The organism is Fictibacillus solisalsi (assembly GCF_900103485.1).
Taxonomy (GTDB): domain Bacteria; phylum Bacillota; class Bacilli; order Bacillales; family Fictibacillaceae; genus Fictibacillus_C; species Fictibacillus_C solisalsi.
On record NZ_FNHW01000001.1, the window covers coordinates 3,105,145 to 3,162,815 of the forward strand.

Here is a 57,671-nt window from a genome sequence, read left to right on the forward strand (position 1 = left end):
CAATCGATTCGAGATAGGCCTCTGGTGTATGGCTGCTGCATTTTTCATGATAGCCCGGCATTCTTCCCCCGCCAATCAGCCGCTCAAGCCCGTGATGAACCACAATCTCGTACATGGAGTTCATCAGGCATTTGCCGATTCCAAGCTTTCTGTAGGAAGGCCGTACACAAATATCAACCACATACAGTGAGTTGCCGTCTGGCTGGTGATTCCGGATATACCCTCCGTCTGTCACCTCTTCCCAGGTATGGTCAGGATCATCCGGTTGAAAATGAATCAGGTGAGCGGTCATGGAACCTGCCATTCTACCGTTGATTTCTGCACAAAGCGCTCCCTCGGGGAATAATTCCACATGATTCTTCAATTGCTCTTTTTTCCACCAAAGATCAGGAGAAAAAGGAGGCGGAAAGCTTTCCCGCTGAACCGCAATCAAATCATCGAAATCTTCTGTCTTGTAGTTTCGGATGACAGCAGAAACGGGCATTTTACGGTCTAACACATAGAATTCTTTCCGGTACATGAGTGCCTCCTTTTTATGTTTTTACTACTTTTGATCAAAATCAGTAGCTCCTCCCCATTATGGGTTCTCTCGTTTGACCATGGTCCTGGCTCTTATTCCAGGAATGATAAACCATCACCTCTCTAGAATGCTTAGAAAGCTTTTCCTTTGCTGCCGCCATTTTTTGATGAAATTGATCGTCGCTATTTGATAACAGGATGCCTATACATGTGCCGCTATGCGCAATAGCTATGCCCAGACCTTTTACTTCTTCACATATCGCTACGACTTGATTTAACGTCCTTTTAGGTCGGATCCGTTGATGCATCAAAGCGCTGGTAGTCGAAACTTTTCCAATCGCTCCTTCATCTCCATTCTCGATTGCCTTTGTTAAATCCTTTAACAGTTCTTCATAATAAGCCTTGTCCATGGATGAGAAGTTTTTTGGTACTTTATTAAACTCGACGGTATCAACGATTCCTCCTTCGTCGATTCCTACAATACTTAGCGGAGGCAATTGTCCAATAAACTTACATAACTCTACTTCTCTATGATAAAAAGAGACGACACCATCATACATAACACCATCTGTCGGTTCGATTTCTGCCAGAAAGTTTTGAGCCTCTTCCAAAGGGATATGAATTTGGAAACAATCAGAGATGGCCCTAATCACCGCGACAAGATCAGCAGAAGAGCTGGCGAATCCTTTTCCAATTGGTAAATTAGACTGTATATATAAATGCCCGCCAGCAGGCAGGCCATAATGCCTTAAAATGTTGTTTGCTAAATTAAGGGATTTCAATTTATTAGAGGGATATATAGTCAGGGAGTTAACGGTTGGAATACACGTAAAAGCAGCACGGGAAAAATTGGCGATTGGCAGTGTCACAAGAAAGTCTTTATCGTTTTCATTCCGGATCCCCTGCAAAAGCTCTCCAAACGTCCCAAAAGCAGCCCCCTGGCCATATTTGTGCCCTTTAACTAGCTTTTTTTGACCTGCTTGTACAATCAAATTTTGCACTTCCTCTCCCTCGATAAAAGCAATTTACATTGTTAGGATGATGAATCATTTATAAGGATTGCTGCTTGCTCAGGAAATGATGATGTGGGAGCGCATCCCCCGCATTCATATCCATTTTCAATAGTGTGGCATCAAAAGTGCCATGGCCCTGTCATCGTTTTCGATTATAACAGGGCAGCCAGTGAAGTCGGTGCTTCCTCCCAACAGTTTACGGCATCTGCGGAACAATCCTCAACAATTGCGGAACAAGTCACCATTTCCATTCAAGATATTGCTGTCGGAGCAGAAACCTCCTCTCTAAATGTGTCAGTTCCCTGCAGACATTGCTCAAACCTCCGCTGAGCAGCAAAAGGAATAGGATCTGTTCAAGTTTTAGTAACTAAAAAAACTTCTGCATCGTTTTCCTCGCAGAAGTTTTTTCTTTACTTAACTATCTTCTGCTCCCGCTAGCAGGAGCAGATTCCCCCTTTTTCATAAATCGATTATACGAACTGGAGAAGTATATATGTTAAAATATGTTAGGTTATCTGACAGCGTTTTTAATCTCTTATGAAAGAGTGAATGAATTGAAACGAGCCATCTATCTTTTGTTCATTGTAATCACGATTATAGTCGGTCTTGCCTCAAGAGCATATGGCTCCTCCCTTCCAGATTTCTTGGCTGAGAATATCGGTGATGCTCTTTGGGCTGCCATGGTGTACTTTGGGTTTCGTTTTCTCTTGATACGAAAAAATCTGCGAACAGCCATGGCGCTTAGTTTTCTGTTCAGCTTTGGAATTGAATTCTCACAGCTCTATCAGGCGGACTGGATCAATCAGGTCCGGGATACTTTACCTGGAGCATTGATTCTTGGAAAAGGATTTCTTGCTGCGGATCTGGTGAGGTATGCAGCAGGGATCATTTTGGCTATGCTCCTGGACCGGTGTATACTTACCCGTTTTGGGCCTAAGAGGGTTCAATAACTTATTACTATTAAAATGGGCAGAGTGATAGTTTAGAAGCACAGCTTCCCAACTACCACTCAAGGAGTAATCACTTTCCTCGGTGCCCCTTTACGATTGTGGGTGTAATAAACAGCGGTTTCTGGCTCACACTGTGCGGGTTTCTCTCTACGCCATAATCCCCATATCCTTCTCCAGCACCTCGCACTTGAGCGGTTCGTTCCTCAAATATCGCTGAAATTCATCCAGCATGCTTTGTCCCATACGGGCACACTCCGGGCCTTTGCTGCCAGCAATATGCGGAGTCAGCACCACATTTGGAAGGGTAAATAGAGGTGATCCTGAAAGAGGCGGCTCAGGATGCGTCACATCCAAGACCGCAGTGATATCGCCGCGATTCATTAGCACTTCAATCATTTCATCCTCTCGTACGATCGCCCCGCGGGCTGTGTTTATAAAACTGGCGTTTGGTTTTAACAGGGAGAAATGCTGTCCCGTAATCATTCCGCGGGTTTCCTCCAATAACGGCGTATGAAGGGAAACGACGTCCGCCCGCTGAAATACCTCTTTCAGTGTACACAACTCCACACCCAGACTTCCGGCAGCCTCTTCGTTTACATATGGATCATAGGCAATGACCTTCACATCAAAAGGCTCAAGCAACTCACAAACCCGGCGGCCGATTTTACTCAGTGAGATGATTCCTACTGTGCTTCCAAACGCTCCTGCTCCGGCAGATGTTGATTTTCCGGGATAAGCCCGATCCCGCTGGATATTTCGGACATAGCTCCAGCCGTTTTTTAAGGAAAACAGAATTTGGGACAGTGCAAATTCCGTTACCGGGATGGCATTCGCTTCAGCCGCATTGAAAATTCGGATGTTTCTTTTCCACGACGCCTGAGTGGCAATGTTTTTTACTGTTCCTGCCGCATAAAAAACAGCTTTCAGACGCGGTGCTGCCGCCAAAAACGCTTCGTCGAGCGCAGGCCCTCCCCATCCCGAAAAAACAACCTCAACATCCGTTAGAATGGATTTATTTTCCTTGACCTGGTCCTTAGTCAAAAAAGGAATATCCATACCAACCAGATCTTCAATTTGCTGCCGGATCGTTGACGGGTACACCCACTCAAAAGGCGCCTCATCCATAATAAATAATCCTTTCATACTGTCAGCTCTCCTTTCCCATTAACTTTTCAATGCATGATCAATAGGAAAATCCAATCCGGACCATGCCTTTTTTGACGTCCAGCTTTCATCCTCATCACGCCAGAAGGAATTTGATTCCGGCAAGCCCAATGGCAAAAATATTAATGAGCAAAGATAGCCAGAGCCATTCGTAATGTAACCTTCACCAATTCCCGGCTGACGGCCGCAAAATCCGACCGTTATCCAACCGTCATCTGTATACGTCCCGGGTGCATGCAGGCACTTTTCCAAAACGGCAGTCAATCCGCAGCGCACCTGGGCGGGCGTTACACTCTCCGGCAAATCCCCTCGCCATGCGTGCTGAGCCAGCGTATGAAAAACACCGCAACGGTAGGCAAGCGACCGGCCAACGGGTGGAAAGGTTCCTTCCGGCGAGATCAATCGTTCAAGGATTTCTGCATAGCGCCGCGACCTATCTTTAACTGTCTCTGCCCGTTCGTGCCAGTCATCATAATGAGAGCCAACCGCCTCCAAAACATCGAGCAGCATCGGCTGAATAACAAAGCTGTTATAATAATCAAAGCGAAAATGGGGACCGTCACTGTAGACGCCATCCCCCGCATACCATTGCTCCATCTGCTTGATGGCATAGTCAATCCGCATGGGATCCCAATCACTTTCACCCATCCGGTGCAAAGCCGCTTCAATCATCGCAGAAAACAGCAGCCAGTTGGAGAACACGGGTTTTCTTGAACGGGTCGCTTGTAAGGCAATGACAACGTTCCTTTTCGCTCGGCCATCCAGCTTCTCCCACAACTCGGTTGGTGCACGAACAATGGCCTGGGCCAAAAATGCAGTGTCCACAATCGGCTGAAAACCATGGGAAAAATTCATATAGTCAGGGGATGCCGGGTCCGTTCCAGCGTCAATCGCCTCACGGGCCAGCTCGCAATAACGCTTTCGAAGATGTTCTTCCCTGCCCTCTGATTTTCCTTCAAGCCACGGCGCCATGCCGACAAGCAGCCGGGCCAGTGTTTCCAGATGAACATACGAATCTCTGTCTGCACCTTCTTTCATTTCCACCTGCATTTTTTCTTTGAGCTCTCTTTTAGCCAGCGCCTCAAGCGGAAGTCCAGCCAAAGTGAGCATGGTGTTGAGCCATAAGAGCCGCGTTGGATTATCCATTCAGCCCACCCGCCTTTGCTTTCCCTTCGAGCCTGAGAAACGCACAATGGGAGAACCACATGGAAAGAAAGCCTGCACCACTCAGATAAAAAAAGACAGAAAGCCCCGGAATGACATAGCAAATATATGTTACCACCAGGATACTCAGGCCGCTCAGCACGGTCATCAACGGTGAAGACAATCCGACAAACAAGGCATTCTTCACACAATCCATAAGTCCGCCTTTAAAATGGGCCAGCACCGGAAAGAGATAAAGCATGACGATGACATATAAAAAGAACAAACCAAGAAGCAAAACTTTCAGCCCACCAACCAAAAAATAATCAACCGGAAACACCAGTTTTACATTTACCCACAGAAGCAGCCCGAACAGCACCATGAAATACCCCAGCAGGTTTGCTTTTACAAATTGAGTCCGATACTCTCTCCAAAACTGCCGGATAAGCGAAGGGCTTTCTTCCTTCCTGATCCAGGAACGCTCAACCGCAAAAAGCGCTGCGGTTGCCGGGAAAACACCGCCGATTATCAGTCCTGCCAGGCTGAAAAGGAGCCACAGAACACTTGAGAACGCGAACCGTGCAAACCACACACAGGCCATGTAAAAACCCCCAAAGGCCGTGCCATCCATCCAACATCCCTCCTATGCAAAGAAAGGAGGATTTCTCCTCCTCCTTCGGCTTACTTTCTATTTTTCACCCAGGCGGTGCTCTCTCTTTGCGCTTTTTCCAGCGCCTGTTCCGCAGTACGCTTGCCGGTCAAGGCAGCTTCCACCTCTGACGTCAAGGTAAAGCGCGGCTGTGAGGAGCCCCAAGGATAGCGTGGTGTCCATGGGCTGCTCATCGCTTCAAACACCGGCTGCATGAGCGGCATTTTTTTTGTACTCTTCCAGGTTTTTGCGGCTTTAATGGCCGGAATGGCACCAACTTCTTCAAAGACGTACTTTTGCGCAAATTCATCGGTCGCAAATTTAATCCATTCCCAGGCCAGGTCTTTATTTTTGCTGCTCTTGGCAATCGCAAGCGGACTTCCTGCAAACAACCCGCCTTTTCCATCCTTGTTCTTGAATTCCTGCGCGATTCCAATCCGGTCTTCTAACCCTTGTGCATAGGTCGGTTTGATGGTATCGCCAGGTCCCTGGTTCATCATGATGGCAACGTTGTTATCCTTGGTCAACCACTTTTCCTGGCCCTGGTTGCTGACAAGGCCTTTTGGCGCGTAATTCTTCATGTCGAGCAGCCAGTCCAGCCCTTTTTTCATCTCCGGAGAGTTAAAATTGAACTTCACGTCTTTCCAGGCGAATCCTTCTCCCCATTTACCGTTTTGACCTTCAGCCAGATCGATCAGGGTGAAGGCGGAGGACCAGTCACCGCGGAACCAGATACCATAATTCTGCTTTCCGGTTTTCGGGTTTTTCCCAGTCATTTGTTTCGCTTTTTCCGCAACCTCCTTCATGGTCGGGTGGTCGGAAAGGTATTCAACACCCCAGTCGTCAAACAGCTTTTTGTCATACGCGATAAAACGTGCGTCTCCCAAAAACGGAAGACCGTAGATTTGCAGTTTGTCGTCATCCTTGCCAAGCACCTTCCAGCCATCCACTTGACTGTCGATAAACTTGTCCAGATCCATTTCTTTGTCTTTATCGATGTACGGCTGAAGAGGTTCAAGCACACCCTGTGGCGCGAAATCGGCAAGTCCGGGCATCTGATACACATCGGCTTCATTGGAGGTGATCATCGCCTGTGTTTTTTCCGTGTATCCTTCCCAGGGCATCAGAATGAAATCCACGGTTGCACCGGGATGCTGCTTTTCAAATTCCTCTTTTAATACGTCAATCCCTTTCACTTTCTTTCCCGTGATCGGATCAGTTGCCGTTTTATCCTTGAAATCCCCGATCATCTGCACCTTGATCTTTTTCCCTGCCCACTTTCCATCCGCTTTTCCTGAAGTATCCGAGGTTGAACAGCCAGCCAGCATGGCCACCACAGCCAGAATTAAAATGAGCGATAACGAAATCCCTTTCCGAACATGTTTCATTTCTTCGCCTCCTTTAAAATGGTCCTACTCTCCTTTTACACCGCTAAGCGCAATGCTCTGAATGATGTACTTTTGCAAAAACAGATATAAAATGACGATCGGCAGAACACTCATGGTTGCCAGTGCCATCGTTAATCCGCCAAGGCTTGTCCCGTTTTCAAGCGAGAAGCTGGCGAGGTAAAGAGGAACCGTCTGAAGCTCTTTGTCGTTCAGCACAACGAGCGGCCACATGAAGTCGTTCCAGCTCCAGATAAAGGCCAAAATGATCATCGTTGCCACAATCGGTCCGGCAAGAGGAAGATAAATGCGGAAAAAGGTTGTAAATTCCCCTGCGCCGTCAATTTGCGAGGCCTCCCTGAGCGTGTCGGGAAGCTGGTCAAAGAACTGCTTGCAAAGAAAGATCAGCATGCCGCTGATCAGTGACGGCAGAACGAGCGGCCAAAACGTATTAAGCAGATGGACTGAATTAAACAGCTTATACAACGGAATCAGGCGCGGCTCCATCGGGATCATGAGCGTGCAAAGGACGACCACAAACAAAACCTTTTTTCCTTTGAACCGGCCTTTGGAAAATGCGTATCCTGCCAAAAGTGATGCCGATACACCGATAAAGACAGAACTGACGGTAACGATCGCAGAGTTGAGGTAAGCCTTGATCAGGCTTCCGTTTTCAAACACGATGCCGAAGTTAAACGATGATAGGTGCTTTGGTATTAGTTTGGGCGGAAAGGGCATCGTGACATTGGCGGTGCGGTCAAATCCCACGCTCACCATCCAGACAAAGGGCGTAATGAGCAGCAGACCAAACAGCAGCAAAATAACGAAGTTGAAGCCTCCTGCAATCTGTTCTCTCTTTTTATAAGAAAGTCCAGCTTTCATGAAACACATCCCCCTTTCGCTTAAATTTTCATTTTGGAAACTTTCAGGTTAATAAATGTGAAGACCAGTATCAGAATAAACATAATATACGTCGCGGCCGAAGCGATTCCAAACTCAAACCCTGTAAAGCCCCGTTCGTAAATAAACGCTCCCATCGTTTGAATCGACCGTGCCGGACTTCCGTTTGGTCCCCCAAGCACATAGACTTCGTTAAATCGCTGCAGCGCTCCAATCCATCCGGTAATCAGCAAAAAGGCAAAGGTTCCTGCCATATTGGGAATGGTGATAAAAAACCATTGCTGAAGTCCGCTTGCTCCGTCGATTTTTGCGGCTTCGTACATTTCGCTCGGAATCGCCTGGAGATTGGCAAGACAGATGATAATGACAAAACCAATCCAGTGCCAGACGGCAAGAATAATGACCGCCCACTTTGAGGTGGAAGGATCAGATAGCCAGCCTGGTGCCGGCAGCCCGATGGCATGAAGAACATAGTTGACGATCCCCATTTCCGGATGAAGCACGAAAGCAAAAATCATGGCAGCGGCAACGATAGACGTAACATTAGGCAGGAAATAGAGCACTTTGAAAAAATTCTGGCCCCGTTTGGTAGAGTTAATAATCGATGCAAAGATAAAACCAAGCGGAATGGTAATAATGATTTGAAAGATGCCGATAAAAAAGGTATTCCATACGGCGTTCCAGAACGAGTTCGAGGATAAAACAGACTTAAAGTTTGCGAGTCCGATAAAATGCTCGACTGTTCCGTTGGATTGATAGAAACTGAGGCGCAGGGATTCAAAGATGGGGTAGACCATGAACAGCAGGATCCCTAAGAAACTCGGAATCAGGAAAACATACCATTTCAGCCCCCAGTCCTTCCGTTTGTTGCGCACCTTTTCCACTTCCATTTGGACGTTCAGCTCAATGCTGTTGTTAGCCATGACAGCCTCCTTTCAATTGGCGGGACAATCAAATGGTTTTGTCTGGATAATAAAACGCTTTCATTTATCTGGTTTAATTTTACTAATTTTCGGATAATTTAAAGGTTACAGGATGGTCTTTTTTCTTGAAAAATTTGTCTGATCTTGCTCTATTTTTGTTCTAATAGTTTCCAATCTGGTCTAACGTTTCACTTATGGTACGCTCGTTGCGGTAGGCAGTCGGTGTAATCTTGACTTGTTTGCGGAAAAAGCGGCTAAAATGCGAGGAATTTTCAAATCCGGATTCCAATGCCACCTCCAGGATCGACATTTCAGGATGCATTTCGAGCAAATACTTGGCCCGTTTGATGCGGCAGCTCATCAGATATTCCATGATGGTAAAGCCGGTTACGCATTTAAAGATTCTGGACATATAATATTTGCTGATATTCAGGCTCTTGGCAATATCGTCCAGTTTGATGTTCTTTTCGCGGTTGTCTTCCACCCATCGGATGATGCGGTCGACGTGCATGCTTTTTTCCGACTTGACGGAGGGAATTTTGACGATCCTCAACTTGCTTAATTCATAGATTTTAAACAGCAGCTGCACGAGAAGGGTGGTTACCTCACCTTCCTTCAGCCGGTTTTCAAACTTGTCCTCCTGCTTGTATCCTTTTGAAAAACCGACCTGTGCTATTTTCTTGATCAGCTCTTCAATTTCAAGCAGCATATCCTGGTCCACCCCTCGGAACAAGCAATTGTTCAGCATATAAAAAGGGTTTAACAGCTCGGGTACCTTTAAATTGGCAAGCACAGGCTTCAGCCACTCTCCGGAAAACTGGATCACACTCCGGATATAAGGCTGATCTTCTTCAGGATAAGGCCGGTGCAGTGTCAAACCATCCATAATGATAATGTCGTTTTCCTGCAGGTGATGGATTTCATCGCCGATCAAGTACTTGCATCTTCCGCTGTGAAAGAAATACACTTCGTACGTATCATGGGAATGAAAATCATAGTCCTCTTTCTTGATCTCTTTGGACATCCGGTATTCAGAAACAAAGAATTCTTCCTCCAATTTTTTCTCCCCCTTCACGAATTAAACGAACGGCCTGACTGACTATACTTTCCGGGAGTAAAGAACCGATGATAAAAATTGCCTTGCTGCACCTGCTTCTGCTTCAAAGTCCTGCCACTGGCATTCGATGGAGACCCGCCCGTTGTACCCCGCCTCGCCCAGGCAGGAAACAAACCTTTCGTAAGGATAGGTCCCCGTACCCGGTGCCCGCCTTCCGCTATCAGCCACATGAATATGGCGGATATAGTCTTTTTCGGAAACAAGGTGCTGGAGCGGTTCATTTTCTTCATCCATATGATAAAAATCGGCCAGCACCTGGATTGATGGACGATTTACCTTCTTGGCGATGGCTACAGCTTCGGGGACCGAGTTAATGATATTGCTTTCCTTTCGATTCAGCGGCTCGATGACAATCGTCAGGCCAAGAGGATCACTGTAATTTGCCACAAGATCAAGGAACCGAACAACCTGCTCCTCTCCCTTTTCCCTGGAAAATCCCTCCGGCAATGACCTTGCGCCTCCACTTCCAAACACGACTGTATCGGCTCCGATTTGTTTCACGCGAAGAAGGGCTTTTTCAACATAGCGTTCAACCGATGAGATGTTCACGTGTTCACCGGTGATTTTAAGTGATCCCGGCAAAAAGATATTGCATGCCTCTACCGGAAGTTCGCTTTCCTGGTAGCTTTCAAGGATCGCGGGAAAATCATCATCATGTTCCGGGACGAGGGATACCACCGTACATTCGAGAAAATCAAAACCGGCTTTTTTTACAATGACGGAGTTATCGATGGTCGTACAGCAGCCAAGCTTCATTCCCTTCTCCTCCTTATACAGCCAGTGTTTCATTCAACAGTTTTTTCAGCGACTGAACATGATGCTTCAGGGATTCCTTCGTCGACAGCGCCTGGCTGAAGTCCTCGATGCCAATATACCCGTCATAGCCAACCGCTTTTAAGTCCCCGATCACCTGCTTCCAGTCCACAATTCCCTTTTCCAGCAAAGCCCATTGGGCTTTCCACTGTACACTCCCGTCCTCTGCCTGTTCGCTTTGTTTCCAGATGGCATTTTTCGCATGAACGTGAGCGAGGTAAGGTCCGAGAAGCTCCATTCCCATCCGGCAGTTTTCAAATCCCTCATGCACCATGTTGCCCGGATCGTATAGTACACCGATATGGTCGGGGTTAAAGGAAGAAACCAAACGATGGGCCAGGCCGGCGCTAGGAGCAATTGTCTGGTGATGTGTCTCCACCAGTCCCTTAACGCCGTATTGCCTGCACATTTCCTCAGCTTCCTTTAAATAGGCTACCGCTTCCTTATATAAATCATTGTAGTTTCGGCTTCGGTCATACCTGGGAACACCAAGGCGTACCTTTGAGGCACCTAGTGATTGGGCCACCCGCAGCACATTTTCCGTTGCCGCCAAATCCCCACATGAAAGGTAAGGCGTCACACTCGTCACTTCAATACCGTTTTCTTCCGTTACAGCCGACAAATGCCTAATCTCTTCATCGGTGATATCTGGTGTGATGGTGCACAGGTTATTGCCCCAAAAGCTCGGCTCTTCCTTTTTCAGTTCCTGAGGCGTTTCTTTAAACCGCCATTCCACTCCTTCGTATCCATACTCCTTCAGATAGCCTAGTAACTGCTCAGGTGTTGCGTCCGGTGCCATTACAGTAAACACAGAAAACTTCATGTTTTCAGCCCGCCCATCTTTGAATTTTTTCTATTCCACTCTGATTGCGTTCTCCTGGGCAATCAGGCACAATTCCGCAGCTTTAAAGGCATGTTCCTGGGTCATCGCTTTTTCCGTGCGGTTCAAGCAGTCCAGGATCAGCTGGCCAAAAAATGGAAAGCCGACTTTGCCTGTGAGATGAAAGTGCTGTTCGCCTTCACCATTTACCAAATACAGGTGATCCCCGCTGTCTTCACTCGCCACATTGATATATTTGCGGATTTCAATATAGCCTTCCGTTCCAAGGATAAACGTTCTGCCGTCTCCCCATGTGCGGAGTCCGTCCGGCGTCAGCCAGTCGACCCGAAAGTATTGGGTTGCCCCGTTATCGCTGACAAGCGTGGCGTCACCGTAGTCCTCGAGCTCAGGGTAATCCTTGCTGCTGTAGTTCGCAACCTTGCTTGAGAGAACCTTGGCATCCTTTGACCTTGTATAAAAAAGAAACTGCTCGATCTGATGGCTGCCGATATCACAAAGAATCCCGCCATACGTTTCCTTTTTAAAAAACCAGTCCGGTCTGGAGGACGCTGACAATCGGTGGGGGCCAAATCCTGTCACTTGGATCACCCTCCCGATCGCGCCCTCATCGATGAGCTGCCCGGCAAACACTGCCGATTCCACATGCAGCCTCTCGCTGTAATACACCATGTACTTTTGTCCGGTTTCTGCAGCCTTTTGCCTCGCCTGCTCCAGCTGTTCCAGCGTGGTAAAGGGGGTTTTGTCTGTAAAATAGTCCTTTTGGCGGTCCATCACCCGCAAGCCCAGTTCACAACGCTTGGAGGGGATTGCCGCACCGGCCACAAGTTTTACGTCCGGATCATTCAGCACTTCTTCCTCGGAGGAAGCAACCCGGACCTCAGGAAAAGCATTCTTGAACTGATCGGTTTTTGCCGGATCGGGATCATACACCCATTTAAGGGTGGCGCCGGCTTCGATCAACCCATTGCACATGCCGTAAATATGGCCATGATCCAGAGCGACCGCTGCGATGACAAAGTCACCCTCTGCCACCACCCGGTTTGGTTTTCCTTTTGGGGCATAGTTCATACCGTCTTGTTTGCTCATGTGTCCGCTCCTTTATCAGTACGTGCCGCCAACATCCAGCACAACGCTGTTTTTATCTTTTTTCACGTTGGATTGTGCCGCTTTTTCCTCCAAGTGTTTCAGATAGAGATCCTCATTTACCGGGAACTCCACCCAGTCATCCAGCCATGTGGAAAGATGCATGGCATTGGACAGCTCAAGCCCCTTGATTCCTTCGACCCCCGGTGCAATAAGCGGAGTTCCCTTCAGGATGGCGTCCACAAAGTTCTGGGTGATGCCGCGGTGTGCTGTTTCCTTGCCTTCAATCGGCACCTGGACCTTCCAGCATTCCGGAGCTCCGAAGCCGCCTTTGTATTCACGGTTAAACTCCGGCTCGGAAACACGCAGCCTCCAGAAATCAAGCTTTCCATTCTCAACGACCACCTTCCCCCGGCTCCCGGCAATCTCCAGCCGGTTCGTTCCCGGGGCTTCTCCTGTCGTCGTAACAAAGACAGCGGTCGCACCATTGTCATACTCGGCAAAGGCGGTGACATCGTCCTCCACTTCGATCTCCCTGTGTTTGCCAAAATAACAAAACGCACGCATGCGCCTGGGCATCATTCCGGTCATCCATTGCCACAGATCGAGCTGGTGCGGACACTGATTGATCAGCACACCACCGCCTTCTCCCTCCCATGTGGCTCTCCAGCCGCCTGAATCGTAATAGCTTTGCGACCGGTACCAGTTGGTGATCAGCCAGTTCACGCGGCGGATTTCTCCAAGTTCTCCCGTTTGGATGAGGTTCCGGAGCTTCTGGTACAGCGGATTGGTTCGCTGGTTGTACATCATGGAAAACACTTTTCCGCTTCGTTCAGCGGCTTCGTTCATTTCACGGACCTGTTTGGTGTACACGCCTGCCGGCTTTTCACAGAGCACATGCAGCCCATGGTCAAATGCTTTGATGGCGAGTGGGGAGTGAAAGTAGTGGGGCGTTGCGATCAGCACCGCATCGACCAGACCGGACTCGAAGAATGAATCCTCGCCGGTGAATATCTGTACGTTGCTTCCCAGTTCTTTTCTTAGTGCCTCAGCCCGTTCTTCGTTCGAATCGAGGACGGCGGTAAGAATGGCTCCGTTGATTTCTCCGTTTAGAAGATAGCGCGCGTGCGCTCCCCCCATGTTTCCCGCGCCAATGATTCCAAGCCTTACGTTTTCCATTTGTCGCAGCCTCCTTGTGGTCTTTATGTTATGGCTATCGTTGTTCTTGTAAGTGTTGATTTCCGTTCCAGGCCGCTTCCTTTTACCGGCGTAAACGCCTACTTTCGGAGGGCGGGCGCAAGCGCCTTCTGGGTCTTACTGTCCTGCTTGCTACAAGCAAGTATCCTCAGCCGGACAAGAGTGTGTTTTTCTTAGTCTCTTGCAGGTCAACCGCTTTTCCTGTTTTGGAAGATTCGTAGATTGCCAGAATGACTTGGATAGCAGCGCGGCCGGCTTCGAGTGAGACATAGGGTGCAGAGTCCGTTTCAATGGCCTGGATGAAGTCGGTGACGATGGTCTTGTGGCCTTCGCCGTAAACCGAGTCCGGAAGGTTGCTTTGATCGGAAACGATCTTGGCTTCCTCCTCGTGAAAAGAGGTGGAGAAACGCCACTTTTCAATCTGGTTGGCCGCGTTACCACCAATGCAGACGGTACCGCTTTCTCCGAACAGATTCAGACTCGCTCCGAGATCGGCGGGATAAATGGCGCCTGTTCCTTCTACCACGCCGATGGATCCATTCTGGAATTCAAGAATAGCAGCACCAACATCTTCCATTTCAATATCCACGGTGCGTGTTGCCGTTTTTCCCATTACGCTTTTTACAGGTCCCATCAGCCAAATCAGCAGGTCAATGGTATGGATGCACTGGTTCATCAAAACGCCGTCCTTCATAGCGGCCGTTCCACGCCAGGGATCCTGATTGTAATATTCCTGGCCCCGACGCCAGCGGATATTTGCCGTACCATAGGCCATTTTTCCGAACTTGCCTTGCTCCAGAGCCTTTCTTGTCGTTTGTACCGCTTCATTAAACCGGTTTTGGTGAACAACGGTCGCTTTGACATGGTGTCTTTTAGCCGTCTCGATGATCCGGTCCGCATCACTAACCGATAATGCCATCGGTTTTTCGATCATGACATGCTTGCCCTTTTCCATCGCTTTGATGGCCATTTCCGCGTGGAGGGCGTTTGGTGTGCAAATATTGACCACATCGAGATCGGGATCATTGATTATTGCTGTGAAGTCAGTAAAGGCGGACTCCGCTCCATATTTTTGTGCAAAAGGATAAAGACGTTCCTCGCTGGTATCACAAACGGCAAGAAGCTTAGCTCCTTGCGCTTTTTGAATCGCTTCCGCATGAACGGCCGCTACCCTTCCGCATCCTGCAATCGCAAAATTGACCATAGCTTCCTCCCGATGTCAGAATTTCATGGTTGGACCAGAGGAGACCTGCTGTTCCAACTGCTTCATAAAATGGGCATATTGCTTAAACGCGATTTCTGGCTCTTCAATTTCAGGGCACCAGACCTTCTCCCATTCCAGCGTAAAGTACCCCACGTAGCCTTGATCCTTCAGCAAACGATACATCCGGTAAAGCGGGATATCTCCCTCACCAAGCAGACAAAGCTGGTACCCTCTCTTGTGCTCTTTTTTATTATAGGAATCCTTCCAATGGGTGTACCTGATCCGGTTCCCGAGTACATTCCAGGTTTGCTCGGGTTCCTCCCCAATCGTCCGGTACGGATGGTGGACATCCCATAGAACCTCCAGCTGAGGAGAATTCACCCGGCTGAGCAGCTCCCAAACCGCCCGGCAACTCGTCCAGTCATCGTGTGTTTCGAGCAGCAGAGTGACGGGCCGACCTTCGATGACCTTCAAATACTCTGCCGTATTCCGAGTGGCAATGGCTGCCGCTTCCTCTCTATCACGTTCCCCAATCGAGCCTCCGAACACTCGGATAAAAGGAGTTTGAAAGTACTCACAGAGATCGGCATACTGTTCCAACTCTGCAAGGTACTCCCCACGTTGCTCCGTTGATTCGGTAAATAAACGAACCGAACTGGAAAAGCAGGGAATCTCAAGTGTTGCTTCCCTGAACCTGCCCCTTGTTTCTTCCAGCTTTGTCGAAAACTCAGGCAAACGGTAGATTTCCATTTGCCCCAGATACCCGCGAAAGTCGATTCCCTTATAACCGTACTTAACGGCACGGGAAATCATCGTCTCCAGGCTCCAGTCCGGGCATCCAAGCGTGGTAAACGCCAATTTCATGAAATCACTCCCTGTATCGATTCTCCTTCCTCTTATGATAAAAGGCCGGGAATCAGTATGCTTTGTTCATGTTGCTTCATTTACCGGGATTGATGACAGATGTTGCTATAAATTGTTGAAAAGAGTTAAACGTGGTCGGCAAATGCCTTTTTGATCAATGCGAGGTTTTCATCACCAGGCATCTCCCACAGTTCCTTGTTCATGATTTCAACCTCAATCGGCCCGTGGTAGCCGTTCTGTTCGACCGCCTTACGGATTCGCGGGATATCAATTACTCCTTCTCCCATCAATGAACGGCCCATGAACAGATCGGTAATCGGCACCTTCCAGTCGGAAACATGAAATCCAAGAATGTTCCCGCGGGCACGGTCGATTTCTTCATATAAATATGGATCCCACCAGACATGGAAAACATCCACAATTACGCCAACCTGATCTGATCCGATTCTTCTTTTCAGGTCGTTCGCCTCAGCAAGTGTAGTGATCACCGACCGGTCCGCCGCAAACATTGGGTGCAGAGGCTCGATGCCAAGTTTTACTCCATGCTGCTGTGCAAACGGCAGGATCGCTTCTATTCCTTCCTGCACCCATTTGCGGCTTTCTGAAAGATCTTTATGAGGAGAAGGACCGCAAACGAGGACAAGCACCTCAGTCCCGAGCTCTGCCGCTTCTACAACTGCCCGTTTGTTGTCTTCAAGCCGTTCACCACGTTCTGATTTCGACAGGGCAGGAAACATCCCGCCCCTGCATACACTGGACACGTTCAGGCCGGATTCCCGGATCAACCGACTGCTTTCCTTCAAACCGATATCAGCGATTTTGTGCCGCCACACTGAAATCGTTTCAATCTCTTGCATCTGGCACCCTTCAATCGCCTCAGGCAATGACCAGTTTTCCGTCGTGATCTGGTTTAAGCTGAGCCTTTTTACATCCACACTTCCGCTCATTTGACCGCCTCCATCTGATGAACACCGGCCAGTTCAAGCACGGGCTTCATTCGTTCGATGGCGAGCTCCGGATCAGCGAGCACGTTTGCCTGGTCTGCGAGCTGGAACACTTGAGAGAGATGCAGAATGGAACGCGCACTTTCCGCACCAGCCACCATTCGGAAATGAGGCTGATGTCCATTTAGATAAGCCAGGAACACAATGCCGGTTTTGTAACAGTACGTCGGTTCTTGGAAAATATGACGGGAAAGGGGTACGGTGGCATTCATCTTCTTTCGGTAGCCCGCCAGGTTTCCACGGTCCAAATCCCCCAGAGCGGAGGAAGCAACAGCCGCAATTCCGTCAAAAATACCAAGCAGCGCGTGACTATAGCCAACATCGTCTCCTTCAATCAGAGAGGGATAATTAAAATCATCACCCGTATACATTTTCACCGCAGCTGGCAGCAGCCGGCGCATTTTGATTTCCTTTTGGTCATCAAGCAATGAGATCTTGATTCCGTCAATTTTATTTTCATAGTTTCGGATGATCTTCAGGCAATTTTCCATCGCGCCATCGAGATCGTTTGATCCCCAGTAGCCGGCAAGCTTCGGATCAAACATATCTCCCAGCCAGTGGAGGATGACCGGCTTTGAAACCTGGTTCAGGATTCTTCCGTACACATATTCATAGTCTTCAGGAGACCGGGCAGAGGAAGCAAGCGCGCGGCTGGCCATGAGAATCACCTTGCTCCCCGCCTGTTCAATATGAGCAACCTGTTCCTCGTACGCTTCACAAATCGCTTCAAGCGAAAAGTGCTCACCATCACGAAGATGATCGGTCCCGGCGCCACAGGCAATCCCTCCGCCAACCGCCTTTGCCTCTTTTACAGAGCGGGAGATGAGTTCCTTTGCGTCTTCCCACGCAAGGCCCATGCCGCGCTGCGCGGTATCCATGGCTTCCGCCACCGACAAGCCAAGCGACCATAAATGGCGCCGATAGTGCAGGGTCAGCTCCCAGTCGATACCATCCTTTTTCCCTTGTGAAAAAGGATTAGCCACCACATGGGCTGCAGCATACGCAGTTCGGGAATGAAATGGGTTTGGCGCCTGCTTTGTCAGTGGTTCATGATTTGTAAGATGATAGTGGAACGCGGTGCCATCAGGTGCTGGAAGATAAATAGCGCTCATCCTTCACCCTCCCTGCTGTGGTCAATTCCGGCACCTCAAGCCAGCGGCGTTCTTTGGCCGACCGCAACCCGAGATCGGCAAGCTGCGTACCTTTTGCTCCCTCTAAAAGATTCCACGGGAACGGATCATCCTGGAAGACATGCTTGAAAAACAACTCCCACTGCAACTTGAAAGCGTTGTCAAAAATCTGATTATCCGGAACCTCGCTCCACTGGCTTTGAAAATCGATGGTATTCTCAAGATCCGGGTTCCATACCGGTTTTGGCGTATTGATCCGGTGCTGTGCTTTGCACTTGCGAAGCCCTGCCACCGCACTTCCTTCTGTTCCGTCCACTTGAATGGTCATGAGATCATCCCGGTTGACCCGTACAGCCCAAGAAGAATTGACGCTCGCAATCACGCCGTTTTCCAGCTCAAAGGTGGCGTATGCTGCATCATCCGCTGTGGCATTGTATGTATTCCCTTCCTCATCCACCCGGGTCCCAATGTGTGTCGAAGCCATGGCCGACACGGCTTTTATCCCGCCAAACAGGTCATCCAGCACATAGCGCCAGTGAGGGAACATATCCACGATAATCCCTCCGCCAAGCTCCTTCTTATAGTTCCAGGACGGCCGCTGGCATTCTTGCCAGTCTCCCTCAAACACCCAGTAGCCAAACTCCATACGCACTGAGAGAATCTCACCAAAAAAGTTGGCATTCAGCAGCCGTTTGAGTTTCATAATGCCTGGAAGGAATAATTTGTCCTGCACCACACCGTTTTTGACGTGAGCCCCCTCTGCCAATCTCGCCAGCTGAAGTGAGCCCTCCATCGAGGTGGCTGTCGGCTTTTCACAATAGATGTGTTTTCCGGCAGCAATCGCCTGTTTAATCGCTTCCTGCCGAAGGTCGGTCGTTTGGGAATCAAAATAGATCACGTTGTACTCGTCTTGAAGCGCTTCTGAAAGATCGGTCGTCCATCTGCCGAGCGAATGAGCTTCGGCCAGAGCTGCCAGCTTTTTTTCATTTCGCCCCACCAATATTGGATCCGGCATTACCACATCACCGTTATTCAGCTGTACACCGCCTTGTTCCCGAATGGCCAGAATGGAACGGATCAAGTGCTGGCGGGTTCCCATTCTTCCTGTTACTCCGTTTAAAATGACACCTGTATTATGTGTCGTCATGGCTCTAACCTCCTCACTGATTTATCGTCAGTTTAAAGGCACAAACTCCTCCTGTCTTACTAGATAGCGAATGAAATTCTCAATTTCGGAACTCATTTTGATTTGTACGTCGTTCGGTAGACATTTGGAGAGACACCAACCATTTTTTTAAACAGCCGGTAAAATGTCGAAAGCGATTCAAAGCCCATCTCAAAACAAATCGATACAATGTCTTTTTCTGTTTCAAGCAGCTCTTTCTTTACCCGCCCAATGCGGACTTCGGTTAAATAGTGAAGGGGGGTCATGTTGTAGTATTCTTTGAAGATTTGTTGAAGGTAACGTTTGCTGATGCCAAGCCGGTTCGCCAAATCCTCTGCACTCCGAATATCAAAGTACCGGGTTTCGATGTACCGTTTCAGCTGCTCCACCCTCAGCGAATTCAGATCGGCCGCCTCCTGGGTATAGGAGCGGGAAATGATGATGAGCATCTCGCTCAACGAGTTTTTTAGTGTCATTTGCCAAAAAAGATCACGGTGGGATTGTTCATACAGCTTTTTCCGCAGGAGCTGGCGGACATCACTGCTGTCGAATGTATTCAGCTGCAGCACACATGCTTTTTGAAAAACATAAGGAATGACCTCCTGCTGAATGTCCTCACCGAGACTGCCTGCATCAAACTCGAGAACAAGCACACTTGTTTTCGAATGGGAATGGATCGAGTGCTCCACTCCGGGCGGAATAATCATAAAACAATCCTTTTTGAGCGCTTGCTGCACCCCATTGAGCATGCAGATCCCTTCCCCATCCAGTATGTAGAGAATCTGATGGTTTTGATGGTGATGGGGCTGGACCACGTCTTTTTCGTTGTGCTTGCTTTCATACAGGGAAATCAGAGGGGACCGATGTTGAGATTGCAGGTTCAATAAACGTCCTCCTTTTTGCGTAGTAATTGGCTTGCTTACACGTTAGCAGTTTTTCTTATGGAGGGGAAGGTTGGTTTTGTGGATTTACTGACCGTTTTGGCAGCTTTATTCACCAAACCTATCATTTTAAAAAAAGAAAAGGATGACGAAACGATGTTGCTAGTATTAAATAACAATCACCTTCTAAACTATTGTAAGATGTATGTACACTAATTTTCAGGAGGGTTGTACATGTTAGTCGTTCGAACGGCAAAGGAATATGAATTTGAATTCCTTCAAGAACAAAGGATCAAAGCCTATTCACAGTATGAACAAGATGTACCCGCAGCGCATTTGCAGGTATTATTAAAGGCCATTTCTGCTGATGTGAGCACGGAGGAAGAAGTGGAGTATTTGGTCGCAGAATGGGACGGAGAGATTGCCGGAAGTATCGTAGTCTTCCCGCCTGAGACCGATGCCTACGATGGATTGACTGGGATTTCATCTTTTCCAGAAATAAGAATGCTGGTGGTGGATCCTTCTTTCCGTAAGTGGGGAATCGGAAAAGCGCTCGTTGAAGAATGTATTGTAAGAACAAAGGCTAAAGGATATCCTGCGGTCGGTCTCCATACGGCAGATTTTATGAAGAGTGCGGTTAAGCTTTATGAGCGGATGGGTTTCAAACGGTTACCTCAACTTGACTTTTCTCCGCTTGACGATGGCATTGTAGTAAAGGCCTTTCAATATACCTTATAAAGCCTCGCGCACTAAAACACTTAGCGTGTTTCTAGTGCGTTTCCTGTAATCCGGGTGCGGATCACCTTACTTTCTTTGCTATATGTTTCAGAAACAATCATACTTGGCCGCCCCATAGCAACTCCCTGGATCACTCGATAACTGTTCCAGCCATCCGTTAAAGATGAAAATACGTTATGTTCGGTTAAATAGGCACCTAAGGCACACGCAGCTACACCGGTTGCTGGATCCTCGTTGTACCCTGCTCTTTTGGGAAATTGACGCGCTTGTACACTCTGCCCGCTTTTCTGTTCAATCGCAAAAGGGTAAAATCCGGTCGTATTGTATTCATCACATAATTTCCAAAGGTATTCATAATCAGGTGTAAGACGATTAAGTGTTTCAACACTTTTTAATGGAATAATTAATTTATAACGAGACGCAGAAACAGATTGAACAGGAAAGTGATGGATGTCATTCCTGCCGATACCTAATGCTTTACATACTTCTTCCAATGAAGGATTTTCATCCTTAAATTCAGGGGAGAATTGTTCAACCGTAACATTTACATCCGATCCTTTTATTTCCCATTCCACTTGAACAGGTCCTAGCAGGGTCTCCACTAGAATCGGTGAATGTTTAATCAATCCCCGCTTCACAAGAACGGTAGTGCTTCCAATTGTCGCATGAATGCACATCTCCATCTCATGTAATGGAACAAAGAAACGAAATTTCACACCACAATCGGAATGAGTGGGTTTTAACACAAAGGCTGTTTCATGGCCATAATTCTTTGTCATCCTTTGCATTTCCTCTGTTGTTAAACCATCGGCATTCAAAACCACAGGACAAGGATTTCCTCCACCTTCTTCTAATGAAAAAACGTTGGTATGTACAACTTCATATGGCAATTTACTTTCCCTCCCTCTACTTTGAGATCCATTATAGCATCAGTTCCTTCCCTAAAAACAAAGATGACCACGGAACATACCGAGGTCATCTCTTTATCATAACTATTCTGTTAATGAATGACGGCTTTCCCCTCACTCACCCCAACCTTCACAATCTGTTTCATCTCGTTCGACTCGATGGCAGCGAGGATGACATCCAGGGACTTCATGCCTTCTTCACCCGTAATAAGCGGAGTTTTCCCATTCAGGACAGCGTCTGTGAAGTGGTCAATCACATGGGACTTTGTTTGGCCGCCTTTATCGTTGGACTGGATTCTTTCAAGCTCATAGTTGACGGTTTCACCGGTTTTGTATTGAGCGACTAATGAATAATTCGGATCATCCTCCAACCGGAGAATACCTTTCTCACCGTATATAACGGTTGAGTTGTCGCCGCCGGAAACATAGGACCAGCTGGCAGCCAGGGTACCGATAACGCCTTTTTCGGTCTTTAAAATGCAGACCGCGTTGTCATCCACTTCAGTGTTTTCCTTTGCGCTCGTATCGATGAACGAGCCAACTTCGGTGATTTCACCGAGGAGATAGCGCATGAGGTCGGTTTTATGTACGCCAAGGTCACCCATCGCGCCGATAAAAGCCTTTTCTTTGTCGAAGAACCAGCTGTTGCGGCCGTCGATGCTCCACCGCTCTGGTCCGGGATGCCCGAAAGTGGTGCGGAAGCTGTAGATTTTACCAAGCTCGCCGCTGTCGATCAGCTGCTTCGCCTTTTGGTGAGCGGCAACAAAGCGCTGGTTATGAGCGATCATCAATGTTTTTCCGCTTTCCTGAGCCGCTTTGTTCATCGCTTCAGCTTCTTCCTTCGATGTAGCCATTGGCTTCTCACAAAGCACGTGCTTGCCAGCATTTAATGCCGCAATGGTTACAGGAGCGTGAAGGTAGTTGGGCAGGCAAACGCTGACTGCCTCGACATCCGGATTTTTCAACAACTCCTCATACTCGGTATAGCTGGCAGCTCCATACTGCTCAGCGGTTTCCTGCACCCGTTCCGGGAGAAGGTCACAAACTGCTACAATCTCTACGTTTTCATTTGCTTCATATTCCGGCAGGTGGCGTTTTCTTGCGATACTGCCGCAGCCGATTACTCCAACTCGCAATGTACTCATCTATTGGTTCCCTCCTGTTACTAACGTTTCATTTACGCCTGCAGGGCGGTTGTAGGTGCTCTGCATGTCATAATGCTTGCCAAGGGATGCCGCCTCGTGGAATCCGTGCATGATTTCCAGCACATGAAACGCCTGCTCACCAGAAGCACGGTGCGGCCGGTTTTCCAAAATGGCTTCTGCCATATCGGCGATTCCGATTCCTCTTGAATTTTCAACTGTGTCGGACACGAGCTCTTGCTCCACCCACTCATCCGATCCCTTTTGCTTCAGCACGACAGGACCGCCGAATGTGTTTGGATCTGGTACAGAGATCGTTCCTTCCGTACCATAAATCTCGATAAAAGGAAGTTTGCTCGCCTGCACGTCAAAGCTTGTGATAATCGTGCCGACGGCTCCGCTTTCAAACTCCACATTACCTGAAATGTGAGTCGGTGTATGAACAGGAATCTTCTTGCCTGCATCTTCTCCTGACATAATCGTACGCTCCAAAAACGGCATGCCCGCTGAAGCGGTCACGCGTTTCACCGGTCCGAGCAGGGAAATAAAGGCGGTCAGATAGTAAGGGCCCATATCATACATCGGGCCGCCGCCCGCCTGGTAAAAGAACGCCGGGCTCGGATGCCATTGCTCCGGTCCCCGCGACATCATGAAAGCTGTCGCTGCAACCGGCTGGCCGATCGCTCCGTCCTCAATCAAGGCACGGCATGTCTGAAGTCCCGCTCCCAGGAATGTATCCGGTGCAGCACCGATCAAGAGTCCCTTTTCTTTTGCCGTATCAATTAATTCCTGAGCCTCCGGAACAGAAACTGAAAGTGGCTTTTCCACATACACATGCTTACCGGCGTTCAGCGCCTGCAGGCAAAGCGCATAATGACCACCCGGAGGTGTCAAATTCAGTACAATATCAATATCCTCATGATGGATCAGTTCATCCACTGTCAGCACAGACGGAATGCTGTACTGCTGAGCCTTCTCCTCTGCCCGCTTCTGATCCAGATCCGACACTGCCATTACTTCCAAATGCTCGTAACTATTGCAGTTTTTTAAGTAAATATCACTGATGACACCGCAGCCAATCAGTCCTATGTTGATCTTTTTCAAGGCATCTCTCTCCTGTCTATTACTCTTTTACTGCTCCGCCGGCAAGTCCCTTGACCACTTTTTCCTGCGAGAAAATATAGACAACAAGAATCGGCAGGCTGGCGAGGGTCAATGCGGCCATCAAGCCCGGTATGTTGACGGAAAATTCGCCTTTAAAATCCTGCAATCCAAGCGGCAAGGTCATGTTTTCAGGACTTGAAATGAGCACGAGAGCAAAGATAAATTCGTTCCATAGATGGATAAAGTTATAAATTAGAACGGTCATCAGCGCCGGAGTCAGCATCGGCAGAATGACGCGCCAGAAAATGCCGAAATGGTTGCAGCCATCAATCTTCGCCGCTTCCTCCAGTGAAGCCGGAATCTCCTGCATGAACTGCGTCAAAATAAAGATCGAAATCGGCAAACTGAATGCGATATACGGTCCAAGCAGCGCCCAAACGGTGTCATACAATCCCATGCTTTGGGAAAGCTTGAAGACCGGGATCAAGGTGGCGTGAATCGGAAGCATCATACCTGCAATAAAAAGCAGGAATACCACACGGTTCAGCTTGAATTTCATCCGGCTCAGCGGATAGCTGGCCAGTGCTGCAATCAGCATAACGGCAAACACAGCAATGACCGATACAAGAATACTGTTGAAAAAGTAACGGGACAGTCCCATTTCAAACACACTTTTGAAGTTTTCCAACGTAAAGGATGAAAAAAGGGAATACGGCTTTTCAAAGAACTGCGTACGGCTTTTTAAACTGGTGGAAATCATGTAAAGAAAAGGATAGCCTGTGAACACAAGCAGAATAAGGGCAATCACATACAAAGGGACTTTTTTAATCGCTACATTCATACATAGGCTCCTTTCTTTTTCCGGTAATAATCAAGCGCCTGAATGATGATGGTCACAATCATGGCCAGGAAGAACATGACAAACGCGATGGCACTGGCGTAGCCCATGTTAAAATTCACGAACGCCTGTTTGAACATGTACGTTCCGAGAAGCTCCGTACTGTGGTTCGGCCCTCCGCCGGTCATGACGTAGAAAATATCAAACGCCTTCAGCGATCCGACAATCGCGAGGATGGATGAACTCACAATCGTTGGCATCAAGAGCGGCAAGGTGATGCGAAAAAACTTTGTGAACGCGCTCGCCCCGTCGATCTCCGCCGCTTCATACAGCTCTTCCGGAATACCGACGATCGCTGCCTTAAAGAGAATCATGTAAAACGGCGAAAACTGCCAGACGATAACGAGTAAAACCGCAAACATGGCCGTGTGGGTCTGGCTCAGCCATTCCACATTTTCAAAGCCAAACAAACTCACAAGCTGGTTAATGATCCCGTTTAATGGATCGAGCATCAATACCCATAGCAAACCGACTGCCACAGTAGATATCAGGAACGGAAAAAAGTAAATTCCGCTGAACAGCCGGATGCCGCGAATCGGTGCCAGGAGCATGAGTGCCATGATCAGACCGAGCGGGATCTGCACAAAGATCGACGTCAGGATCACCCACGTGTTGTTCGTAAGCGATGTCCAAAACACGTTGTCACTCAGCAGGTTAATATAGTTCTGCAGGCCAACATACTCACCGGCGCCCACCCCGTCCCACTTGTAAAAGCTGTAGAGCAGCGTCGTAAAGATCGGGTACAGCACATAAAGGATATAAACAATGATGGCCGGGGCCAGAAATAAGCTGATCGTAATGAATTTGTTCAATGACTTCTTCTTTGGCCGTGTTGCTGTTTGCGCCACGGGTGTTGCCGTTCGTACTCCTTTTAATTGCGTTTCCACGTCATCCCTCCTCACGTTTATGAAGGAAGAATCAAAGGGGCTCTTTGCCCCTTTGATCCTCCGCCATTTACTCCTTCTTCAGGTCTTGCTTCGCTTTTTGCTCCATCTTTTTCGCTGCTTCCTGCGGTGTCATGTCGAGACCGAACACCGCTTGTGTAGTGTCTTTATGAAGCTCTGCAAGCTCTGGAGGAAGGGTCTGGTCGTAAGGCATTTGAAGGTGTGTCGCATTACTTACAGCTTCATAGAAGCGTTTGCCCATTTCATCTTTCGGAGCCACGCCATCCACTGAAGTTAAGGATCCTGTACGCTCCACATAGGCTTTTGCGGTTTCCGTACTAGTCATCTCTTTGGCAAGCTCAGTGGCCAGCTTCTGGTTTTTGCTGTTTTTCGCTACAGACCAAACCGGACTTGCAGATGCGCCAAGGTTTGTTTGGTCACCTTTGCCGCCTTTAACAGTCGGGAAGATGAAGAAATCAAGCTTGCTCGCAAAATCAGGCGCTTCTTCTTTCATGTTGTTTACAAATGCAAGACTCATATCCATCATAGCGGCTTTGCCCGAATACATGAGCTGGCGACTTTGACCTTCATCATAGGGGATGCCGTTAAAGCCAGAGTTAAAGGCTTTCTTCTTCACCATTTCCTGTATCAGCTCTCCTGCCTTCACATACGCAGGATCATCAAAGGTTTTGCCCGTACGGTGTAACGCACTGTCAAACAAGTCCGTTCCGCCAACACGGCTCGCGAAGTTCATGAAATAATAAGCACCTGGCCATTTCGTCTTGTTAGCCAGCGCAAGAGGAATAATGTCATTCTTATTCAGTGTATCGTTGACTTTCAGCCACTCATCATAGGTTTTCGGAGGGGTTAACCCGTATTTCTTGAAAATTTCTTTGTTGTAAAAGATCACGTCGACGGATAAGCCCAGCGGCAATCCGTATATTTTGTTGTCATACGTTGAATTGTCGAGCGCCAATTTGTTGAAATGCTCTTTATCGGTATCAGCTGTAATATCAAGCACCTTATCCTGGTCCACAAAGTTTTTGAGCCAGCCGCCGCCCCAGCTGGTAAACACGTCAGGCGCACGGTTGCCGGACATTGCAACAGAAAGCTTTTGCTTGTAAGCGTCGTTCGGAATCGTAAGGAATTTCACCTTTACATCTGGATGCTTTTTCTCAAAGCGTGCAACTGCTTCCTTATACACTTTCTCTTTTTCACCCGGATCAATCTGCCACAACTCCAGCGTCTTTTTCCCCTTGGAGCCTGAACCATCGGCAGATGATTCCTTCGATCCGCCGCCATTTAACCCACATGCTGATAACAACAGTGCTGCCACAAGACTTAACATCAACACGACTCTTTTCACAGCAATCCCCTCTTTTCTTGTTTTTAAATAGGTTTAAGCCGTTATGTAGTTCTTGGTGAGGTATTGAAAACTGATTTCGATACTTTCAAGCGGTGTGCGGCGGCTTTGGTCCTGTTCGACGACCCACCATTCGACCTGGGAAGCATCTCCTTTATTTAAAATCGCAGAAAGATCCACACCGCCGGTGCCAAGCTCCGCAAAGAATTTCTCACCGTCTGTGGTCATGTCCTTCAAGTGAACAAGCGGTGTGCGTCCTTGATACTTTTCAAGCCACTTCACAGGTTCTTCTCCCGCTTTCGTCAGCCAGTACACATCAAACTCTGCTTTTACCCAGTCGTGATTGGTTTCCTCGAGCAGCAGTTCAAGCGGCTTACGCCCGTCAGACAACGGCTGAAGTTCAAAATCATGGTTATGGTACGCGAAGGACAAGCCTTCCTTGTGACAGGTTTCACCCACAGAATTCAGAATGGAAACCAGCTCGCGATAATCCTGTTCGCTTCTTCGCTCAGGGGGCAGGAACGGACAGACAATGTGCTTGTTGCCAATCGCATGCTGATACTCAATAACAGAGCTCAGTTCAGATTCCAATGTCGTCAATGGCACATGGCTGGATGCAGCTTTTAATCCAAGGTCATCCAGGACCTTCTTCAATTCAGTAGCCTGAAGCCCCCCATATCCGGCAAACTCTACGCCTTCATAGCCGATATCTGCTACCTTTTTCAGCGTTCCGACAAAATCTTTTTCTGTTTCATTGCGCAGCGAGAACATCTGCAGCGCAACAGGAATGCGTTTGGGCATAACAACCTCTCCTTTTTTATATAGCTCATATTTTATAAATGTAATCGGTTTCATTTTTCGTTGTTGCTAACCCTTATAAATTAAGGGTTCATACGTCTGTAAAATGTAACCCATTACATGACTAACTATTGTTTTTCCGCTTTGCTCCACAAGACTCTCGAATCACGAGTTCATTTTGCAGCACATATTGCTTTTTGCAGCTGTCATCTCCGTTGATCTGGTGAAGCAAAATCTCCATCGCCTTGTTCCCCATTTCAAACATCGGCTGGGCAATGGTTGTGATGCCAGGATCATAGATGGCGGAAAGCTTGACGTTATCAAATCCGACTACCGCCAAATCTTCCGGTACCGAAAGCCCATGGTCTTTCGCCGCTTTAATAATGCCTGTCGCCATTTCATCGTTGGCCGAAAACACCGCAGTTGGCGGATGTTCCAGCGCCAGCAGCTTGGTCATCTGGTTGTACCCTGATTCATGAGTAAAATCGCCCTCCTGAATCAGGATGTTGTCCACATCCAGGTCATTTTGCAACAGCGCCTGGCGGTAACCTTTCAGGCGGTCCTGACTGACCAGCAGATGAAGCGGACCGGTGATATGGGCGATCCGGGAGTGCCCCAGCTTGATAAGATGCTCGGTTGCCGTCCGGCCACTGCTTACATTATCAATGGTAACGGTCGGAATGGGGATCCCTTCGAGATAGTCGGCAGTGAGAACCACAGGATACTGTTTCATCACGTCATACAGCACACTTTTGTCCATCCTCGCCGACAGCAGAATCATACCATCCACCTGGCGCTGCTTCAGATGATCAAGGAATTCATACTCCTTTTCCACCTGCCTGTTCGTGTTGGCGAGCAACACGCGGTACCCGTGCTTCCCGGCTTCATGCTCAATACCGCCAAGAATATGGGAAAACACCGTATTCAGGATGTTCGGTATGACAACAAGGATGGTGTTGGTTTCACTGCGTCGAAAATGCCGCGCCAAAATATTCGGCTGGTAATTCAGCTGCTCAATAATCGCCAGCACCTTATCCCGCGTTGTCTTTTTCACCGTTTCCGGATTCCGCAAAACCCGCGAAACCGTCGCTTTAGAAACATTCGCCTTCTCTGCCACATCGCTCATTTTTACCATTGGTGCATCCCCTATACTCCTGAAATGATTTCTGCTAGTTATAAAATGTAATCGGTTACATTTAGTATAACGGAAATTGTCAGAATTGCAAGAAAAAATTTATAGAAAGCAAAAAAATCCAGAATCTAAAACTCTGGATTTAACGTTTTCTTTCGTTCCCATTCTAAATACTCTTCAAATTGCTCTTTTGTTAACCCAATTTCTATCGCTTTATTGATGAGGGAAATCCATTCATCATCGATTTGGTCCTGTGTATCTGGATGCATTAGCGCATAGGCAGGGATTTTAAGAGTATGTGCAATTTTATGCAATATTAAGATAGACGGATTTGATTTGGCATTTTGCTCTATAGAACTTAAATAGGATTTAGCTATGCCAGTTTTCTCTGCTAATTGATTAATTGACATTTTACTCTTCATGCGGTATTTTTTCACACGTTCGCCGATCAAACCATCACCTTCCTTCATTGATGAAAATATTGTATGCATAGAAATCTTATATTCTCTTTTTTTGATTTGAGGCCGCGTATTCAGGAATCTCTTAACTTGTCGGATCAGCGGCCTTTCAATAAATAGATAAACCAATAGGCAAGATGCTACTGTACAGAAGAGAAGAAGAAGCAAAGATATAAAGTTACCAAAGATATTTGGCACGTTAATAAATATAAACACGTACAAATAGAATTGGATAAATGGCCCATGGGCAATGTAAATAGAGTAAGAGGCATCTCCTAAAAAAGATAAAAATGCTGGCACCTTAGTTTGTTTCTTTAAATCCACTATCGTGATACCCAGCATCATCATAAAAGAAAAGAAGAAATAAAAATAAGGTTCGTAAATGGATACGACATGAAAGAGATTGTTTGACCAAACGAGATAATATCCAGCTAAACCTGATAACATCCAAAACAAACCACTACTAAATTTTACATGAAGCACCAAATAAGAGATAAAACAGCCAGCAAGAATCTCTAAATTACTAAAGTTTAATAGAAATGTATTTTTGCCAGGAATTAAACCCATCTGTGCACTAAGCAAAATTACAGCCCAGCCTGCCAGGATATACTTGAATAGTTTCGGCCATATTAAGAACCCTGCAAAAACAAGATAAAAAACCATAATATACTGCAGAGACCATGTCACAGTAAGAACAGGGTCAACTGGAAGGAGAAAGAGCGATTTAAAAATGACTGCCATGTCCCTTTTATGACTCTCATCCTGCATTGGCAGTATAAATAAAATGGCAATGGCTGCAACAGTAAATAAAAAGTACAGTGGATATATCCGCATCCATCGTTTGACGAGGAATTGCTTTGCTGAGGTTAGGGAACCCGCTTTTGTGCTGTACAAATAAGAGATCATAAAACCAGTTACAACAAAAAAGAAGTCCACGCCCCCCATACGATTCCATTGGCTGATATGAAACCAGTCATACTGAAATCGTTGGTAAAACATGTGGTTTGCATGGCCCAACATAACAATAATAATTGCGATCGCTCTAAAGCTTTGGACTAATTGTAATTTATATCTTTCAGCCCCCATGATTTCTACACCTTCTTCTCCGTTTAACCTACGATCATTTGGTCCCTAACATTCTGAGCTGGTGTTTAGGCTGTTCAGTCTTTACACCTTGGGCCTGTTCCCGTTGCAGCACTACACGTATGGTTTGAAGCAGGATCTTTATATCCATGGTTAAAGAATAATTTCGTACATACATAAGATCATAACGGAGTTTATCTTCAACCGTTGTTGTGTAACTTCCCAGGACTTGTGCCAAACCGGTAATCCCCGGTTTAACTGTTAATCGATATAAATAATTTGGAACCTGCCGAGTGAACTGGTGAATAAAGAACTCCCGCTCCGGTCTCGGACCGACAATGCTCATCTCCCCTTTTAGAACATTAATAATTTGAGGCAGTTCGTCTATTCTTGTTGCACGGAGCAAATGTCCTACCTTGGTAATTCTCGGATCGTGGTCTGTCGCCAGGGTTGGACCTGTTAGTTTTTCCGCGTCCTGTTTCATACTTCTAAATTTGTAAATATTGTATCGTTGCCCCTTGAATCCTACACGCTCTTGTTTGTAGAATGCCGGACCCTTGGATGTGACAGGTATTAGAATAAAAAACAACAAGAAGACCGGACTGGTCAGGATAAGAATTGTTAAAGCAACTGCTATATCGAAAATCCTTTTAGCCAACTGTGAACTTTTGCTCATCTTGGGTGGTTGAATGGAAAAAACGAGCATATCATCAATCTGCTGAGTTTGAGCAACGGAGAGAAATAGCTCATACATCTCAGGGACAATCAAAATCTCCTTTCCCTTTTCTGTACATAAACTCATAATGTCATCGGTTGTGGACTTTTCGAGCCCGGTCCCAATCACGACCGAATCAATATGGCGCAGGTGCTTCTCCAAATTCTCGATATGATCAACTGAAAGATAGCCCGCCAAGTTAAACCATCCCTTAGTATGATTCAGAAATTTATTGGCTAAATGAATGCTTTCATTTTCATCCTTAGCAATTATCAACACATTCTTCTTACCAGTTATCAGCAGAGCCATATACCAGACGGAGAGACGAAATGCAGTAATTACAATACATTGAACCACAAAGGCAACCAAAAGAAGCTCATGGTTCTGCAAAAAGAGAACACTCTTTTCAAAAGACCCGATTACTTGTAAAAAAACATGAAAAATAAAAAGGGAAATCATTAATGGGTACAACAGGTGCTTAATTCTTTTTCTCCTATAATCACTGTACAAATCAAACAAATAAAAGGTTAATATCCCTGCCAGTGACACAAAGTAAATCAGGAAAGACTCATCAAATCTCGAACCTTGAAGTTTTAGCGTGAAAAGGAAACTTGCATGCATTAAAACAAAATCTCCTAATGTTAATGCCCACTTACCCAACCGCCCATTATCGTTTTTTCCCATCTTTACCCGACTCCTTATTATTAACTTATATGAAATGTTCTTAATAAAGAACGAACTTGCAAAAAAATTTATGCCATGCTCAGGTATTCACGCAAGGTATGATTTACCATTTTATCTAAAGAAAACTCCTGTTCAACCTTTTTCCTCGCGGCAGAAATTACTCTTTTTTTTATTTCCTGTTGAGATGTTACAGTTACTATTTTTTTAGAGAACTCCTGTACAATATAATCTTCTACAAGAAAACCCGTTTGACTATCCTGGATGGCCTCCTTTATTCCTCCTTTATCAATGGAGATGATTGGTGTGCCAATCGCCATCGCTTCAATGATTACCATTGGAAAGACTTCTCTTTTTGAGGTTAACAGGAGCATATCCATCTCCCTGATAAATGTTTCCGGCTGGCTTACATGACCGATCATCTTCACTTTTTCTGTAAGGCCAAGCCTGTGAATATGATCCAAAATCCGCTTTTCCTCCGGTCCTTCTCCTGCTATATAAAATTCCAAATTTGGCACGGTTCTCATTGAATGAGCTACCTCTAAAAAGAACTCATGATTTTTTTCTTCCGAGAGTCTTGCAAGTATTCCCACCTTCCAACGATTCGCAGTGTTAAGTTTCTCGCTGAAGGTAAACTGCTTTAAATCAACCCCATTATAAATAGTCTCTATTTTATTTCCAATAACCCCCAATCCTACGAGGCTTTGTTTTTCAAAGTCACTAACTGTAATAATCTTGTCTACATTACGATTTAAAAGCCCAGCAAACATTTTTCGATACTTTTGCTCCAAAATCGTAACATTATGTTTCGTATACAAAACTTTAAGTGGTTTTTTGCTAGATTGCTTTAACAAAATGGCATATAGGACCAAACGTAAACTATTGGCATGAAGAATAGTAATGTCCTTCTCCTTAATTATGCTCTTGAGCCTGATTAAATTTATCATATGATTCTTCCGTGTCAGCTCTATAAATTGATATTTATTCTTAATCCGGGTTTGAAGGTCCCCAGTGGCTGCTGCCGTGAATAAGGTGAGCTCATCATGTTGCAATTCATTCTCAAGCTTGCAGAAATACATTTCGGCGCCACCGGTTATTAGCTTATCGGTCATTAAAAGGACATTCACAACGAGGCTGCCTCCTTTCCAGTCTTATAAAAATTCATGGTTGGCGTTCTGTTTACCTCATACAAATAAACAGAAAGAATAGCCATAAACAAAAAGAACATATCGTTGATAATGACAGATAGGGATGCCATTTGAAGAATATAAGCGACAAATGTTAAAAACAAATACGGTTTATTACAGTGAACCCTATACTGAAACATTTGGATGAACACAAACAGAACAAAAAGCAAAAAGCAAAAGACCCCAACAACGCCTGATTCGGCTAAAATTTCTAAAAAGGTATTGTGAACGTGTAAGGTATCTCCAAATTGTGATTGGTTATAATCCAGAAAATTATTTGCACCGATTCCTATCAAGGGATGAGAGACAAATACATCCCATGCCCTTTCCCAAAGATCCAACCTGCCGCTCCCTCCATCTTTGGAAAAATCATTCATTCTGGCTTCCAAAATTCCATAAAGATCGAATTTCAGAAACGTTACTAAGATGTATGCTCCAAGAAGAACGGTAAACAAGGAACCCAATACGAGCTTTAGCTGCTTAATCGGCTGATGGTTAAGAAGAAAAATATAAAGGACAAAGATAAGTATTAGTACAAGCAAGCCACCTCTGGAAAATGTCAGAATGCTTGTTAAGACAGCCAGAGCAAGACCAAACCTGTTTTTTCGTGACCCGGTATGGCACAAGTAATAGGCAAAGAAAATACTGTTATAAAAAACAAAATAATTCGGATCCTCCAACAAACCGATCAATCGAGGATAATCCCGGTCCATCAAAACACCGAAAGAGGTTAAGGAATCACCTGCAAGAACAAAATTCAGGCTTTTTAACCCCCATACATATAGAGCCAAGCTTGCCAGATTAAATAAGATTCCAACAGTAGAGATACTTTTCTCAATCATTTCTCGTGAAGCATTCCCAATAATCGCCTTCATAAGGAAGTAACAAAGCAAGTACAGGGTGATTCCGATAATAATTCTTAAACTTGAGGCGGGGTACAAAGAAAAAGACCCGCTAAAGCTGTAAACAAGGTAAAAAAGCAGCATCCCGGTCTCCATTAAATGAAGCCGTTGAAGATAAAAGAATGAAAAATGGATGAAAAAAAATAAAACAAGAAACAGTATATATGGCTTTAAAGCAAAGCCAATATAGATATTGTATTTTCCCAAGGTAACCAGCAGAATCAGCACAAACAATGCCCAACGAGATTGATTGTCGGGATTTATCTTATAATCCATTTTCGATCCCTCTTTTCCTCCTTGTTTTCGATTTGATAGGACTCTTTTCCAGTCGTTTTGTCAGGGATCGGTAAAGGTCCCTGTCCAAGAAAACCATACAGGCCAAAAGCAGAATATGAACTGTCGCCGCTAAATATGGCTTCGAGTGAAGAAGAACGTTCAAAATCCACAATCCTGCGAAAAAATAAATGAGGTACGGAACAATCACCTTATGGGCCATTCTCCACCGTCCAGGGAGGAATATCCAAAAACCAGCAAGTGCAAGCCCTTCAATAAGCAATCCAGCATAAGCAGCACCCACTACTCCGCTTTTAAAGCTTAAAAGAGAATAAAAAAGAACCGCTAGTACAACCGTGATAAACTGGACAAGTGTACGGAATTTTTGCAGCCCTCTCGTGGTAAGGCCATCAGCAAGAGCAATATTCATTGCTTGAAGGGTAAGCATGATAGATAGTATTTTTAAAGGCTCAGAGGCGAACAGCCATTCTGAACCAAACAACCAAGTAATAACCATGTCTGAACAGTAGTAAAACGGTATCGTCATAATCATGCCAAACATACTCATCGTTTTCAGAAGCATCATGTTTTCCTCTGTGTGTTTATCGAGATTCTGTTGATGATAATGGCGGAACATAACCGGACGATATGCTCCAGCAACAATAAACGGAACCTGCTGCAGGGCCTGAGGAATTCGGTACGCAACCGCAAACAGACCAACTTGTTTCAGTGACAATGTCTTTTCTAAAACAATCGGACCAAGCTGCGGAAGAACCATAAACAATAATCCGCTTAAGGTAAAAAATCCAAAGTGCTCCATCATCCCTTTGTGAAACGGAAGTCTCATTTTTAATTTGACTTGATTCATTACTAAGCAAAGAGCAAATATACCGGCAAGTAAATAAGAACTACCATAAAGAACACACATTACCAGCGGCTCTGCTGAAAACAACATGCCAAGAGAGGTCATCCCAACGAGCAATAACGCGGACATCATTCGGATCAAACCTATATACTGCATTTTTTCAGTCATTTGAAAAAATGTTGTCCCAATACTTTGCAGAGCAATGCCAATCACCATGGGTACGGATAAAAAGTGAGAGGTACGCAGTAACTCTCCCTGCCCCATATGCAAAAAGTGAATAATAATAAAACCGAACAGAAAAGTGGCCACCAGCAGGAGTAATCGAATCTTAATGTAAGAGATTATAATAACAGCAAGATTCGCTTCCTTTTTTGAACCTTCTCTCAAGGCGATCTCACTTAAGCCAGCGTCTGTAAAGAAACCCATAATCATAGTCAAAGCCAGTGACACGCTAAACAACCCGTAATGATACGAATGAAGATACGAAGCGAGAACGATCAGAGCCAGGGCATTTAATCCGCTTGATAAGGCTGTACTATAGAAAAGATGAAAGATATTTTTTGCAATGGTATTCTGTCCCGAGATTTTCATAAACATCAGACCTTATCACGTTTGATAGATGACACCTAAAATGTCGTTTTCCGCCTGCTGGAGCAATTTTTTCGCTGCATATAATTGTTCTCTTTTCGTTTGTTTTTCCTTGATGACCAGAAGTACACCATCACAGTAATCCGCCAGCAGCTGTGGATCGGACACCTTAAGCAACGGGGGAGCATCAAAAATCACAACATCGTAATTACTTCTTAATTCTTCTGTCCACTTCTTCAACCTTTCCGAACTCCAAACTTCAGTCAGATTGGGTACAGAAGGACCCGCTGGAAGGAGCGAAAGATGATCCAAATCGGCGACCCTGGCATAAAGCTTTGTGCTTTGTTCTTTAGTAAGCACATCTGATAGTCCTTTTGTATTATGGATACCCATCAACTGATGAAGAAAAGGATTTCGGATATTCGCATCGACTAAAAGCGTATTTTTTCCTTGTTCTGCGAAGCATACTGCAAGTTTAGCGGTTAATAAACTATGATCGAGCTGATCACTTGGCGAAGTTAACATTAGTAAATTGCCATTCATTTCTAACTTCCGTTGGAGATTTGCATACATCATCCGAAAGGATTCGGCAGAAGGCCCTGCAAGCAGAACACCCTTGTTGAAACTGTCGCTAACCTTAAACATTGGCTTCCCTCCCTTTTCGAAGGCGCTTCACTGGCCGCTTACCAAATAAGATTAAACGCTCTTTTTTTTGTTTCATTTTGACTTGACCAATAACAGAAAGTCCAAATGTTCGTTCCACTTCATTTATGTCTTTGATTGAATCATCAAAGTATTCAACCAACATCGCTAAGCCAACTCCAATAAATAATCCGACAAACATGCCAATAATGATGTTTAAATATGGATTGCCTATCTGTTTAACAGAAACCGCTTCTTCTGAATCGTTAAGCATTTTTACCTTCTTTATGTTCAGCAGGTCATTAATTTCGGCAACAGAAGTCTTGGCAAGGGTATGAGCGAGTTGTTTAGCATAAGCAACGTCAGTTTCCTTAACCACAATATTAATAATTTGGGAATCTTTATTGTTTTGCAGAGCAATTTGCTCTTCCAGCTTTTTTAAATCAGTGTTTAAATTCATTTCATTTTTTACAAGGTCTAAGACAATCGGACTTTTCATTAAGTCCATTGATGAGGCAAGAATTCTGCTAAATTCCTGGGTTTCAGTGTAGGCATCCTTGGTGTTTTGCTTTCCAATCATGATGTATTCCGTAGCTTCATACGTAGGCTTGATTAGGAACAGTGTGATAAAGGCAGTGAGAACAGAAACACCAATTGCCGTAAGTATGATGAGAAAAGCTCTCCGTTTAATAATTTGCAGGAACCTTTTTATATCTACTCTCTCGTCCATGATTACCTCCTCTGATATTCGTTCTTATTAAAGAACGAAAAAGGCGAAAAAAGATTAAAATTTGTTTTCAACTCCCCTATCCCTAACAAACTTCTTATCAATATTAAAGTTTAATTCGGTCTGAAAAGCATGGGGATGTAAATCAATCAGCGTTGATGCGTCTTTTAACAATGAGGTATCCCATATCATTCCTTCAAAAATGTTATGAGTTCCGTTTACCGAAAGTATTTGTTCCGTTTGTTTTGTGATCTGTACTTGAAGACCTGAAAACTGATTACCTGAACTTTCATTCGGAATTGACCTTGAACTATTGATAACAATACATCTTATACAGTCATCAAAAGTAAAGTGGGTAAACCGATTCCCATTAATCCAGGCTGCATTTTTGTTCGGCTTTCGAACATTAATCTCCAGCCCCTTTTGAAATCCTGAAATTGAAATATCTTCGAAGTTCACAAAACTGATATAATGGTTGGCGCCTCCTGCAAAGAGTTTGATTCCTGTCCCATCATGGCCTCCGCTAGAATTGACAATGGTAAGATTACGTACCCGGGTTCTGGTATCCGACCAGAATTGTTCTTTGCCATCCAAGTAAATTACTTCCGCGTGAAAATGCTTGTCAGTAACCTCGATAATCCCGTTTGTAATGGATGAATTTTTATGTAAGGAAAAGGCTCGGAAATTACCGTTAACTAAAATTTTAGTGTTCTGACCCAGTTCCAATTCAACACCTCGTTTTACATTCAGCCCCGAGGTTAGAACATATTGCTTGTTACCGGTAAGCCTTACTTTTCCTATCTCAGATGAGTAACTCTCATTAATTGCTTGCTGTATAGCCATCGTATCATCCTTCAAATCATCACCATTTGCTCCATATTTCTCAGCATTAATGTAATCAGTGGTTGATTTGTCTGAGTGATAATAAAGGAAGGTTACAAGCAATCCTAAGCCAAAAAAGAAATAAATCCATTTCTTCCTTTTATGCATTACACCCCTCTATTCTTTACTATTGAATCTCCCCCGATCAATCGTTCTTGAAGCAGGAATGGACCGAAATTTGACGGTGTTATAAGAACTTGCAGCAACAAATTCAACCAAAGGGTTTGTTGAAATAATATTGAGGTCCCATGCCATGCCATCCAGCCGGTTATACTGTCCCGATATGGTAAAGAGCTTTGTGGTCTTGGTTGATGGCTGAATTTGCATGTTTGAAAAGATATTCCCAGTACATTCATTAGGAACACTTTCACCAGAGGTAATAGTAACCATATTTATACAATCTTCCATTGAGAAGTTGATAAACCGGTTTCCATTCACCCAGCTTTTCCCGCTTGCCGGTTTTACCGCCTGCAATCGAACTCCTGTTTGAAAACCTGAGATTCTAATATTTTCGAAGTCAATAAAGGTAATTCCGTATTCTGTACCATTGGAATACAATTGAATAGCTGTTCCTTTGTTCGTTCCGGTCCAGTTAATAATGTTGCAATTGCGAATAATGGTCCGTTCCCAGATGTTATAATATTTGTACTTTCCATCCAGATAGATGACATAAGAGTTAAAATTAGGATCGTCGATTGCGATATAAGCTCCCTCCAAAGATGCATCCTTTTGGAGCTCAAAGACTCTGAAATTTCCTTGAACGACTAATCTCGTGTTATAGCCTCCTACCAGTTTAACTCCCTGCTTTATAATAATTCCTGATGTTAATAGATAATCTCTATTTTCCAACGTAACAACTTTATTTAAATTAACAGAAGCAGCATCTATTAATGATTGTATTACCGATGAATCACTCATTACACCTCTTGCCTTTCCAAAATACTGTGGTTATCTATTATATTCTGAGACAAGGTAATCGGTGCGCGCTGCTATTGATAATTTGCGATTTTCATAGGAGATTCATATTCCTGAATTGCTTCCTCTGCTTTTATTTCAGAGGATAACTTTTGTGTACTGATCAACATCATGTTAGTTGAAGCCCGGAGTGTTAATAGGGAGTGTTGAGGAAGTTCAAGTACTGTTCCCGCTTCCAAGTCAATCACTTCTTTGTTTAGGATCAGTTCACCTTTTCCACTGATTATTGTCCATACCTCACTCCGAGAAGGGGACAGTTGTTGCTCCCATAGTCCACCGGCATTGATTTTGAACTTTTTGGTTACTACGGTTTGGCCGTCTTCAGCAAGCGTGTCATCAAGCACCTTATAGGATCCCCAACTTCTTTCTTCATATCTGGGTGCCATTTCAAACGTTTGAACAAGATCCTTAATATGCGGACTTTGTTTTTTATCAGCTACAAGAATTCCATCGGGGCTCGCTGCAACGATAACATCACTTACTCCTATTACGGTCACTGGAATGTCCAATTCATTAATAAGGTGTGTATTATCACAGTTATGATGTAAAATCCCTTTTCCGATCTTTTGAATCCCCATCTCTTCTGTTAACGTATTCCATGTACCGAGGTCCTTCCAATATCCGTCATAGGAGAGGGCGGCTATTTGTTCTTCTTGCTCAACAACTTCATAATCAAAGCTGATTTTAGGCAAATCAGCGTACTTCTTTAGCATTTCCTGATATTCAATGGGGAATCCCTTCTCCTCAAGCAGAGTTAGTAAGTATCCTAGTTTAAAGGCAAATACCCCACTGTTCCATAACGCGTTCTTCTCTATTAATGTTTCAGCAAGCTGCTTTTTCGGTTTTTCATAAAAGCTGTTAATCCTTATCCATTTGTTGCTCTCCTCTGGTTCAGGAACCATATATCCATACTTTTCGGAAGGATAGGTAGGCGTTATTCCGAGTAAAGCAAGATTTGCATCGGATTGCCGCAGAAGTAATTCCAAATCCTTTACTCTTTGAAAAAATTCCCGATCTACAAAAGGATCAACTGGAAGAATTGCAACCACTTCGTTTAAATTTGCCTCCATAACCGAAAACAGGTAAGTAGCAGACAGGGCCACAGCAGGAAAAGTATCTCTCCTTGCCGGTTCCACAATCAAAGGTACATCCAGGCCAACCTGATTTTGTATCATATCTACTTGTGAACCATTGGTGGCTATGAGTGAGGATTCAGATAGGTGAACAGCTTTTAGCTGACTCCAAACTCTCTGGATCATGGATTCATTTTCATTCGCCTTGTTATTGAGCACTTTCAAGAACTGTTTTGAGCGTGCATCATTAGAGAGAGGCCAAAGCCGCTTTCCTGATCCTCCTGACAACAGAACTAATTTCATTATGCACCTCCAGGCAATCTCTTGAGATTATCCATTTATAACTCTCTTACCGAACTCGCTATTCCTTCTTGAAATGGTATCCAGGTAGAATTGCTCAAGCTTTTTATTCAAGGAATCCCAATGATAATTCTCCTCTACAAATGCTCTTGCATTGATCCTTATCTCCTCCAATTTCTCCGTGTCAGAGAGTAAATTTACAACAGCATCAGCAAAATCCTGATCGCTATCACGAACAACGGCGGATCTTGAATCGACAGCACCAATGGGGTCATTCACAATGGAGGTGGTTAAAACAGGAACCCCTGCGGACATAGCTTCCAACACCTTATTTTGCACTCCAGCACCTGTTTTTAACGGACAGATGAACAGCCTTGATTGATGTAAATACTCACGAATATCATCGACCTCTCCTGTGACGATAATATCTTTTTTATCCTTACAAAGTTGGATTAATTCTTTAGTTGGCTCCCGCCCAACAACATAAAAGGTAAAATCCGTAATTTTCTGCTTGATGAGCGGGTAAATATGTTCAATAAAGTAATGAACACCATGCCGATTTGGTTCGTACGACATGTTGCCTACAAAGATGAGATTTCTATTTGCAGGAAGTTGGTGTTGATAATGAAAATAATCCAGATCAACTCCATTACTTATGGAAATTACTTTAGGCGAACTCCTTTCCACATTGTTTTTATCTACATGGGAAATAAAGATTGAACCATCAAACTCTTGAACAGCTTTTTTCTCCATCCGTTGAATGGCCTTTGCTTCATAGGTAAGAAAAGGATTTATAATAGATTTCTTAAAAGCTTTTCTACGCGTAAGATTTAATGAAATAGAATCCACAAAATCAATGACATTCGGCAATTCTTTAAGCTCATCAAAATAAGGAGATGTTCTCACAAGCTGGGTATGCAAAATATCATAATGGCAGGTTTGCACCGCTTCTTTGATCGTTTTTCTAAATTCCTCAGACAGGTAATAAGAGACCTGCAATGGACTATTGGCAGTCATTCCTGCCAGCATGCTTCTCATTGCGGATATCTTATTAAATTTCACCGGAAAAAACTTTGAACACAGCGAGCTTATTTCTGTTACAGGAACTGGTTGATCAGAATAACTGATCAAGTGAATATCATGTCCCAACTGCTTCAATCCCTTTAGCTGATTAAAAGCTCTTAGCTGGTCTCCCTTTCTGGGAGGAAACGGAATTCTTGGTGTGATAAAAAGGATGCGCATATCTTCACCTTCCTTATAGTAACTAAGCCTCGTTCTATTTAGAGAACAGAATGAGTAAAAAAATAAAAATGCACCTAAACTATTATTTTACAATAACTATTACCAATTTTTGTTCTATCTAGAGAACAGTCCTTATGCCCTAATTATATGTATATAATTAGCAAAGTCAACCAATAAATGGTTAAATCAAGAAAAAAATAAATAAAAAAGACCTCGGACTCCTACCAAGGTCATAATATGTCGATTTTAGTCTTAAAAAGATTATTATTGTAACACCTTACCCCTGAAACCATTTACATTGTTCTTCTGCCATTTCCAGGCATCACGGCACATCTCATATATATCTTTCTCTGCCTTCCATCCCAATTTGCTTTGTGCCTTCGACGGGTCTGCATAACTGATCGCCACATCTCCCGGCCGCCGATCACACACATCAAATGGGATTTTTACACCAATTACTTGTTCAAAGGCGTGCAGAACTTGAAGGACACTATAGCCAATACCGGTCCCAAGATTGTAAGCTTCAATACCTTTACTGTTTAAGACTTTAGCCAAAGCTTTTAAGTGGCCTTTCGCCAGATCTACGACATGGATGTAGTCTCTCACGCCCGTACCGTCCGCTGTCTCATAGTTATCGCCGAACACTTGGAGCTTAGGCAGTTTTCCAACTGCTACTTGAGTGATATAAGGAATTAAATTGTTGGGTATTCCATTTGGATCTTCTCCGATTTTCCCACTTTCATGAGCGCCAATAGGGTTAAAATAACGCAACAATGAAATGCTCCATTCATTATCAGACACCCAAAGATCTCGAAGAATTTCCTCGATCATTAATTTTGTGCGGCCATACGGATTGATAGCATCTAGTGGTGTCGTTTCTGTGATTGGGACCTTGTCGGTCAAACCATAAACTGTGGCGGATGAACTGAACACCAGGTTCTTCACTCCAAATTGCTGCATGACTTCACAAAGCACCAACGTCCCGGCTACATTATTATGATAGTAGAAAAGCGGCTTAGAAACGGATTCACCAACGGCTTTTAGACCGGCGAAATGTATAACTGCTTCAATAGAGTAACTTGTGAATACCCTCATTACTTCATTTTTATCTAATAAGTCTACGTGTTCGAAGATCAAAGACTTCCCTGTTATCTCACGAACCTGTTCTATTGATTCAACGTGGCTGTTCGATAAATTATCCAGTACAATAATCTCATACCCTGCATTCAATAACTCAATACACGTATGGCTTCCGATAAAACCAGATCCACCGGTGACTAAAATGGCCATAATTCTCCCCCAATCCTATTTTCAACGCGTTCGATAAAAGTAACGTTTTTGTTCTTTATAGTGAATTATAACATTAATTTACAAATATACGCATTATGAAAATTCACTGGAGTGGAATCAAAATGGCTGGTCCATAATAAGAAGCCTGAAGGTCTGTTATCCTTCAGGCTCACTAGGGGGTCTTGCTTGTCATGGGGTCAAGCAAGTAAAAGGGTTATATATGTTATCCCCAAATTATGCAGGAAATAAACGGGTTAATTGGTGGCTCGATGCCACACACCTTAATAAGTTATTTTAAAGTACCTGCCTTTCCAATCATCATAAAGTGCAATTAACGGCCATCAATCACAGCCGCTATTTTGTTCTTGATTTACAAGATCGACAACTTCTTTAATGGTATAGTTCTTTAAAAACTCACCCAAATGTTCTTCCGCACCTAAGAAAATTGTAAATAATACTCTTTTCATATTCGCGCCCACAATACAATTTTCATTTGAATCAGGACACTTAGGCTGCAGAGCACCTTCAGAGGTTATCCTATATATATCCCAAAGATTAACTTCACTAAGGTCTAGAGTAAAAATAAATCCGCCGCCGGTTCCTTCTTTTGATTTTATAAATCCATGTTTTTTTAACAAGCTTAACACTTTACGAATGCGTACCGGGTGGACACCGGCACTCTCTGAGATAGCATCACTTGTTGACATCCTGTCCAGCTGCAACGCAAGAAAAGTTAAACTATGAATGGCAAGAGTAAAATCACTATTCATGGCCCTACCCCCTAAGAAATAAAAAAGCCCTTTAATATACAGTTACCTTTTCATCTTTTAATAATTATAATATAATGTAATATTAAATATTACAGTTTGGCTTGTCAAGCAATTATGGAAACCGTTGTCGCCACTTTTGCTGATGAAAAAGCAATTCGATGCCTTGTATAGGCAGTTCTTCATTTAAATATCCCATTGTTTTTTAACTTGTTGTTCTGCTATTTTTTTTATTTTTTTCCATGTCATTTCTTTATTTACAATAACATTGGTTTGATAATTTCTATCTAAAAAATTAACTGTAACGAATACTTCAATCATCGTTTTCCTTCCTCCTTTGAACGTTTTTCCACGTCCGAGTCATCATCTATAAAATTATTTAAGCGCATGTGATACAATATTTAAGCTCGTTCCCTCTAGCTATACTGTAAATTTAATCATTACAGTTTATGAGGTCAACTGTAAATTAATGGAGTTATCGGCTTCTACTTCTTTGCTCATGGATTCGGCATCAAAAATCTGCTTCAGGTGAAAAACAAAAATAAGATGAGAACTTTTCATCGGTGTATACCCACTAAGGATGGTTAATTTTCCTTGACTTCACAAACTGTAAACATTAAAATTACAGTAATTCCTTTTGAACAGGAAGCAATCCATTTGGAAAGTGGCTTTTAAAATAGATTAGTTTGTTAGGGACATTTACCAGAGACCATTAACTGCAAACTATGCAAACTGTAATTTTTTTAATTACATTTAAAAAAAGGGGGGTAATTTTGTATTTTTTGTAAGCAAAAAAATACTTTCATTAAAATTATAAGAATGAATCGGAGGATATATTAATGGCTATCTCACACGTAACAGATCAAACATTTAGCAGTGAAATGAAAGAGGGATTAGTTTTAGTGGATTTTTGGGCACCATGGTGTGGTCCTTGTAAAATGATTGCACCTGTATTGGAGGAAATCGATGGTGAAATGGGTGACAACGTTAGTATTATCAAGCTTAATGTAGATGAAAACGCAGAAACCGCAGGGAAATTTGGAGTCATGAGCATTCCAACATTGATTCTTTTCAAAGACGGAGTGGCTGTAGATAAGGTTATTGGGTTCCATCCAAAAGAAGCTTTGACAGAAATAATTTCAAAGCATATGTAATACAGACTTTTTGAAAAGGGGATAAATCTATATCTGAGCATACAAAATTTGATATACCGATCTCATTTCTAAACCTTTCACCGATTGTGCGTTGGAAGTTCTTCAGCTGATGCTTTTCGCAATCCACTAGAACTTGCACAGCTGGTACAAATGATCATCTATGGGGAAATCAAAAATTACAAGGCTTTTTGAAGCAAGCTTACAATGAGAAAGTTCTTGTAACAGGAATTTGTGCAGGGGCTGTTACCGTTGCTAAAACTTGCTTTCTGGAAGAGAAGCCACTTGCTATCCAGTAGACGTTCAAAAGTACGAATTGATAGCTGTTGACGTTACCTATGTTGAACAACATGTTGCATACGATGATATTATTACTGGCGATGGTCCACAAGGGGCCAAAGAATTTGGAAAAGCCCTTGTTAAAGCATTACGTTAGTTACATTTTAGTTGGATAGAGAGTGGTTCGGAAGCAATTTCGAGCCCACCTCTTCCATTAATTATAAGCATTTTTTTGAGAAAGTTTTTGCGATTACAAGGAGGGCTTTTAGATTGGACAAAAAAATTGCTACACTTATCACCAATTTATTTGAGGATGTTGAATTTACAGAACCTGCAGAAGCTTTCAAAGAAGCTGGTCATCAAGTAATTACAATTGATAAACATGCAGGAAAAGAAGTCACTGGTAAAAAAGGCGCAACCGTAAAAATTGATAAAGCCATTGATGAGGTTAATCCTGCAGACTTTGATGCTTTGCTTATTCCAGGTGGTTTCTCCCCTGATTTACTACGTGAAGATGACCGCTTTGGTCAATTCGCAAAAGAATTTATCCAAGAAGGCAAACCTGTTTTTGCCATTTGCCATGGACCACAAGTATTGATCGATACAGACCTGTTAAAAGGCATCAACATAACTGGTTTCAAATCTATTCGTAATGATTTAAAAAATGCAGGGGCTAACTACAAAGATGAAGAAGTTGTGGTAAGCAACAATATTGTGACTAGCCGTTTTCCAGATGATATCCCGGCATTCAATCGTGAAGCGCTAAAACTATTAGCAAAATAAAAGAATGTAGCGTTGGTTTATATTATTTTCACCATAAGTGGTATGTAATATTGTTGTCAGATACAACCTAAAAAGAATTTTTCAAGGAGGGTTCATACAATGTCATTAATCGGAAAACGTGTAGTCGTAATAGGAGGTACTTCTGGTATCGGATTATCCGCAGCAAAGGCATTTCTTGATGAATCTGCTCAAGTCATTATTGCAAGTCGTTCTGAGGCAAAACTATCGGAGGCAAAGAATGTACTCGGTGGTAATGTGGAAGCATACAATATTGATTTTCGCAGTGAAGAAAAACTAGCTGACTTTTTTAAAATGGTAGGGAATTTTGATCACCTTGTCGTTACGGCAGGTGAAGGTGCAATGGGTCATTTTAGTGACTTACCTGTTGCGGATGTTAGAGAAGCGTTTGATAGTAAGTTTTGGGGGCAATACTCAACCGTTCGTGCTGCTATTCCGTACTTAAATGATACCAGTTCTATCACATTGACCTCTGGTGTTTATGGAATCCGTCCTCCACAGGGGGCAACTACACTTGCCTCGATCAATTCAGCGATCGATGGATTGGTTAGAGGGCTTTCAGTAGACCTGGCCCCTATACGGGTAAATGTTGTTTCACCTGGTATCGTAGACACCCCACTCTACGGAGGGATGCCTGACGAGCAAAGACAAAATTTATACAGCAACATTGCACAGCAGCTACCTGTTAATCGCGTGGCACAGCCTGAAGACATTGCTGAGGCCTACGTGTACTTAGTGAAAAATGGTTTTACAACCGGTACTGCTCTTCTTATTGATGGCGGAGCTCATTTGGTGTAAGTGAGCATTAATATGTTATTTTTGTGGCTATACTACAACAATGTATAGCCACATTTTTTTTTAAAAATAATAATCCAGTTTTTCAATAAATGGTAATAATGGAATTGTCGTTCAAGAAAAACAAGGTGAGCTTTGAAAGGAATGATGAAATTGAGTGTACATGACCATGAAATAATATTGAGAATGAAGCATTCACTTGAAAAACGTATCGTAACTTTAGCTGATGGAACCTTTCTTCCAAGTATTGGTCAAGGAACATGGTACATGGGTGAAAATCCTCAATCGAAAAACAAAGAAATCAAAGCTTTGCAACTTGGAATAGAACTAGGCATGAAGCTAATCGATACGGCTGAAATGTACGGAAATGGCGATTCCGAACGTTTGGTTGGTGAGGTAATCAAGGGGCGTAGAGATAAAGTTTTTTTAGTATCGAAAGTATATCCTCATCATTCCGGGTTAGATTTGATTGAAAGCGCATGTGAAAATAGTCTAAAACGATTAGGAACAGATTATCTTGATTTGTACCTTTTACACTGGAGAGGCCGTGTTCCTTTGGCAGAAACGATTGAAGGAATGGAGAAACTGCGCAGGGATGGTAAAATTGCAAGATGGGGAGTTTCTAATTTTGATACGGAAGATATGATTGAATTGTGGAATACCCCTAACGGAAAAAAATGTGTGACAAATCAAGTGTTATATCATCTAGGTTCTAGAGGAATTGATTATGATCTCCTCCCCTGGCATCATGAACATAACATGCCAATTATGGCCTATAGTCCCCTGGCCCAGGGAGGAAGCTTAAGAAGACAATTACTAAGCGATCCAACCATCATTGAGATTGCGGAAAAATACAATATGCAACCATTACAAATTGCTCTTGCGTGGACCATTCGTTCGAACAACGTAATTGCTATCCCAAAAGCTGTTAAGGAAGAACATGTTTTAGCCAATGCTCAAGCTGCTACGATTCAATTGACCATAGAAGATCTGAACAGACTTGACGAGGTATTTCCAAAACCAACAAGAAAAACACCTTTGGATATAATCTGAAATGAATTTGGTCTATCACCAAGAAGAACAACTGGTTTATTGTACCTTCTGCCTGAATTGGATGTTCCATTGAAATATAAGCAAAGAAAATAGAAGGCCTGCAGTCACAGGCCTTCTTTGAAAAACCGCTCTTATTCTTAGAGCTTTACACGATCCTCAATCTTTTGGTAGACACTTTTGGTAAAGTCTTTGACTGGATCAACAAAATCAGTGTAAGGTTCGTCGTATGGATCTTTGATTCCCCACCCTCTTGCTTTGTTCTCGAGATGAGCGCACCAATGCCAGCCAAGGAACCATGGCTCATGAAGAACCGTGTTCAGTGAGGCGATATAGTCTTAACGAATTCCTGGAGAACCGTTAGAAGCTCAACTTCAGTAATGGCGATCTTCAAGTTGCCAGTTTCGATGCGTGACAGATCCAGTACCTCATTAACCAACTCCAGCAGGTGCCTTCCGCCATTTAGTATTTCCTGTACAAAATCATACTGGGTGTCCGTTAAGTCCTCTTCCAGTTTCTAAAGCTGGGCAAATCCCAATATGCCATTCAGCGGCGTCCGGAGCTCATGGCTCACTTTTGATAGAAAGTCGGATCGCGCCATCGCCTGGGCCAACTTTCTTTCCTGCTCTTTTTGCAGTGTGATGTCCGTACAAATCCCCACCACTTGAGCTACTGTTCCTTGATGGGCCACAGGCCGGAGACTCGTGAGGTGCTCTTTGTCACGATAGTGAATTTCGTATTCCACATACTCTCCATTCCACGCCATTTCATAATATTCATGGATAACATGAGCCAGATCAGGAGCATCCTTATACATCTCAAAAACGGTTTTTCCGGTAATCTCCTGGCCCCGATGGATTTGGTCCAGCAAAGGCCCATGAGAATAGGAATAGACAAATTGTTGGTTTCTTTTCGAGAAGGTAAAAATCATTCCTTTGTCTTCACGATTTGCCTTAGATACATACTCTGCCATCGTGTACACCTCCCCTCGCCCGTTTTTAAGGTTTTTTTCTCTGTAAACGTTTTCTCTCTCATTATAAAATCGCTTCTCTGGTTCGTCTAATCCATATCTTGCCAAGGACCTTTTTCCTCATGGTCATTTCGAAGGCAACATATGATGGTAACAAAAAAGGAAAAACCTCACAGAAACTGAATATCTTTAAAATGAAGTTGAAACGGGGGCTTTTGAAGATGAGGAAAAAATGGCTATTTACTGTACTTTGTTTAGGGATCATTGTGGTGATTTATCTCTTTGTATCATGGCCATTGAGCCCGGACAGCCCCGCTCCCCCTGACATTCCTGCCACATCCCTCGAAGAGCAGGTCTGCCAAAGAGTTGCGGCACAGGATGGTGACTGCAAAGGAATTCGTTTGTTTGATGCTGATTCCCACCTGGTTTTTGCGGAGAGCAGTGCAGGAATTACTCCTGCGCTGACTAACAATGAGTTTACTGAAATTAAGAAGTTCATTTACCCTATGCTGAATTACCAGGAATTTAACGAGGAGCGTGGCGACAGAGGTCCAATCATCTGGCAGGCGAAAAATAAGGTCCAAAAGAAGTTGTCCGTCATATATGGATTTGCTGGAAATGAGGCAAAGACCATCGTTATTACCAGTGAAGGCAATGTACAGCCAAACCGCTTCTTCGTCCGGGATAACCTGTGGGTGTGGTATGTAACCTTCCAGAAAGATAGCGTCAAGTTGCCGGTGAAGGTGACCGTATATGATGCAAAAGGAAACATTATTTCCAAAGGGGATGAAGAGGAATAATACTTGTTGGAATACAGTTTAAACAATCGTTTAAAAGCAGTGCGATTTTCTTACCAGAAATCGCACTGCTTTTTTAGTATTACTTATTCTTCTGCAATTGAATGTGCTATTGGAGCAATCGTAAGATGGGTACACGGAAATTTGTTAAATAATTAACATTTGTATGAGATTAATTACACGCCAAGTGGAATATTTTGTTACAATCTCATTGTGAATTTGGTTAGGGGGGAAATTGATTGAATAAATATGGATGGCTTTCTATTTTCATGGTGATCATTAGCATTATTGTTTTTTTCGTTATGAGGGGGCCAAACGCCAGCATGTCTGCTGGAATAATTATTTTTACCACACTATCTGTTGCTGGAATTGCTTTCGCCATATTATCCAAACGGTGGGAGAGTATTACGCTTGGGATTTTATTGAATATAGGTGTGCTGGTTTTTGCGTTCTTCTTATTACTAGCGGTTGGAATGGGAGAAGCATAGAAGAGACAACAGGAGTTGCTTAAATGAGAATACTTGAGATAAGTTAAACGATTGTTTAAGAAAAAGGCCCTTTAACTTCCAGGGCCTTTTTTCTAGTTTCCTTAATTTAAATACATCCATTCCTCGCAATGATCAGCCAGCTGCTGAACCTCATTAATAAACAAACTTGCATGATAGCCGTCGCATACCGCATGATGCATTTGTACGGCTAATGGAAAAAGTGTTTTACCGTCCTGGTTAAAATACTTTCCACCTGTCATGATGGGCAATAAATAGTTGTTATCCTCATTTATATTAAGGTTGAATCCTGTGAAACTGACCCAAGGTACCATGGAGATCGGAAAGGTGTTTTGAGGTTCATTGCTCTTCGTGAAAAACCCCAAAACATCAGAATATCGCTTCAGATCTCCATTGTAGTTGTTGTAAAACTCATGATAATCATGGGAAAACTCCGTCCATATGCTGGAGAACGTCTTGGTTTCGTTGTGAAAGATCGTATAGCTCGGCAGCATGACTTCCCAATAGCCTAATACCCCGTCTTTAAAGCCCGTTCGAAATTCGATATGCGCATTCACAACCTTACTGACCATGTAAATAAAAGCAGGATAAAACTTCATTTTCTTGGCCTGAAGCCTTTCTGTCAACTTCGTAATCTCAATGTTCGCCGTTACGCTATAGCTGCACTTTTGGCTAAAATAATGCTCAAAATAGGGAGCCCGGTCCCAATTTTCCCGATCAATCCTATGAAATGTCATTTGATTCGCCTCCTAAAATGTCGTTTTGCAATTTTAGGAGGCAAATTTATCTGCTTTGACCATTTCTCTCACCTCTATTATCTATGTTCAACATGAATTTCAGGATACCTTTTTTCCACTATGTCGGTAGGATTGCACCATACATTTCCTACTTCCTCCACTCTGTTCGCAAGTAATGAAACAAGGCTCCTATTAAGTTTGCATCGTTATCGAATTGGCATGCTTCCACCTCTATTTGGAGAGTCGAGGTATTATCCTTTAGTAAAGCCAATTCCTGGTTAATTCCTTCGATGACCTCACGGCGCTTGCTTATCCCGCCGCCAATGAGGATTTTTTGAGGATCCAACGCATACTTCAGATTATAGATGCCAATGGCGAGCTTTTTATAGAATTGGCTAATCATTTCTTGGGCGATGGGATCACCAGCCTTAGCCATACGGAATACTTCTTCTCCGTCCAATGAACCTATTTCTAACGATTTTTTCCGCTCAACCGCTCTAACCAGGGCATTTGTCGAGGTGGATAAGCTCCATGTTGACTGAAGTGGATCCTTTCCCTCTATATTCTCCCCGCCCATAATCATGTACCCGAACTCTCCGCCATGGAGTGATGCCCCGCGCAATATGGAACGGTTCAAGACAATGCTGCCGCCAATTCCAGTCCCAATCACAATGCATATGTAGTAATCCGCATCTTTCGCTGCCCCTCTCCAGCCTTCTGCTAAAGCCGCACAATTGGCATCGTTTTCAACGGAAACCGGCAGGCCGCTCATCTTCTTAAGATGGTCCGTCAAGGATTCTTCATTAATATAAGGAATAGCACTGGCGCCGCCAATGACTCCGGTCTTGATATCAACAGCTCCGGGGGAACTTAAGGCAATACCCTGAAGTTTATAGGTTTCGCTGTACTCTTCTACAATGGTGCATAGCCTTTTTAAAAAAGTCTCCAGCCCTTCCTTGGGAGTCGGAAATTTCCCGTTCGCCAGCTTGTTCGCCTCTTCATCCATAACCGCATATTTAATTGATGTCCCGCCAAAGTCAAACACCATATACGTTTTCATCAAAATCCCCTGCTCTAAACGATTTATTCTGATCAGGCATATTGTTAAAACCCATTATTCTCACTCAGTTGTTTATACCATCTTCCTGATTTCTTAATGGTTCGCTTCAAATGATTGTCCAAGTCTACTTCGACTAGTCCATAACGGTTCTTATAGGCATTTGTCCATGACCAGTTATCCATAAAAGTCCAGAGATGGTATCCCAGGCAATTCGCCCCTTCCAGAAGGCCCTTATGCACCCACTTAAGATGGTTTTGGATAAACTCAATCCGGTAATGATCTTCGATGTATCCTTCGGCATTGCGGAATTTTGCTTCTCCCTCTACGCCCATTCCATTTTCAGAGATAAAGAACGGAAGGTTTCCATAATTGTCTCGGAGGTCAATCATAATGTCGAAGATGACTTCCTCACAGATTTCCCAGCCGCGGTGCGGATTGATTTTTCGGCCCGGCATGATATACGGATCAAAAAGATGCTCCGGCATAAAGGCGGCGCCTTCCGGTAAGATTTCTTCCTTTTTCTTCACACGGCGCGGCTGATAGTAGTTGACACCTAAAAGATCAATCGGATTTTCACGGATAGTCTCTAAATCTCCCGGTTCAACTACGGGAAGGAGCTCTCTATCTCTTAAAATCTCAATCAACTCTTCCGGATATCGGCCTTTTGTAACCGGATCAAGAAAACTGCGGTTAAAGAAGAGGTCGGCGACCCGGGCAGCCTGCACATCCTCTGGATCCTGGCTTCTTGGATAGGATGGCGTCAAATTCAAAATAATGCCGATTTTACCGTCAATTCTTAAATTTTTAAAAACCTCCACCGCTTTTGCATGAGCCACAATCGTATGATGTGCCACCTGTGCTGCCCGCTTGAAATCTACTATTTTAGGATAATGAAGTTGATATAAATACCCTGCTTCGACCGGTACAATTGGCTCATTAAAGGTGAACCAATAGTTCACGCGATCCCCAAACAGTTGAAAACAAGTCTTGGCAAAATCCACATAGGCATCTACAACATCCCGGCATTCCCAGCCGCCTTTTTCCTGCATGGCCATTGGCATATCGAAATGATAGAGATTGATAAAGGGTTCAATATTATTGGCAATCAGTTCATTGATTACTCGATTGTAAAAATTCACTGCCTCCGGATTGACTTCTCCTGCACCGTCCGGGATCAGCCGTGACCATTGTATCGATGTACGGAAGGAGTTATGGCCAGTCTCCTTCATTAATTGAATATCCTGCTTATATCGATGATAAAAATCAGAGGTATTTTCCGGTCCTATCCCCTTATGAAAACAATCCGGCTCAATCGTGTACCAATAATCCCAGATGCTTGGTTTCCTTCCTTCTCTATCTGCGGCGCCTTCGGTTTGCGGGCCCGATGCGGCACTGCCCCACCAAAAATGTTTTGGAAATTGATAGTTATGTCTAGTTTCCTGAGAAAATTTTTCCATCCTTCATCACCGTTTCCCTTAGATTTTCCGCCATTCATTAGGTGTCGTCCCGACGGTTTTCTTAAACTGCTTATAGAAGTAAGTCGTATCCGAATAGCCTACCTTTTTGCCAATTTCCCCAGCGCGGTAATGCGTGGTTTTTAGCAATTCCTTGGCCTTTTCCAATCGATAGCGGTTAAGATACTCAGAAAACACGACCCCTAATTCCTTTTGAAACAGCTGACCCAAATAAATAACGTTCACATGGAACTGCTGACCCAGTGTTTTTAACGATATCCCCTGGTTATAGTGGGCATGGATATAATCCAGCACGTTCTGGACAATCGGACTTCGCTTATTCGCCTGCTGATGGATGGACAGCAGCAATTCCCGGCAGTACTCCTTCAGGATCTCTTTCAGCTGGTTGATGTCGTGACTATATGCCATTCTTTCTACATAGGCTGTATAATAGGAAAGATCATCCGGCTGGAGCGAATAATGGATATAGGTAATGAAGTCAAACGTATATCTCCTGGCCACCTGCGGTGCGATATATTTGGAATGCTTCATTAAATCCTCGAAAAATAAATTGATCACTTCCAAGGAATCTTTGTCCCCCTTCAGCAGCTTCTTGACGATATTCTCCTTCCTTTCATACTGCTTTTTCAATTCCTCCTGCTTATCCACCACGAATCTTTCGAAGATAAGGACATTGGGACGGGAATATAATTGAAACAAACTTAACTCTCTCGCTGCCATAAAACTCTCTTCAAATTGGTCTACTGCCGCGACAGGCTTTCCCATAGATATGTAAAATAAACCGGCATTGCTTTCTCCTCCATTCAGATAGTCAGCCAGAGTTTGGTTGTATTCAAATAAGTCATTTTTCGTTTTTCCGCCAAAAATAACCAATAACTCCTGATTCGGACTGTTAAAACAAACGGCCGGATAATGGCCCTCAATATATTCAACAATGTCCTTTCCAATTTGCGTATTCTGGAAGTTTTCGAAGTTTAAAATAGAAACATTAAATAATGGCTGATCAAACTTGATGTTGTAAAAGCATAATCTTTCTAAGCAATCGTTTTTGTCAATTTCCCCATTCAAAAACCGCCAAAGCGTATTATCCTTCAAGGTGGAAGGGGCCTGTGTTTGGGTGCCATCTGTCATTGCATTCAGTTTTTTGGCTGCATTCTGTACCGTTGTGATTAATTCTTTTTCATCCACGGGTTTAACTAAATAATTTTCAATGCCTAATAGTAGCCCTTGTTTTATAAACTCGAACTCCTGGTATCCTGTTAATACAATACTCATTATTTTAGGATGGATTTTCTTCACTTCTTCAATTAAAGTTAAACCAGTCATTTCCCCCATTAAGATATCAGTAATCAGCAGGTCTATAGGGTTTTCCTTTAGGAAATCTATTGCCTCTTCTCCGCTTTCCGCTGTAGAAACGACCTCAAAACCATAGTCCTCCCAGTCCAGCAATGCCTGAAGCCCCATCGTAATCAGTGGTTCATCATCAACAAGAAGGACCTTATACATGACTATTTCCTTTTAAAGGAATCAATAGTGTCACGATTGTCCCTTTGTCTTTTGTACTTTGCACTGAAAGCCAGGAGGATGGTCCATATTTCAGTTTTAATCGTTGGTGGATATTTCTTAATCCAATGGATCTCATTTCTTCACCCTCTTCACCGTTGATATACTGGAGAATCTTCGCAAGTTCTTCTTCTGTCATTCCTTTCCCATTATCCTTCACGCAAATTTCTATTTTATCTCCATGGTGAGCGGCATAAATTGACAACTCATTATCAGAGCGTCCCTTTTTAAACCCATGAACAAAATAGTTTTCAATAATGGGCTGTAAAATCAGCTTCTGTACCAGTGTATTTTCCACATCATCAGGAATGTCCAGGTGAACTCGCAATTTATTTGGGTATTTATATTGCATTAAAATTAAGTATTGATTTACATACTCCATTTCAGTGTATAAAGGTACCGTATCTTTCGCTTCTAACGTGTAGCGAAATAGTTTGGATAGATGAAAAATCATTTCACCTGAAGTCTTTGATCCTTCCATAACAGCAACCATTCGTATCGCTTCAAGAGTATTAAATAAAAAATGGGGATCTATTTGCGCTTGTAGTGCTCTTAACTCCGCTTGCTGCTGCTGTAAATTTAACAGGTAAAACTCCTCAATATAGTTATTCAATTCATCTAACATGGAATTAATATTTACCGCAATCTTTGATAATTCATCTTCCCGTTTGGATAGTGGGATTCTCGCATTCAGGTTTCCCTTTTCCACCTGCCGGATAATCGTGATGATCTGATTGATTCTCCGCGAATAGTTGTGCGTAAAGGAATACGTAATCAAAATCGAGATGGTCAGAAAAATGATGATTACGACCCACATGCTCCATCTGACTATGGAAAGCTTCTGCCAACCCCTGTCTGGAATTACACTAATGTAGGTATAATCTCCCTTATTGGCAATCGTATTAATATAAAAGTGGCTATGATTCCACTTGATTTTCGTTTCATTTGTTTCCGGCTTAATTTTGTTGATCATATCTAATGGAACATGAGCCTTATTGACCGAATAAATAATGGAACCATCCGCATCCATTAAGAAAAAAGAGGTTGGCGTCCCATCATGCTTTTGAACAATTTTGTCCAGGCGGTTCGTTGAATAAAAAATTGAGATTTCGCCCATCTTTTTTAAGGTCCCCGGATTATTAATGACAATTTTCTTTATAATCGTATCTTTATAATTTTGATTCTTTTCCTGGTTCTTACTTTGGATCCTTGGTAATTCTTCTGAAGGTAATGAGCCCGAATCAACCGGTTTCTCCAAGATGCTTTGATCCCATCGTAAACGATTGTATATTAACTTATATTCGATCATTGGTTTTTCTGTCGAACGTAAACGAATCGCATTGATATCGTCATCCTGGCCAAAATAGGCATTAAAATAGGTATTGATATTATTTGGGATGACCGAGTGACTCTCCGAGAATTTATCCAGACGGTATTCCAGATATTTCTCGTATCCGTTATGAAGCGCAAAGGTAACATCCTCCAGCACCTCGCCTTTCGTATAAAGGTCCCGCTTCGTCCGTTCAATATCCGCTTCTTTCGTGGAAAAGTAGTCCTCTACCCTCTCCAATGTCCTTGTATTAATATTGACTTCCTTTTGGATCAGTACATCGGAGTAGTAATTAGTGATGGTAACAATTAAGAAAATGACTGTTACAATAATGGTCAATGAGGAAATGAAGAATATTCGATTAAAAATGTCCTGTGTAAACCGTCTTCTTGGTCTCTTTTTCATCTGGATTTCCTCGTTCATGTGAAATAAAATCAAGCTGGAATGTTACACCCAGCTTGACTTTTTACTATTATTTTTGTGTGCTTTTCCATTTATCGAATTGCTTTTGTATTTCTTTCAACACTTTGTCGGCGCCAGCGTCTTTTAGCTTCTTATTCAATTTTGGCAAATATACCTCAGGGTCAACAGATCCTGTTGCTAAAGCAGGATAGAATTCTTTTGAAATATTCGTTATCGCTGCAAGCTCAGATCTGACGGGATCGCTGTTAAAGTGGAATCCAAGGGTTGGTGCCGCTGTAGCAGATTCATTGAAATCCTTGAATTTTTCCCACTTATCTTTTGGATCATTTTTGTATAGATACAAAATAAAATGGTTTCCTAAAGAATAGGTTGGCATATTATAATTGTCGATACGTGCCGGTAAATCTTCAATTTTTCCAGCTTTGTCCTTTTTGTAATGCACTCCTTCAATACCCTTATCAACCAGGTTGCGAAGGTATGGATCAGTATTAAGCAAAGTCAGGAATTCCATCGTTTTTTTAGGATTCTTTGAAGTGGCAGAAATGGCCTGAATAGACCCTGATACAGAATCATTAATGGTTACCGGCTTTTCAACAGGTACGGAAACAACATCATATTTAGCTGAACGAGACCATAGTAAGTCTGCATATGGCTGGGAATCACCCATACGGACAAACCAATTTTCTACGTCCATTGGCCAGCTTTCTTTGCTTGTCGCAGCATCTTCCTTAAGATATCCAGCCTTATAATACGAATGCATGGTTTTATATGTTGACATGGCCAGATCAGATTCAAACTGGTTAACGACATGGTCCCTGTCTCCATTAAATGCAACAGCAAATGGCATTTCATTATTAAAGATATAGTCATATGGCAGATAAGCCTTGAATGTTGCAAGTGGTGTAATCTTTGGTTCTTTCTCTTTAATGACTTTTAACATAGGCTCAAGATCTTCCAGGCTCTTCACTTTTGAAAGATCAAAGTGGTATTTGTCTACCAGGCGTTTATTAAAGGTATAAACGGACTGTCTTGCAGCTTCTTTATTTGTAGGAACACCATATACTTTCCCATTGACCTTAATGCCTTCCAACAGCGCCGGGTCAATCACGTTCTTCAGATCTTTGCCTTCCTTATTTAACATATCGTCAATAGGAAGGAAAGCGCCCTTTTGA

General features: G+C 43.8%; 55 protein-coding genes and 2 pseudogenes (2 of these 57 only partly in view). 9 read left to right on the forward strand and 48 right to left on the reverse strand.

Features of this window, described 5'->3' with window-relative positions; all coding sequences use genetic code 11:
• Together BLT53_RS15680 and BLT53_RS15685 are read right to left on the reverse strand one after the other, a co-directional pair.
• Positions 1 to 520, reverse strand: partial view of a GNAT family N-acetyltransferase gene (locus BLT53_RS15680; protein ID WP_090236119.1) — the 5' portion only. Its footprint begins 146 nt before the window's first position; 520 of the gene's 666 nt are visible here — the first part of the coding sequence; it begins with the start codon at positions 518 to 520; the stop codon falls past the left edge of the window.
• A 40-nt stretch (positions 521 to 560) separates the two neighbouring features.
• On the reverse strand, positions 561 to 1,511 hold the full coding sequence (locus BLT53_RS15685; protein ID WP_090236121.1) for a GHMP family kinase ATP-binding protein: 951 nt from the start codon (positions 1,509 to 1,511) through the stop codon (positions 561 to 563).
• Between the two features lie 566 nt (positions 1,512 to 2,077).
• Between BLT53_RS15685 and BLT53_RS15695 the strand changes: the two genes are divergently transcribed.
• On the forward strand, positions 2,078 to 2,482 hold the full coding sequence (locus tag BLT53_RS15695) for a ribosomal maturation YjgA family protein (RefSeq protein WP_342027874.1): 405 nt from the start codon (positions 2,078 to 2,080) through the stop codon (positions 2,480 to 2,482).
• 147 nt (positions 2,483 to 2,629) lie between these two features.
• Here the strand turns inward: BLT53_RS15695 and BLT53_RS15700 are convergent, their stop codons facing one another.
• The 17 genes from BLT53_RS15700 to BLT53_RS15780 form a co-directional block, all read right to left on the reverse strand.
• Positions 2,630 to 3,625 carry a hydroxyacid dehydrogenase gene (locus BLT53_RS15700; RefSeq protein ID WP_090236126.1) on the reverse strand — a complete coding sequence of 332 codons (996 nt, stop codon included), beginning with the start codon at positions 3,623 to 3,625 and terminating at the stop codon, positions 2,630 to 2,632.
• Between the two features lie 21 nt (positions 3,626 to 3,646).
• A complete protein-coding gene (locus BLT53_RS15705) occupies positions 3,647 to 4,792 on the reverse strand; it encodes a DUF2264 domain-containing protein (protein ID WP_090236128.1) in 1,146 nt (381 codons plus the stop codon).
• A complete protein-coding gene (locus tag BLT53_RS15710; protein WP_090236129.1) occupies positions 4,785 to 5,420 on the reverse strand; it encodes a YesL family protein in 636 nt (211 codons plus the stop codon). Before BLT53_RS15710 ends, BLT53_RS15705 begins: the two co-directional genes overlap by 8 nt.
• Positions 5,421 to 5,470: 50 nt before the next feature.
• Complete coding sequence (locus tag BLT53_RS15715) at positions 5,471 to 6,826, reverse strand: extracellular solute-binding protein (RefSeq protein ID WP_090236131.1); 1,356 nt, start codon at positions 6,824 to 6,826, stop codon at positions 5,471 to 5,473.
• 24 nt (positions 6,827 to 6,850) lie between these two features.
• Positions 6,851 to 7,705, reverse strand: a complete 855-nt coding sequence (locus tag BLT53_RS15720; protein ID WP_090236133.1) for a carbohydrate ABC transporter permease — start codon at positions 7,703 to 7,705, stop codon at positions 6,851 to 6,853.
• 20 nt (positions 7,706 to 7,725) lie between these two features.
• Positions 7,726 to 8,646 (reverse strand): carbohydrate ABC transporter permease, encoded by a 921-nt coding sequence (locus tag BLT53_RS15725; protein ID WP_090236134.1) that lies wholly within the window; start codon positions 8,644 to 8,646, stop codon positions 7,726 to 7,728.
• A gap of 160 nt (positions 8,647 to 8,806) precedes the next feature.
• Complete coding sequence (locus tag BLT53_RS15730; protein WP_244520431.1) at positions 8,807 to 9,703, reverse strand: AraC family transcriptional regulator; 897 nt, start codon at positions 9,701 to 9,703, stop codon at positions 8,807 to 8,809.
• A 42-nt stretch (positions 9,704 to 9,745) separates the two neighbouring features.
• Positions 9,746 to 10,519 carry a sugar phosphate isomerase/epimerase family protein gene (locus BLT53_RS15735; RefSeq protein WP_090236136.1) on the reverse strand — a complete coding sequence of 258 codons (774 nt, stop codon included), beginning with the start codon at positions 10,517 to 10,519 and terminating at the stop codon, positions 9,746 to 9,748.
• A 13-nt stretch (positions 10,520 to 10,532) separates the two neighbouring features.
• On the reverse strand, positions 10,533 to 11,399 hold the full coding sequence (locus BLT53_RS15740) for a sugar phosphate isomerase/epimerase family protein (RefSeq protein WP_090236137.1): 867 nt from the start codon (positions 11,397 to 11,399) through the stop codon (positions 10,533 to 10,535).
• Positions 11,400 to 11,429: 30 nt separating this feature from the next.
• On the reverse strand, positions 11,430 to 12,503 hold the full coding sequence (locus BLT53_RS15745) for a Gfo/Idh/MocA family protein (RefSeq protein WP_090236139.1): 1,074 nt from the start codon (positions 12,501 to 12,503) through the stop codon (positions 11,430 to 11,432).
• A 15-nt stretch (positions 12,504 to 12,518) separates the two neighbouring features.
• Positions 12,519 to 13,679 (reverse strand): Gfo/Idh/MocA family protein, encoded by a 1,161-nt coding sequence (locus BLT53_RS15750; protein WP_090236140.1) that lies wholly within the window; start codon positions 13,677 to 13,679, stop codon positions 12,519 to 12,521.
• 166 nt (positions 13,680 to 13,845) lie between these two features.
• On the reverse strand, positions 13,846 to 14,901 hold the full coding sequence (locus tag BLT53_RS15755; protein ID WP_090236142.1) for a Gfo/Idh/MocA family protein: 1,056 nt from the start codon (positions 14,899 to 14,901) through the stop codon (positions 13,846 to 13,848).
• Positions 14,902 to 14,916: 15 nt separating this feature from the next.
• Complete coding sequence (locus tag BLT53_RS15760) at positions 14,917 to 15,765, reverse strand: sugar phosphate isomerase/epimerase family protein (RefSeq protein WP_090236143.1); 849 nt, start codon at positions 15,763 to 15,765, stop codon at positions 14,917 to 14,919.
• A 125-nt stretch (positions 15,766 to 15,890) separates the two neighbouring features.
• On the reverse strand, positions 15,891 to 16,712 hold the full coding sequence (locus BLT53_RS15765) for a sugar phosphate isomerase/epimerase family protein (protein WP_090236145.1): 822 nt from the start codon (positions 16,710 to 16,712) through the stop codon (positions 15,891 to 15,893).
• A complete protein-coding gene (locus BLT53_RS15770) occupies positions 16,709 to 17,881 on the reverse strand; it encodes a dihydrodipicolinate synthase family protein (RefSeq protein ID WP_090236146.1) in 1,173 nt (390 codons plus the stop codon). The genes BLT53_RS15765 and BLT53_RS15770 overlap by 4 nt, the downstream gene beginning before the upstream one ends.
• On the reverse strand, positions 17,853 to 19,046 hold the full coding sequence (locus BLT53_RS15775; RefSeq protein WP_090236148.1) for a Gfo/Idh/MocA family protein: 1,194 nt from the start codon (positions 19,044 to 19,046) through the stop codon (positions 17,853 to 17,855). The genes BLT53_RS15770 and BLT53_RS15775 overlap by 29 nt, the downstream gene beginning before the upstream one ends.
• A 92-nt stretch (positions 19,047 to 19,138) precedes the next feature.
• Complete coding sequence (locus tag BLT53_RS15780) at positions 19,139 to 19,948, reverse strand: helix-turn-helix domain-containing protein (protein ID WP_244520432.1); 810 nt, start codon at positions 19,946 to 19,948, stop codon at positions 19,139 to 19,141.
• A 231-nt stretch (positions 19,949 to 20,179) separates the two neighbouring features.
• On the opposite strand from BLT53_RS15780, the gene BLT53_RS15785 reads away from it, so the two are divergent.
• Entirely contained in the window at positions 20,180 to 20,683 is a 504-nt protein-coding gene (locus BLT53_RS15785; RefSeq protein WP_090236149.1) for a GNAT family N-acetyltransferase, read from the forward strand.
• A gap of 20 nt (positions 20,684 to 20,703) precedes the next feature.
• Here BLT53_RS15785 and BLT53_RS15790 read toward each other — a convergent pair whose 3' ends face one another.
• From BLT53_RS15790 to BLT53_RS15895, 22 genes are all read right to left on the reverse strand, one after another.
• Positions 20,704 to 21,573 carry a PhzF family phenazine biosynthesis protein gene (locus BLT53_RS15790; RefSeq protein WP_090236151.1) on the reverse strand — a complete coding sequence of 290 codons (870 nt, stop codon included), beginning with the start codon at positions 21,571 to 21,573 and terminating at the stop codon, positions 20,704 to 20,706.
• 110 nt (positions 21,574 to 21,683) lie between these two features.
• The gene (locus tag BLT53_RS15795; RefSeq protein WP_090236153.1) at positions 21,684 to 22,736 is read right to left on the reverse strand and encodes a Gfo/Idh/MocA family protein; all 1,053 of its coding nucleotides are present in this window, start codon (positions 22,734 to 22,736) and stop codon (positions 21,684 to 21,686) included.
• Complete coding sequence (locus tag BLT53_RS15800; RefSeq protein WP_090236154.1) at positions 22,737 to 23,837, reverse strand: Gfo/Idh/MocA family protein; 1,101 nt, start codon at positions 23,835 to 23,837, stop codon at positions 22,737 to 22,739.
• A 19-nt stretch (positions 23,838 to 23,856) separates the two neighbouring features.
• Entirely contained in the window at positions 23,857 to 24,678 is an 822-nt protein-coding gene (locus BLT53_RS15805; RefSeq protein WP_090236155.1) for a carbohydrate ABC transporter permease, read from the reverse strand.
• A complete protein-coding gene (locus BLT53_RS15810) occupies positions 24,675 to 25,622 on the reverse strand; it encodes a carbohydrate ABC transporter permease (RefSeq protein ID WP_090236157.1) in 948 nt (315 codons plus the stop codon). The genes BLT53_RS15805 and BLT53_RS15810 overlap by 4 nt, the downstream gene beginning before the upstream one ends.
• 67 nt (positions 25,623 to 25,689) lie before the next feature.
• Complete coding sequence (locus tag BLT53_RS15815; protein WP_090236159.1) at positions 25,690 to 26,985, reverse strand: extracellular solute-binding protein; 1,296 nt, start codon at positions 26,983 to 26,985, stop codon at positions 25,690 to 25,692.
• Between the two features lie 33 nt (positions 26,986 to 27,018).
• Positions 27,019 to 27,783 (reverse strand): sugar phosphate isomerase/epimerase family protein, encoded by a 765-nt coding sequence (locus BLT53_RS15820; RefSeq protein ID WP_090236160.1) that lies wholly within the window; start codon positions 27,781 to 27,783, stop codon positions 27,019 to 27,021.
• Positions 27,784 to 27,904: 121 nt separating this feature from the next.
• Positions 27,905 to 28,915, reverse strand: coding sequence for a LacI family DNA-binding transcriptional regulator (locus BLT53_RS15825; RefSeq protein ID WP_090236162.1), 1,011 nt, complete (start codon positions 28,913 to 28,915; stop codon positions 27,905 to 27,907).
• Between the two features lie 125 nt (positions 28,916 to 29,040).
• Complete coding sequence (locus tag BLT53_RS15830) at positions 29,041 to 30,456, reverse strand: acyltransferase family protein (protein WP_090236163.1); 1,416 nt, start codon at positions 30,454 to 30,456, stop codon at positions 29,041 to 29,043.
• Between the two features lie 34 nt (positions 30,457 to 30,490).
• The gene (locus BLT53_RS15835) at positions 30,491 to 31,852 is read right to left on the reverse strand and encodes a sugar transferase (protein ID WP_090236164.1); all 1,362 of its coding nucleotides are present in this window, start codon (positions 31,850 to 31,852) and stop codon (positions 30,491 to 30,493) included.
• Positions 31,853 to 31,920: 68 nt separating this feature from the next.
• Positions 31,921 to 32,976, reverse strand: a complete 1,056-nt coding sequence (locus BLT53_RS15840) for a glycosyltransferase family 4 protein (protein ID WP_244520433.1) — start codon at positions 32,974 to 32,976, stop codon at positions 31,921 to 31,923.
• Entirely contained in the window at positions 32,973 to 34,214 is a 1,242-nt protein-coding gene (locus BLT53_RS15845) for an O-antigen ligase family protein (RefSeq protein WP_090236166.1), read from the reverse strand. Before BLT53_RS15845 ends, BLT53_RS15840 begins: the two co-directional genes overlap by 4 nt.
• Positions 34,204 to 35,667 (reverse strand): oligosaccharide flippase family protein, encoded by a 1,464-nt coding sequence (locus BLT53_RS15850; RefSeq protein WP_170834371.1) that lies wholly within the window; start codon positions 35,665 to 35,667, stop codon positions 34,204 to 34,206. The genes BLT53_RS15845 and BLT53_RS15850 overlap by 11 nt, the downstream gene beginning before the upstream one ends.
• Positions 35,668 to 35,682: 15 nt before the next feature.
• On the reverse strand, positions 35,683 to 36,309 hold the full coding sequence (locus BLT53_RS15855; protein ID WP_090236169.1) for a CpsD/CapB family tyrosine-protein kinase: 627 nt from the start codon (positions 36,307 to 36,309) through the stop codon (positions 35,683 to 35,685).
• Entirely contained in the window at positions 36,302 to 37,036 is a 735-nt protein-coding gene (locus BLT53_RS15860; protein WP_090236171.1) for a YveK family protein, read from the reverse strand. The genes BLT53_RS15855 and BLT53_RS15860 overlap by 8 nt, the downstream gene beginning before the upstream one ends.
• Before the next feature lie 54 nt (positions 37,037 to 37,090).
• Positions 37,091 to 38,023, reverse strand: coding sequence for a glycoside hydrolase family protein (locus BLT53_RS15865; RefSeq protein WP_090236172.1), 933 nt, complete (start codon positions 38,021 to 38,023; stop codon positions 37,091 to 37,093).
• A gap of 9 nt (positions 38,024 to 38,032) precedes the next feature.
• A complete protein-coding gene (locus tag BLT53_RS15870) occupies positions 38,033 to 38,833 on the reverse strand; it encodes a hypothetical protein (RefSeq protein WP_090236174.1) in 801 nt (266 codons plus the stop codon).
• A 71-nt stretch (positions 38,834 to 38,904) separates the two neighbouring features.
• Positions 38,905 to 40,266 carry a sugar phosphate nucleotidyltransferase gene (locus tag BLT53_RS15875; protein WP_090236175.1) on the reverse strand — a complete coding sequence of 454 codons (1,362 nt, stop codon included), beginning with the start codon at positions 40,264 to 40,266 and terminating at the stop codon, positions 38,905 to 38,907.
• 27 nt (positions 40,267 to 40,293) lie between these two features.
• Positions 40,294 to 41,505, reverse strand: a complete 1,212-nt coding sequence (locus tag BLT53_RS15880; protein ID WP_090236177.1) for a glycosyltransferase — start codon at positions 41,503 to 41,505, stop codon at positions 40,294 to 40,296.
• A gap of 264 nt (positions 41,506 to 41,769) precedes the next feature.
• Positions 41,770 to 42,795, reverse strand: a complete 1,026-nt coding sequence (galE, locus tag BLT53_RS15885; RefSeq protein ID WP_090236178.1) for a UDP-glucose 4-epimerase GalE — start codon at positions 42,793 to 42,795, stop codon at positions 41,770 to 41,772.
• 341 nt (positions 42,796 to 43,136) lie between these two features.
• The gene (locus tag BLT53_RS15890) at positions 43,137 to 43,565 is read right to left on the reverse strand and encodes an RrF2 family transcriptional regulator (protein ID WP_090236179.1); all 429 of its coding nucleotides are present in this window, start codon (positions 43,563 to 43,565) and stop codon (positions 43,137 to 43,139) included.
• A gap of 183 nt (positions 43,566 to 43,748) precedes the next feature.
• The gene (locus tag BLT53_RS15895) at positions 43,749 to 43,883 is read right to left on the reverse strand and encodes a BA3454 family stress response protein (protein WP_061975368.1); all 135 of its coding nucleotides are present in this window, start codon (positions 43,881 to 43,883) and stop codon (positions 43,749 to 43,751) included.
• A 518-nt stretch (positions 43,884 to 44,401) separates the two neighbouring features.
• Here BLT53_RS15895 and trxA point away from each other — a divergent pair.
• The 5 genes and pseudogenes from trxA (at position 44,402) to BLT53_RS15920 (ending at position 47,641) form a co-directional block, all read left to right on the forward strand.
• Entirely contained in the window at positions 44,402 to 44,716 is a 315-nt protein-coding gene (trxA, locus tag BLT53_RS15900) for a thioredoxin (RefSeq protein WP_090236181.1), read from the forward strand.
• A gap of 140 nt (positions 44,717 to 44,856) precedes the next feature.
• A pseudogene (locus BLT53_RS25460) lies at positions 44,857 to 45,149 on the forward strand (DJ-1/PfpI family protein); the annotation flags it as partial.
• 113 nt (positions 45,150 to 45,262) lie between these two features.
• Entirely contained in the window at positions 45,263 to 45,775 is a 513-nt protein-coding gene (locus BLT53_RS15910; protein ID WP_090236182.1) for a type 1 glutamine amidotransferase domain-containing protein, read from the forward strand.
• A 99-nt stretch (positions 45,776 to 45,874) separates the two neighbouring features.
• Positions 45,875 to 46,591, forward strand: coding sequence for an SDR family oxidoreductase (locus BLT53_RS15915; protein ID WP_090236184.1), 717 nt, complete (start codon positions 45,875 to 45,877; stop codon positions 46,589 to 46,591).
• 144 nt (positions 46,592 to 46,735) lie between these two features.
• On the forward strand, positions 46,736 to 47,641 hold the full coding sequence (locus BLT53_RS15920) for an aldo/keto reductase (protein WP_244520492.1): 906 nt from the start codon (positions 46,736 to 46,738) through the stop codon (positions 47,639 to 47,641).
• A gap of 316 nt (positions 47,642 to 47,957) precedes the next feature.
• Here BLT53_RS15920 and BLT53_RS15925 read toward each other — a convergent pair.
• Positions 47,958 to 48,611 (reverse strand): annotated as a pseudogene (locus BLT53_RS15925) (sensor histidine kinase).
• Positions 48,612 to 48,829: 218 nt separating this feature from the next.
• Between BLT53_RS15925 and BLT53_RS15930 the strand changes: the two are divergent.
• A complete protein-coding gene (locus BLT53_RS15930) occupies positions 48,830 to 49,408 on the forward strand; it encodes a hypothetical protein (RefSeq protein ID WP_090236941.1) in 579 nt (192 codons plus the stop codon).
• Between the two features lie 236 nt (positions 49,409 to 49,644).
• Positions 49,645 to 49,893: a hypothetical protein gene (locus BLT53_RS15935; protein WP_244520434.1), complete on the forward strand. Its 249-nt coding sequence runs from the start codon at positions 49,645 to 49,647 to the stop codon at positions 49,891 to 49,893.
• A gap of 101 nt (positions 49,894 to 49,994) precedes the next feature.
• Here BLT53_RS15935 and catA read toward each other — a convergent pair whose 3' ends face one another.
• From catA to BLT53_RS15965, 6 genes are all read right to left on the reverse strand, one after another.
• A complete protein-coding gene (gene catA, locus BLT53_RS15940) occupies positions 49,995 to 50,648 on the reverse strand; it encodes a type A chloramphenicol O-acetyltransferase (protein WP_090236187.1) in 654 nt (217 codons plus the stop codon).
• Positions 50,649 to 50,796: 148 nt separating this feature from the next.
• Positions 50,797 to 51,708 (reverse strand): ROK family protein, encoded by a 912-nt coding sequence (locus BLT53_RS15945; RefSeq protein ID WP_090236189.1) that lies wholly within the window; start codon positions 51,706 to 51,708, stop codon positions 50,797 to 50,799.
• Positions 51,709 to 51,752: 44 nt separating this feature from the next.
• On the reverse strand, positions 51,753 to 53,165 hold the full coding sequence (locus BLT53_RS15950) for a glycoside hydrolase family 1 protein (RefSeq protein ID WP_090236190.1): 1,413 nt from the start codon (positions 53,163 to 53,165) through the stop codon (positions 51,753 to 51,755).
• 18 nt (positions 53,166 to 53,183) lie between these two features.
• On the reverse strand, positions 53,184 to 54,689 hold the full coding sequence (locus BLT53_RS15955; RefSeq protein WP_090236192.1) for a response regulator transcription factor: 1,506 nt from the start codon (positions 54,687 to 54,689) through the stop codon (positions 53,184 to 53,186).
• Positions 54,682 to 56,481 carry a sensor histidine kinase gene (locus BLT53_RS15960; RefSeq protein WP_170834373.1) on the reverse strand — a complete coding sequence of 600 codons (1,800 nt, stop codon included), beginning with the start codon at positions 56,479 to 56,481 and terminating at the stop codon, positions 54,682 to 54,684. Before BLT53_RS15960 ends, BLT53_RS15955 begins: the two co-directional genes overlap by 8 nt.
• 67 nt (positions 56,482 to 56,548) lie before the next feature.
• Positions 56,549 to 57,671 carry the 3' portion of an ABC transporter substrate-binding protein gene (locus BLT53_RS15965; RefSeq protein ID WP_090236195.1) on the reverse strand. Its footprint extends 332 nt past the window's final position, so 1,123 of the gene's 1,455 nt are visible here — the last part of the coding sequence; its start codon lies off the right edge, out of view; its stop codon occupies positions 56,549 to 56,551.

Bases quoted from the DNA above. Each gene is read 5' to 3' on its own strand.
- BLT53_RS15745 (WP_090236139.1), bottom strand. From the start codon at position 12,503: ATGAGCAAACAAGACGGTATGAACTATGCCCCAAAAGGAAAACCAAAC.
- BLT53_RS15700 (WP_090236126.1), bottom strand. From the start codon at position 3,625: ATGAAAGGATTATTTATTATGGATGAGGCGCCTTTTGAGTGGGTGTAC.
- BLT53_RS15835 (WP_090236164.1), bottom strand. From the start codon at position 31,852: ATGGGAAAAAACGATAATGGGCGGTTGGGTAAGTGGGCATTAACATTA.
- BLT53_RS15880 (WP_090236177.1), bottom strand. From the start codon at position 41,505: ATGCGCATCCTTTTTATCACACCAAGAATTCCGTTTCCTCCCAGAAAG.
- catA (WP_090236187.1), bottom strand. From the start codon at position 50,648: ATGACATTTCATAGGATTGATCGGGAAAATTGGGACCGGGCTCCCTAT.
- BLT53_RS15930 (WP_090236941.1), top strand. From the start codon at position 48,830: ATGAGGAAAAAATGGCTATTTACTGTACTTTGTTTAGGGATCATTGTG.
- BLT53_RS15795 (WP_090236153.1), bottom strand. From the start codon at position 22,736: ATGAGTACATTGCGAGTTGGAGTAATCGGCTGCGGCAGTATCGCAAGA.
- BLT53_RS15725 (WP_090236134.1), bottom strand. From the start codon at position 8,646: ATGGCTAACAACAGCATTGAGCTGAACGTCCAAATGGAAGTGGAAAAG.
- BLT53_RS15820 (WP_090236160.1), bottom strand. From the start codon at position 27,783: ATGCCCAAACGCATTCCTGTTGCGCTGCAGATGTTCTCGCTGCGCAAT.
- BLT53_RS15770 (WP_090236146.1), bottom strand. From the start codon at position 17,881: ATGAGCGCTATTTATCTTCCAGCACCTGATGGCACCGCGTTCCACTAT.
- BLT53_RS15945 (WP_090236189.1), bottom strand. From the start codon at position 51,708: ATGAAAACGTATATGGTGTTTGACTTTGGCGGGACATCAATTAAATAT.
- BLT53_RS15855 (WP_090236169.1), bottom strand. From the start codon at position 36,309: ATGTTTAAGGTTAGCGACAGTTTCAACAAGGGTGTTCTGCTTGCAGGG.
- BLT53_RS15950 (WP_090236190.1), bottom strand. From the start codon at position 53,165: ATGGAAAAATTTTCTCAGGAAACTAGACATAACTATCAATTTCCAAAA.
- BLT53_RS15775 (WP_090236148.1), bottom strand. From the start codon at position 19,046: ATGACGACACATAATACAGGTGTCATTTTAAACGGAGTAACAGGAAGA.
- BLT53_RS15710 (WP_090236129.1), bottom strand. From the start codon at position 5,420: ATGGATGGCACGGCCTTTGGGGGTTTTTACATGGCCTGTGTGTGGTTT.
- BLT53_RS15740 (WP_090236137.1), bottom strand. From the start codon at position 11,399: ATGAAGTTTTCTGTGTTTACTGTAATGGCACCGGACGCAACACCTGAG.
- BLT53_RS15845 (WP_090236166.1), bottom strand. From the start codon at position 34,214: ATGGATTATAAGATAAATCCCGACAATCAATCTCGTTGGGCATTGTTT.
- BLT53_RS15960 (WP_170834373.1), bottom strand. From the start codon at position 56,481: ATGAAAAAGAGACCAAGAAGACGGTTTACACAGGACATTTTTAATCGA.
- BLT53_RS15860 (WP_090236171.1), bottom strand. From the start codon at position 37,036: ATGGACGAGAGAGTAGATATAAAAAGGTTCCTGCAAATTATTAAACGG.
- BLT53_RS15920 (WP_244520492.1), top strand. From the start codon at position 46,736: ATGAAATTGAGTGTACATGACCATGAAATAATATTGAGAATGAAGCAT.
- BLT53_RS15720 (WP_090236133.1), bottom strand. From the start codon at position 7,705: ATGAAAGCTGGACTTTCTTATAAAAAGAGAGAACAGATTGCAGGAGGC.
- BLT53_RS15895 (WP_061975368.1), bottom strand. From the start codon at position 43,883: ATGATTGAAGTATTCGTTACAGTTAATTTTTTAGATAGAAATTATCAA.
- BLT53_RS15735 (WP_090236136.1), bottom strand. From the start codon at position 10,519: ATGAAGCTTGGCTGCTGTACGACCATCGATAACTCCGTCATTGTAAAA.
- BLT53_RS15890 (WP_090236179.1), bottom strand. From the start codon at position 43,565: ATGAATAGTGATTTTACTCTTGCCATTCATAGTTTAACTTTTCTTGCG.
- BLT53_RS15915 (WP_090236184.1), top strand. From the start codon at position 45,875: ATGTCATTAATCGGAAAACGTGTAGTCGTAATAGGAGGTACTTCTGGT.
- BLT53_RS15705 (WP_090236128.1), bottom strand. From the start codon at position 4,792: ATGGATAATCCAACGCGGCTCTTATGGCTCAACACCATGCTCACTTTG.
- BLT53_RS15825 (WP_090236162.1), bottom strand. From the start codon at position 28,915: ATGGTAAAAATGAGCGATGTGGCAGAGAAGGCGAATGTTTCTAAAGCG.
- BLT53_RS15805 (WP_090236155.1), bottom strand. From the start codon at position 24,678: ATGAATGTAGCGATTAAAAAAGTCCCTTTGTATGTGATTGCCCTTATT.
- BLT53_RS15870 (WP_090236174.1), bottom strand. From the start codon at position 38,833: ATGAGTGATTCATCGGTAATACAATCATTAATAGATGCTGCTTCTGTT.
- BLT53_RS15865 (WP_090236172.1), bottom strand. From the start codon at position 38,023: ATGCATAAAAGGAAGAAATGGATTTATTTCTTTTTTGGCTTAGGATTG.
- galE (WP_090236178.1), bottom strand. From the start codon at position 42,795: ATGGCCATTTTAGTCACCGGTGGATCTGGTTTTATCGGAAGCCATACG.
- BLT53_RS15830 (WP_090236163.1), bottom strand. From the start codon at position 30,456: ATGGGGGCTGAAAGATATAAATTACAATTAGTCCAAAGCTTTAGAGCG.
- trxA (WP_090236181.1), top strand. From the start codon at position 44,402: ATGGCTATCTCACACGTAACAGATCAAACATTTAGCAGTGAAATGAAA.
- BLT53_RS15755 (WP_090236142.1), bottom strand. From the start codon at position 14,901: ATGGTCAATTTTGCGATTGCAGGATGCGGAAGGGTAGCGGCCGTTCAT.
- BLT53_RS15750 (WP_090236140.1), bottom strand. From the start codon at position 13,679: ATGGAAAACGTAAGGCTTGGAATCATTGGCGCGGGAAACATGGGGGGA.
- BLT53_RS15850 (WP_170834371.1), bottom strand. From the start codon at position 35,667: ATGAAAATCTCGGGACAGAATACCATTGCAAAAAATATCTTTCATCTT.
- BLT53_RS15875 (WP_090236175.1), bottom strand. From the start codon at position 40,266: ATGAAATTAGTTCTGTTGTCAGGAGGATCAGGAAAGCGGCTTTGGCCT.
- BLT53_RS15785 (WP_090236149.1), top strand. From the start codon at position 20,180: ATGTTAGTCGTTCGAACGGCAAAGGAATATGAATTTGAATTCCTTCAA.
- BLT53_RS15715 (WP_090236131.1), bottom strand. From the start codon at position 6,826: ATGAAACATGTTCGGAAAGGGATTTCGTTATCGCTCATTTTAATTCTG.
- BLT53_RS15760 (WP_090236143.1), bottom strand. From the start codon at position 15,765: ATGAAATTGGCGTTTACCACGCTTGGATGCCCGGACTGGAGCCTGGAG.
- BLT53_RS15765 (WP_090236145.1), bottom strand. From the start codon at position 16,712: ATGAGCGGAAGTGTGGATGTAAAAAGGCTCAGCTTAAACCAGATCACG.
- BLT53_RS15955 (WP_090236192.1), bottom strand. From the start codon at position 54,689: ATGTATAAGGTCCTTCTTGTTGATGATGAACCACTGATTACGATGGGG.